General features: G+C 33.3%; 47 protein-coding genes, 2 tRNA genes and 9 pseudogenes. 29 read left to right on the forward strand and 29 right to left on the reverse strand.

Annotated elements, in window-relative coordinates; genetic code table 11:
- Positions 1-100: 100 nt before the first annotated feature.
- Positions 101-877 carry an enoyl-ACP reductase FabI gene (locus BBB02_RS00285; protein WP_127463586.1) on the reverse strand — a complete coding sequence of 259 codons (777 nt, stop codon included), beginning with the start codon at positions 875-877 and terminating at the stop codon, positions 101-103.
- A 421-nt stretch (positions 878-1,298) separates the two neighbouring features.
- On the reverse strand, positions 1,299-1,484 hold the full coding sequence (locus BBB02_RS00290; RefSeq protein WP_245970130.1) for a hypothetical protein: 186 nt from the start codon (positions 1,482-1,484) through the stop codon (positions 1,299-1,301).
- A gap of 91 nt (positions 1,485-1,575) precedes the next feature.
- Here BBB02_RS00290 and BBB02_RS00295 point away from each other — a divergent pair, with 91 nt between their 5' ends.
- Positions 1,576-2,148 (forward strand): phosphatidate cytidylyltransferase, encoded by a 573-nt coding sequence (locus BBB02_RS00295; protein WP_245970131.1) that lies wholly within the window; start codon positions 1,576-1,578, stop codon positions 2,146-2,148.
- Between the two features lie 14 nt (positions 2,149-2,162).
- Here BBB02_RS00295 and BBB02_RS00300 read toward each other — a convergent pair whose 3' ends face one another.
- Together BBB02_RS00300 and coaD (BBB02_RS00305) are read right to left on the reverse strand one after the other, a co-directional pair.
- Entirely contained in the window at positions 2,163-2,372 is a 210-nt protein-coding gene (locus BBB02_RS00300) for a zinc-finger domain-containing protein (RefSeq protein ID WP_006013766.1), read from the reverse strand.
- A gap of 71 nt (positions 2,373-2,443) precedes the next feature.
- Positions 2,444-2,950: a pantetheine-phosphate adenylyltransferase gene (gene coaD / locus BBB02_RS00305; RefSeq protein ID WP_063630499.1), complete on the reverse strand. Its 507-nt coding sequence runs from the start codon at positions 2,948-2,950 to the stop codon at positions 2,444-2,446.
- Between the two features lie 74 nt (positions 2,951-3,024).
- Between coaD (BBB02_RS00305) and BBB02_RS00310 the strand changes: the two genes are divergently transcribed.
- Both BBB02_RS00310 and BBB02_RS00315 read left to right on the forward strand, forming a co-directional pair.
- Positions 3,025-3,097 (forward strand) — tRNA-Phe (locus BBB02_RS00310).
- A gap of 60 nt (positions 3,098-3,157) precedes the next feature.
- On the forward strand, positions 3,158-4,087 hold the full coding sequence (locus BBB02_RS00315; protein WP_127463587.1) for a gamma-glutamyl-gamma-aminobutyrate hydrolase family protein: 930 nt from the start codon (positions 3,158-3,160) through the stop codon (positions 4,085-4,087).
- A 231-nt stretch (positions 4,088-4,318) separates the two neighbouring features.
- Here BBB02_RS00315 and ubiH (BBB02_RS00320) read toward each other — a convergent pair whose 3' ends face one another.
- A complete protein-coding gene (gene ubiH / locus BBB02_RS00320; protein ID WP_127463588.1) occupies positions 4,319-5,476 on the reverse strand; it encodes a 2-octaprenyl-6-methoxyphenyl hydroxylase in 1,158 nt (385 codons plus the stop codon).
- Between the two features lie 160 nt (positions 5,477-5,636).
- Here ubiH (BBB02_RS00320) and BBB02_RS00325 point away from each other — a divergent pair, with 160 nt between their 5' ends.
- Positions 5,637-6,152: a hypothetical protein gene (locus BBB02_RS00325; protein WP_245970132.1), complete on the forward strand. Its 516-nt coding sequence runs from the start codon at positions 5,637-5,639 to the stop codon at positions 6,150-6,152.
- A 327-nt stretch (positions 6,153-6,479) separates the two neighbouring features.
- On the opposite strand, the gene BBB02_RS00330 is transcribed toward BBB02_RS00325, so the two are convergent.
- The gene (locus tag BBB02_RS00330; protein ID WP_012481726.1) at positions 6,480-7,148 is read right to left on the reverse strand and encodes a septal ring lytic transglycosylase RlpA family protein; all 669 of its coding nucleotides are present in this window, start codon (positions 7,146-7,148) and stop codon (positions 6,480-6,482) included.
- Between the two features lie 26 nt (positions 7,149-7,174).
- Here BBB02_RS00330 and BBB02_RS00335 point away from each other — a divergent pair.
- Positions 7,175-8,003 (forward strand): annotated as a pseudogene (locus tag BBB02_RS00335) (Mur ligase domain-containing protein); the annotation flags it as partial.
- Positions 8,004-8,443: 440 nt separating this feature from the next.
- On the opposite strand, the gene BBB02_RS00340 reads toward BBB02_RS00335, so the two are convergent.
- Positions 8,444-9,604 carry a multidrug effflux MFS transporter gene (locus tag BBB02_RS00340; RefSeq protein WP_127463590.1) on the reverse strand — a complete coding sequence of 387 codons (1,161 nt, stop codon included), beginning with the start codon at positions 9,602-9,604 and terminating at the stop codon, positions 8,444-8,446.
- 33 nt (positions 9,605-9,637) lie between these two features.
- Here BBB02_RS00340 and BBB02_RS06815 point away from each other — a divergent pair.
- Positions 9,638-9,703: pseudogene (locus BBB02_RS06815) on the forward strand (N-acetyltransferase); the annotation flags it as partial.
- 15 nt (positions 9,704-9,718) lie between these two features.
- Positions 9,719-10,870: a 2-octaprenyl-6-methoxyphenyl hydroxylase gene (gene ubiH / locus BBB02_RS00350; RefSeq protein ID WP_127463591.1), complete on the forward strand. Its 1,152-nt coding sequence runs from the start codon at positions 9,719-9,721 to the stop codon at positions 10,868-10,870.
- Between the two features lie 654 nt (positions 10,871-11,524).
- Here the strand turns inward: ubiH (BBB02_RS00350) and BBB02_RS00355 are convergent.
- A complete protein-coding gene (locus BBB02_RS00355; protein WP_127463592.1) occupies positions 11,525-13,117 on the reverse strand; it encodes a hypothetical protein in 1,593 nt (530 codons plus the stop codon).
- Between the two features lie 179 nt (positions 13,118-13,296).
- On the opposite strand from BBB02_RS00355, the gene BBB02_RS00360 reads away from it, so the two are divergent.
- The 6 genes from BBB02_RS00360 to BBB02_RS00380 all read left to right on the forward strand — a co-directional run bounded on the left by BBB02_RS00360 (position 13,297) and on the right by BBB02_RS00380 (position 18,962).
- Entirely contained in the window at positions 13,297-14,574 is a 1,278-nt protein-coding gene (locus BBB02_RS00360) for an adenylosuccinate synthase (protein ID WP_127463593.1), read from the forward strand.
- 158 nt (positions 14,575-14,732) lie between these two features.
- Positions 14,733-15,089, forward strand: a complete 357-nt coding sequence (locus tag BBB02_RS06270; RefSeq protein WP_245970133.1) for a hypothetical protein — start codon at positions 14,733-14,735, stop codon at positions 15,087-15,089.
- A gap of 5 nt (positions 15,090-15,094) precedes the next feature.
- The gene (locus BBB02_RS00365; protein ID WP_245970134.1) at positions 15,095-16,456 is read left to right on the forward strand and encodes a hypothetical protein; all 1,362 of its coding nucleotides are present in this window, start codon (positions 15,095-15,097) and stop codon (positions 16,454-16,456) included.
- 5 nt (positions 16,457-16,461) lie between these two features.
- Positions 16,462-18,036, forward strand: coding sequence for a hypothetical protein (locus BBB02_RS00370; RefSeq protein ID WP_245970135.1), 1,575 nt, complete (start codon positions 16,462-16,464; stop codon positions 18,034-18,036).
- 102 nt (positions 18,037-18,138) lie between these two features.
- The gene (gene infA / locus BBB02_RS00375) at positions 18,139-18,375 is read left to right on the forward strand and encodes a translation initiation factor IF-1 (protein WP_127463594.1); all 237 of its coding nucleotides are present in this window, start codon (positions 18,139-18,141) and stop codon (positions 18,373-18,375) included.
- Positions 18,372-18,962 (forward strand): Maf family nucleotide pyrophosphatase, encoded by a 591-nt coding sequence (locus BBB02_RS00380; protein ID WP_063630460.1) that lies wholly within the window; start codon positions 18,372-18,374, stop codon positions 18,960-18,962. The genes infA and BBB02_RS00380 overlap by 4 nt, the downstream gene beginning before the upstream one ends.
- Here BBB02_RS00380 and BBB02_RS00385 read toward each other — a convergent pair.
- The 6 genes and pseudogenes from BBB02_RS00385 to BBB02_RS00410 all read right to left on the reverse strand — a co-directional run bounded on the left by BBB02_RS00385 (position 18,954) and on the right by BBB02_RS00410 (position 25,968).
- On the reverse strand, positions 18,954-21,161 hold the full coding sequence (locus BBB02_RS00385; RefSeq protein WP_127463595.1) for a hypothetical protein: 2,208 nt from the start codon (positions 21,159-21,161) through the stop codon (positions 18,954-18,956). The genes BBB02_RS00380 and BBB02_RS00385 overlap by 9 nt on opposite strands.
- A 166-nt stretch (positions 21,162-21,327) precedes the next feature.
- Positions 21,328-21,516, reverse strand: a pseudogene (locus BBB02_RS06690) (sodium:alanine symporter family protein); the annotation flags it as partial.
- Between the two features lie 15 nt (positions 21,517-21,531).
- On the reverse strand, positions 21,532-22,881 hold the full coding sequence (locus BBB02_RS00390) for an alanine:cation symporter family protein (RefSeq protein ID WP_127464282.1): 1,350 nt from the start codon (positions 22,879-22,881) through the stop codon (positions 21,532-21,534).
- Between the two features lie 188 nt (positions 22,882-23,069).
- A complete protein-coding gene (locus BBB02_RS00400; protein WP_245970136.1) occupies positions 23,070-23,648 on the reverse strand; it encodes a protein-disulfide reductase DsbD domain-containing protein in 579 nt (192 codons plus the stop codon).
- A gap of 287 nt (positions 23,649-23,935) precedes the next feature.
- A complete protein-coding gene (groL, locus tag BBB02_RS00405; RefSeq protein ID WP_127463596.1) occupies positions 23,936-25,597 on the reverse strand; it encodes a chaperonin GroEL in 1,662 nt (553 codons plus the stop codon).
- Between the two features lie 89 nt (positions 25,598-25,686).
- Positions 25,687-25,968, reverse strand: coding sequence for a co-chaperone GroES (locus tag BBB02_RS00410; RefSeq protein WP_179948519.1), 282 nt, complete (start codon positions 25,966-25,968; stop codon positions 25,687-25,689).
- A 121-nt stretch (positions 25,969-26,089) separates the two neighbouring features.
- Here BBB02_RS00410 and ygfZ point away from each other — a divergent pair, with 121 nt between their 5' ends.
- Complete coding sequence (gene ygfZ / locus BBB02_RS00415; RefSeq protein ID WP_127463598.1) at positions 26,090-26,887, forward strand: CAF17-like 4Fe-4S cluster assembly/insertion protein YgfZ; 798 nt, start codon at positions 26,090-26,092, stop codon at positions 26,885-26,887.
- Between the two features lie 139 nt (positions 26,888-27,026).
- On the opposite strand, the pseudogene BBB02_RS00420 reads toward ygfZ, so the two are convergent.
- A pseudogene (locus tag BBB02_RS00420) lies at positions 27,027-27,703 on the reverse strand (transposase); the annotation flags it as partial.
- A gap of 706 nt (positions 27,704-28,409) precedes the next feature.
- Entirely contained in the window at positions 28,410-28,646 is a 237-nt protein-coding gene (locus BBB02_RS00430; protein ID WP_127463599.1) for a hypothetical protein, read from the reverse strand.
- 51 nt (positions 28,647-28,697) lie between these two features.
- Here BBB02_RS00430 and BBB02_RS00435 point away from each other — a divergent pair.
- Positions 28,698-28,904: pseudogene (locus BBB02_RS00435) on the forward strand (IS110 family transposase); the annotation flags it as partial.
- Positions 28,905-29,214: 310 nt separating this feature from the next.
- Here BBB02_RS00435 and BBB02_RS00440 read toward each other — a convergent pair.
- Positions 29,215-30,204 (reverse strand): ribonucleotide-diphosphate reductase subunit beta, encoded by a 990-nt coding sequence (locus tag BBB02_RS00440; RefSeq protein WP_006013958.1) that lies wholly within the window; start codon positions 30,202-30,204, stop codon positions 29,215-29,217.
- A gap of 129 nt (positions 30,205-30,333) precedes the next feature.
- Between BBB02_RS00440 and BBB02_RS00445 the strand changes: the two genes are divergently transcribed.
- Positions 30,334-30,672, forward strand: coding sequence for an outer membrane protein assembly factor BamE (locus BBB02_RS00445; RefSeq protein ID WP_026092580.1), 339 nt, complete (start codon positions 30,334-30,336; stop codon positions 30,670-30,672).
- A 52-nt stretch (positions 30,673-30,724) separates the two neighbouring features.
- Here the strand turns inward: BBB02_RS00445 and BBB02_RS00450 are convergent, their stop codons facing one another.
- Complete coding sequence (locus tag BBB02_RS00450) at positions 30,725-31,252, reverse strand: hypothetical protein (RefSeq protein ID WP_063630481.1); 528 nt, start codon at positions 31,250-31,252, stop codon at positions 30,725-30,727.
- Between the two features lie 196 nt (positions 31,253-31,448).
- Between BBB02_RS00450 and recO the strand changes: the two are divergent.
- A pseudogene (recO, locus tag BBB02_RS00455) lies at positions 31,449-32,179 on the forward strand (DNA repair protein RecO).
- A 7-nt stretch (positions 32,180-32,186) separates the two neighbouring features.
- Here the strand turns inward: recO and BBB02_RS00460 are convergent.
- Genes BBB02_RS00460 through clpB form a run of 4 tightly spaced genes read right to left on the reverse strand, consistent with a single transcriptional unit; the run spans position 32,187 to position 41,111 of the window.
- Complete coding sequence (locus tag BBB02_RS00460; RefSeq protein WP_127463600.1) at positions 32,187-33,581, reverse strand: PleD family two-component system response regulator; 1,395 nt, start codon at positions 33,579-33,581, stop codon at positions 32,187-32,189.
- A complete protein-coding gene (gene tatB / locus BBB02_RS00465) occupies positions 33,553-33,843 on the reverse strand; it encodes a Sec-independent protein translocase subunit TatB (protein WP_127463601.1) in 291 nt (96 codons plus the stop codon). Before tatB ends, BBB02_RS00460 begins: the two co-directional genes overlap by 29 nt.
- Before the next feature lie 5 nt (positions 33,844-33,848).
- Positions 33,849-38,519, reverse strand: coding sequence for an NAD-glutamate dehydrogenase (locus tag BBB02_RS00470; RefSeq protein ID WP_127463602.1), 4,671 nt, complete (start codon positions 38,517-38,519; stop codon positions 33,849-33,851).
- 27 nt (positions 38,520-38,546) lie between these two features.
- Positions 38,547-41,111 (reverse strand): ATP-dependent chaperone ClpB, encoded by a 2,565-nt coding sequence (gene clpB, locus BBB02_RS00475; RefSeq protein WP_127463603.1) that lies wholly within the window; start codon positions 41,109-41,111, stop codon positions 38,547-38,549.
- Between the two features lie 218 nt (positions 41,112-41,329).
- Between clpB and BBB02_RS00480 the strand changes: the two genes are divergently transcribed.
- The 3 genes from BBB02_RS00480 (at position 41,330) to BBB02_RS00490 (ending at position 43,415) form a co-directional block, all read left to right on the forward strand.
- On the forward strand, positions 41,330-41,737 hold the full coding sequence (locus BBB02_RS00480; protein ID WP_127463604.1) for a hypothetical protein: 408 nt from the start codon (positions 41,330-41,332) through the stop codon (positions 41,735-41,737).
- A gap of 217 nt (positions 41,738-41,954) precedes the next feature.
- Entirely contained in the window at positions 41,955-42,341 is a 387-nt protein-coding gene (locus tag BBB02_RS00485; protein ID WP_127463605.1) for a hypothetical protein, read from the forward strand.
- A gap of 18 nt (positions 42,342-42,359) precedes the next feature.
- On the forward strand, positions 42,360-43,415 hold the full coding sequence (locus BBB02_RS00490) for a hypothetical protein (protein WP_127463606.1): 1,056 nt from the start codon (positions 42,360-42,362) through the stop codon (positions 43,413-43,415).
- On the opposite strand, the pseudogene metG reads toward BBB02_RS00490, so the two are convergent.
- Together metG and BBB02_RS00500 are read right to left on the reverse strand one after the other, a co-directional pair.
- Positions 43,412-44,449 (reverse strand): annotated as a pseudogene (metG, locus tag BBB02_RS00495) (methionine--tRNA ligase); the annotation flags it as partial. The gene BBB02_RS00490 and the pseudogene metG overlap by 4 nt on opposite strands.
- Positions 44,433-45,296: pseudogene (locus BBB02_RS00500) on the reverse strand (2-oxo acid dehydrogenase subunit E2); the annotation flags it as partial. The pseudogenes metG and BBB02_RS00500, both read right to left, overlap by 17 nt.
- Before the next feature lie 151 nt (positions 45,297-45,447).
- On the opposite strand from BBB02_RS00500, the gene BBB02_RS00505 reads away from it, so the two are divergent.
- From BBB02_RS00505 to BBB02_RS00525, 5 genes are all read left to right on the forward strand, one after another.
- The gene (locus BBB02_RS00505) at positions 45,448-45,681 is read left to right on the forward strand and encodes a hypothetical protein (protein ID WP_127463607.1); all 234 of its coding nucleotides are present in this window, start codon (positions 45,448-45,450) and stop codon (positions 45,679-45,681) included.
- Positions 45,682-45,702: 21 nt separating this feature from the next.
- Positions 45,703-46,356 (forward strand): hypothetical protein, encoded by a 654-nt coding sequence (locus tag BBB02_RS00510; protein ID WP_127463608.1) that lies wholly within the window; start codon positions 45,703-45,705, stop codon positions 46,354-46,356.
- The gene (locus BBB02_RS00515) at positions 46,334-47,482 is read left to right on the forward strand and encodes a hypothetical protein (protein WP_127463609.1); all 1,149 of its coding nucleotides are present in this window, start codon (positions 46,334-46,336) and stop codon (positions 47,480-47,482) included. Before BBB02_RS00510 ends, BBB02_RS00515 begins: the two co-directional genes overlap by 23 nt.
- Positions 47,483-47,757: 275 nt before the next feature.
- Entirely contained in the window at positions 47,758-48,453 is a 696-nt protein-coding gene (gene uppS / locus BBB02_RS00520; RefSeq protein ID WP_127463610.1) for a polyprenyl diphosphate synthase, read from the forward strand.
- Positions 48,443-49,069: a phosphatidate cytidylyltransferase gene (locus BBB02_RS00525; protein ID WP_006013769.1), complete on the forward strand. Its 627-nt coding sequence runs from the start codon at positions 48,443-48,445 to the stop codon at positions 49,067-49,069. Before uppS ends, BBB02_RS00525 begins: the two co-directional genes overlap by 11 nt.
- 14 nt (positions 49,070-49,083) lie before the next feature.
- On the opposite strand, the gene BBB02_RS00530 is transcribed toward BBB02_RS00525, so the two are convergent.
- Complete coding sequence (locus BBB02_RS00530) at positions 49,084-49,293, reverse strand: zinc-finger domain-containing protein (RefSeq protein WP_006013766.1); 210 nt, start codon at positions 49,291-49,293, stop codon at positions 49,084-49,086.
- Positions 49,294-49,364: 71 nt separating this feature from the next.
- Positions 49,365-49,871, reverse strand: a complete 507-nt coding sequence (coaD, locus tag BBB02_RS00535) for a pantetheine-phosphate adenylyltransferase (protein WP_127463611.1) — start codon at positions 49,869-49,871, stop codon at positions 49,365-49,367.
- Positions 49,872-49,945: 74 nt separating this feature from the next.
- On the opposite strand from coaD (BBB02_RS00535), the gene BBB02_RS00540 reads away from it, so the two are divergent.
- Positions 49,946-50,018, forward strand: a tRNA-Phe gene (locus BBB02_RS00540).
- A 60-nt stretch (positions 50,019-50,078) separates the two neighbouring features.
- Positions 50,079-51,008 (forward strand): gamma-glutamyl-gamma-aminobutyrate hydrolase family protein, encoded by a 930-nt coding sequence (locus tag BBB02_RS00545; protein WP_127463612.1) that lies wholly within the window; start codon positions 50,079-50,081, stop codon positions 51,006-51,008.
- A 231-nt stretch (positions 51,009-51,239) separates the two neighbouring features.
- Here the strand turns inward: BBB02_RS00545 and ubiH (BBB02_RS00550) are convergent, their stop codons facing one another.
- Positions 51,240-52,397 (reverse strand): 2-octaprenyl-6-methoxyphenyl hydroxylase, encoded by a 1,158-nt coding sequence (gene ubiH / locus BBB02_RS00550; RefSeq protein WP_127463588.1) that lies wholly within the window; start codon positions 52,395-52,397, stop codon positions 51,240-51,242.
- A 160-nt stretch (positions 52,398-52,557) separates the two neighbouring features.
- Here ubiH (BBB02_RS00550) and BBB02_RS00555 point away from each other — a divergent pair, with 160 nt between their 5' ends.
- On the forward strand, positions 52,558-53,073 hold the full coding sequence (locus BBB02_RS00555) for a hypothetical protein (RefSeq protein ID WP_245970132.1): 516 nt from the start codon (positions 52,558-52,560) through the stop codon (positions 53,071-53,073).
- Positions 53,074-53,400: 327 nt separating this feature from the next.
- Here the strand turns inward: BBB02_RS00555 and BBB02_RS00560 are convergent, their stop codons facing one another.
- Positions 53,401-54,069, reverse strand: coding sequence for a septal ring lytic transglycosylase RlpA family protein (locus BBB02_RS00560; RefSeq protein ID WP_012481726.1), 669 nt, complete (start codon positions 54,067-54,069; stop codon positions 53,401-53,403).
- 26 nt (positions 54,070-54,095) lie between these two features.
- Between BBB02_RS00560 and BBB02_RS00565 the strand changes: the two are divergent.
- A pseudogene (locus tag BBB02_RS00565) lies at positions 54,096-54,924 on the forward strand (Mur ligase domain-containing protein); the annotation flags it as partial.
- Between the two features lie 439 nt (positions 54,925-55,363).
- Here BBB02_RS00565 and BBB02_RS00570 read toward each other — a convergent pair.
- Positions 55,364-56,014, reverse strand: a 651-nt coding sequence (locus tag BBB02_RS00570) for an MFS transporter (RefSeq protein ID WP_127463613.1), incomplete at its 5' end; no start/stop codon positions are given.

The raw sequence follows: 56,014 nt of genomic DNA on the forward strand, positions 1-56,014 counted from the left end.
AGTAAAAAATGTTGTCATTCTAGTAGCTGATACTGGGCTCCAATGTCAATTAGTCGGATAACAAAAAAACACAGGCTTCACATGCATCTGCAGTACTGTATTAGTCTACTATCTTCATTCCCACAACATTATACCCTGAATCAACATGTAAAATTTCTCCAGTTGTACCACTACTCAGGTCACTTAATAAGTATAGTGCTGCCTTACCAACATCTTCTATTGTAACATTGCGTCTAAGTGGAGAATTACTTCTATTCCATTCCGATATGGAGTGAAAGTCACTTATTCCAGAAGATGCCAAAGTTCTGATTGGACCAGCAGAAATTGCATTTACTCTGATGTTCTGTGGTCCGAGATCACATGCTATATATTTTACACTTGCTTCAAGTGCTGCTTTACATAAACCCATCACATTATAATTTGGCATAACTTTTTCAGCACCATAGTAAGATAAAGTAAGTAAACTACCGCCATTTAACATCATTTTTTCCGCTCTTTGCGCTAAAGCAGTAAAAGAATAGCATGATATATGCATTGCATTAATAAAGTTGTTTAGTGAAGTATTGATATATTTACCATTTAGCTCATTTTTATCGGAGAATGCTATTGCATGTACCAAAAAATCAATAGCACCCCACTTCTCCTTTATTTCCTTAAAAGCATTATCTATAGTTTCCTCATTTGAAACATTACAGTGCAATATTAACTCTACATTTAATTCACTTGCTATTGGTAATAATTTCTCTTTTATTGTTTCATTTTGATAAGTGATTGCAAGCTCAGCTCCATGTTCTGAGAGGGTCTTTGCTATACCATATGCTATTGACCTCTTATTTATTATTCCGGTTATTAACCCTTTTTTGCCCTGCAATATCATAGAATTATTTGCCTTTTTTATAATTTGAAATATTAACTAGGCAAAGTCAATTATGTTTTAACTGTAGCTAACGTATAAAAATTACTTCCGCATATTTCCAACCTCATTATAATTACAATTAGAGATATTTTAAGGGCTCAAAATCTATCTTTAGTCTGCAGACTTTTTAATCAAACTTATTAAAAAATATATTCTTCAGTGTATATCTGTCGTATATGCACTGCATTTTTTTCTAACTTTTTTTACACAGGAGGATTTTATGTCCAGAATTCCAGATACTTGACCTTTACTTTAGCTAAAAATCCACTGGCGCCTATGGTTTGTATAAAAAGATTACAGGAAATAAAAACTCTCTAGAGAACATGAAATAAGAATACTGAAATATAAGCTGCCTACATTTGCAAGCAGCTTATACCACCTTTTATACTTCTTGAGCCCGAGAAGTTTGTTGTGATGTCATTATACTTTCCATACTTGTTGATGGCACATGTGAAATTTCTATTATTTCAGAATCTTCTTTTTTCAAATGTGATAATGCTTCATATAGAGATTTTGCTTCATATTGCCTTCCTACTTTTATCTCTTGATATGCGGCTAACTGCCCCAAGTGACACCATTGCTTTCAATAAGCTTTTTTTCATTTAATCTCATCAAATTTAGCATAAGCTTAGTTTGCTTGTAAATTTTTCTGGATTTCAGTGTCAAACACTGGAATGACATCATCATTCTATAACGCAAGACCTATACTCACCCCAATTGCGGTTCTATCTTCTTTTGAATGGTATAACCTAACTAAAGGCAATAGTATCTTATACATTTTTGCATTACTACTCATTGCACTACCAAATGCATCGCTGATATACTTATATAATCTACCACAGGGAAAATATGAATTAATATGGCTTATCTTAACCATTTGGAGCATCGATATTACCGCTTACCTATTTGGTAAAAACTTTGGTGGTGCTAAAATTTGCCCAATTATTAGTCCTGGAAAGACTTGGTCAGGGCTTTTAGGTGCAGTTTTAGCTGGAGTATTTTGTACAATTTTTGGCTCAATATTTTTGAGTTTATTTCCAATTTTCTATTCCCCAATAATTGGCGTTACAATTGCTATTCTAGCCCAACTTGGAGACTTTACTGAATCACTCATAAAAAGAGTTTACAATGTTAAAGATAGTGGAGGTATAATACCTGGCCATGGAGGAGTACTTGACCGTATGGACAGTTTCATCTTTACTGCCCCCTTTATTGCTATTTACATAAGCTAAAGAATGAAGTGCTATTAACCTTTGGTCCTTTCCTTTTTATTCACTGCTTTCACCTCAACAAATTGAAATTCTTCGGAGTTCACTATTTCACTCATGGGCTTACTGCAATAAGGACAATACATTTCTCCTTCTTTATGTAAATATACTACTGGATGACCAGAACCATCATCATTCTCATCACCACGGCAGCAAACTATTAGATTATTATCCCTCACTTCTGACATACTGCTCCTTTATTTTATAGTATTTTGTACATCGAGCATAACCGCTTTGAAGTGGAGAAAACAACAAATATTTATTCTCCATTTTTTACCCTATTTAGATTAATCAATTCGCTTTGGACACTTTTTGATACAAAATTGCTAACATCTCCTCCTAATCTCGCTATTTCTTTCACAAAAACTGATGAGATAAATTGAGTATCTTCAGATGCAGGAAGAAATATAGTTTCGATTTCAGGAAGGAGTTTATAGTTTACCCAGCTCATTTGAAATTCATAATCAAAATCTGATACTGCTCTGAGCCCCCTGATAATAACAGAAGCATTTTGCTCTTTGGCAAAATTCATTAATAATCCATTGAAAGATATGACATCTGCGTCAATTCCTAGTCCTTTCACTTCATTTTCAGCCATGCTTGTGCGTAGATTTATGTTGAAACTAGTATGTTTGTTAACATTTTCTGCAACACCAATTACTAACTTATCGACTAGCTTACATGCTCTTTTTATTATGTCAAGGTGCCCCAAAGTTATAGGATCAAATGTACCAGGATAAATTCCTATTTTGTTATTAATGTTCATTCTTTGTTTCTATACTTCAAAAACTTTTGATGGACATGATAACGTTTTTTGTCTAAAAATGAAAGTACGTAGTTGGCCTGATAGCTCAGTTGGTAGAGCAAAGGACTGAAAATCCTTGTGTCGCTGGTTCGATTCCTGCTCAGGCCACATTCTTTTTCTTAATGTTCTATAGTATATTATAGTATTAATATAATTATTTAGGAAATAATGTATAAATGTTACAATAGAATATTTAATATACTATTAATTACATTTCTACTATTAAGTAATATCGCTTATAGTGAAAAAGCAAACAAAGAACCATCTGCTTTGACAGCAGAGAATGCAGTAAATTATAATATAATTGTTGGTTTATTGAAAACAGATGAATCTCAAAATATCTATGAGATATTCAATAATTTTGGGGTTAAAACTATATTCATTAACTACGACAAAATAATTAATCTAAAAGAAATCCAAGAAGAGTTTGCAAAACAAGATGAAATATTGGCAAAAAAGCTGATACTAGATCGAATAAAAGTTGAAGTTGCAAAATTTATCAAAAAGCAAAAGATAAACAGAATATTTATTTCAGATAACTTTCATTCAGCTCTTAACCCTTACCGCCAGCTTGTGAATGAAGCAATTGTAAAAATAGTAGATGACAATCCTACAATTCATTTGCTTGCCATATGCGGTGGTTTACAAGACATTATGTATGCAAAAGAAATTGAAGTAACAAATGTTGTTAATGATGAGAAGAATCATTTAAAATCAGCACAAAAAGAGAATATACCTCTTCAGCAGATAAAAATTGTTCCAGGTAGTCGTTTGGAAAAAGTGGTAGCTAGATTTTTACTACCTAATCAAAATGGCTGGTTTTCAACTTATTTTCCGAATGCTCATTCAGGTAAAGTAAGTAATGCTACAGAGAATAGAAGAAGGCTAGAGCTACTTGGATATAAAATTGCAGCATTTGCCAATGACGGGGTAATAGAAGCTATCGAAGATAAGCATGGTAATATTTACTTTCAAAGTCATCTAGAAGCCCTTGTTGTCAAATTAGATAAAAACTCTCGTCTGTCAAGTCAAAAGGCACGTCAGGTTTCAACACTAGTTGCTATAGCGATTATAAATGATTTTCTTCATCGCGTTTAATGCTAAAATAAGGAGAATCATCTAATGTCATGCAAGTACCCTTTTTCTTGTCATTCCAGTGCGTGACGCTGGAATCCAGTTTTTCATTTCATCAAATTTAGCATAAGCTCAAGTTTGCTTATAAATTTTTCTGGATGCCAGTGTCTGGGCACTGGAATGACATTATGAAATTTGAGCTCCAGTGTCAACTACTATAATGACACCTGATTATGATGAAAGAAATCTAATGATTTATATAAACCCCATAGCATGTCGAACGAAGCTTTTTTTAAGAAAATCTGAATTTTCAACTACCATTAAACCAAGATTGCTCAGAACTTTAACACAAAGTATTCTGTTGGAAAATATTCTATTTAGTCCATCAGTTGCAAGTGCCATAGTGAGGTTGTCAAAGTATCTATCACGTGAAATTTTCTTCAATAGGTAATTACTGCCAACGTCAATGCCAGACACTTTTGCATTAGTTATTTGTCTAATAACACTCTCTACATCTCTCATTCCAAGATTAAGTCCTTGACCTGCAACCGGGTGGATTGAATGTGCTGCATCGCCAATAAGCAAAATTCTGCTTTTATGAAGCTTTCTCGCAAAAGTAAAACTCAAAGGGTAAGATTTTCTTTCACCCTCTAATTCAATTTCTCCCAAATAAGAACCAAATCTTTTTTTGAGTTCTATGATAAACTCCTCTTCAGATAAGCTCATCAGCATTTTTGAAATTTCGCATTTTTCTGTCCAAACTATTGAAGAAGTATAGCCACCTTTCATTGGCAAAATTGCAAATGGACCACCAGGAAAAAACCTCTCTACAGCTAAGTTTTGGTGATGTAATTCATGTTTTACATTAAATACCATGCTATTTTGTTTATAATCAAATTTTATCATTGGTATAGAAAACAACTCTGGTAACTTAGAGTTTTTACCTTCAGCACAGATAAATAGTGATGATATCAATTTTTGATCATTATCAAGAGTAACTTCCATGTATCCTGCGTCACAAGAGATTGTTTTATAGGAACGTGGAGAATATATATTGAGTTTATGCAAAAAATTGTTATTGATTGCATTCCATATAATAGCGCTCTTGATTACATAGCCCATTGGCTCTTCACCAACCATTTTATGGTCATAATGAACAGTAAATGGGCTATCTCCATCTAATATGCATATATCAAGTATTGGTTCAGCTTCATCTTCTAAGAACTGCCAAATCCCTAATTTTTCTAGTATTTTTTTTGACCCTTGAGAAATAGCAAATGCTCGATTATCATTGACTGTGCATGGTAAACTATTTTTCTCAATTACGGCTACAGATACAGAGTCATTACTCAGGCCAATAGCAGTAATAAGACCAATTAGCCCACCACCTGAAATGATTACATCGTAATTCATTTTATTTACCTAAAATTACATTTTATTCATTTTGAAAATAGTTTAAACAAACTTTGTAGATGCTGGACTTCTTATCACTACCTTAGTATACCTCAGATTAGTAATAAAGTATTAATTATTTCATGCAAAATAGGTTTTATTTTATTAAAGGAAACAGCTTATGACTACAGATTGCAAAAAAGAATTACTAAATTGCATTAACAAGTACAGAGAAGAACTTGCAGAAAATAAAGCAGAAATTAGACAAACTTTAACTAGCGATAAAATTAATATAAGCGATTACTTTTATCAGGGTGATACAATCTGTAATGAAGAACTATTTAATGTAGGAGGCGAGTGTCAAGATACACAACGTGGTAAATATACGTATGATGAGTGGAAGGAAAAAATTGAAAAACCTCATGCTAAAGATTTGCTAAAGATGTTACAAAATGAAGTAAAAGGTAAAATATTAAAAAATTTTGAAGATTATGAAAAATATCATAAAAATGCTACTGAAGCTATAAAAAGAGAATTAGACATAGATTCAAAATTAAAGGCAATACTCAAAGAAAAGCAACAACCAGAAACTGATGAAACTCGAGCATATTATGACGTTATACGAGGTTTATATGAAAATGGAGACATGCGCTCTCAACTAAAGTGCAATGATCTTGATTGTTTCAATAGAAGATAATCTATCTCAAAAACAATCCGAGCTAGCTGCTATAAAGGATGACTTTTTGGATAATACGCAAAATATTTTTCAACATATTCAAGTTGAAGATAGTATTTTTTAGAGAAATAAGATTATGCTATTTTTTTAATGAAATTTCTTAAGTGGTAGATTATTTTTTACAGCTACAGCTGAGGTAGCTGTCACTACCTGAAATGTAACAAATAAAATACCAATCTTAAATATTGCTATATTTCACGATAGTTTCTTAACTTGACGCACATGCTCTTGGAACATTCTCATTTGTCAAATAGTTTCTGTCATGCTACACAATTTGTAATGCAGGTTTTAACTTACTTTTACGCAATATTGATCATTCTTGAAAAGCAATCTAACATTTTCTATTCCTTGATTACGAAGCTTTGATGCAGCTGATTTAGCTACCTGAGCGTTTACAAAAAATGCTACATATCCCTTACTTTCTGCATTGTTTTGTTTTGGGTGACGTTTCTGCATTTCTTTTTCATATTGCCTTTTGTAATGAGGAGTATTTTGTATCAATTGTTCTGACCTCTTTCTTAAGTACTCGACTTTTACCTTCGCAAGCCCAGACTTATGAAGTCCTAAAACTTGTGCTGCTTTTTCTGACAAGTCTATTATTCTACCTTCAACAAATGGCCCTCTATCATTAACTCTTATAACAAGCTTTCTTCCATTTTCTAAATTAGTAACACGAACAAAGCAGGGTAGGGGCAAGGTCTTATGTGCTGCAGAAATCAAGTGACGATTAAACACTTCACCGTTAGCTGTAATTGTGCCATGATCTTCTATTCCATACCACGATGCTATTCCTACTTCCTCATAACAGCTACAGTATTTTGGGTGGTAGGTGATACCATTTATTGTATAGCTATTGCCAATTTTATAATGACCTGCGGTGTGATTACACCTATTGCTAAAACTACAACTACTCATTAAAACGAATATTAGACATAGAAAGGCTAGTTTTTTTATCATTGTACTTAGTGAAATGGTTCGATACCATGAGGATTTTAAATTATACTATAATAAATTTAGTAATAAGTAAACGTCTACTGCCAAATATGCACAGCACTAAAAAAGAAGTAATACATATAATCGGTATAGGTGGAATTGGAATGAGCGCAATTGCTGAAATTCTTCATAATTCCAGTTATAAAGTTCAAGGCAGTGATACGCGATCAAACGACAATATAGATAGGTTACAAAAATTAGGTATAGAGGTCTATATTGGTCACGATGCAAGTAGTATTAGACAAGCTCAAATAGTTGTACATTCTTCCGCAATAAAACCTGATAATGTTGAGCTAGTTGCAGCAAGAAATAACAATAAAACCGTTTTGCATAGGTCAGACATGTTGGTTAAAATTATGAAAGGTAAATATGTGATAGCAGTTTCAGGTTCAAGTGGCAAGACGACGACGACAGCTATGATTGCTTCCATTTTTGATCATTCTGGTGCTGACGCCACTGTAATTGTTGGAGGAATATTAAATTCCTATCAGAGTAATTCAAAACTTGGCAAAAGTGACATTTTCTTAATTGAGGCTGATGAATCTGATGGAACTATGTTAAAAATTCCTGCAGATATTGCTGTTGTAACAAGTATTAATGACGACCATATAGACCATTACGGTACATTTAACGAAATCAAAAATGCGTTTTCTCGATTTGTAAACAACGCGAATTTTGCTATTTTGCCTGATTCTGCAGACATCAATCATGATGCGAGTAATTCTATAACGTTTGGGTTTGGAAATGGTAAAATTAGAGCTAGCAACATAAAACAACACAATAATAGCATAGAATTTGACGTGTTGATTAGTATAAACGAAAGTAATCGTATTCCATTGTCCACTACTCGAGTAGTTGAGAGGGATGGAATAAAAGCAGCCCTTTCTTCATCACCTCAATGCTTGAAACTGGATTCTCGTTTCAATGTTAAACAAGATACTATAGAATTTAAGAGGACAATCCCTAGAAAATCTCTACATTCAAAAAAAGTAAATCGTACTAATGCTATTTGAACAAGCTAGCGTAAAAGTAAGCTAAATTTTTTAAGGTACAAAAATAGCAAGAAACAGTTGTTTGAAAAAAATTGGAATTTGATTGGATTGCTGAAAATTGGCTCTCAAACTTTAGGCGCATGAGCAAGATAATACTCTTTAACTAATATAGATTAGGTGATTTGGAAGAGATACATCTAGAGCAGCCGGCAAAGTTACAATACATATTACCGCAATAACTAGAAATGAGAAGGATCTATATGGTGATTATAGATTTCTCCAGATCTTGAAAACAATAAATAGACAGTAAATTAGAACTACTGCAAAAAAAACAAGAATAGCTGCACTGATTACTTGACCATTGTAAACGTAGCTTGTTAAGCCGATAAAAATAGCCATAACAAAAGCTCTAATGAACGAGAGTGCAGAAGAAGCCGTACCTTTAATTTCAGGAAAAACGTTTATTGATGCGTTAAAAACCACTGGCTGGCATATTGCACAACCAATAGAAAAAATAATCATAGATAGTGTTACTAAGTAGAAAGAATGGGGCATAATTACACTGAATATTACAAACAATAGAGATCCGATAGCACCCACGCTCGTACCAGAAATTACACACCATACGGCTCCAAATTTTTTGAGGATCTTAATAGAAAATAGGCTAATTAGTGAGAAGGACCCAACTATTGCACCTTGATGTAGTGCATAAATAGTACTGGATAAGCCAAAAGTTTCCATATACAAAAAAGGTCCGCAAGTAATGAATGACATATAAGCAGCAGAGAAGAGGCTCTGCTGCAAAGACAGAACCATAAATTTTGAACTCGATAATAATTTTCTGTAATCTTTCATCATTTTTTTTAGACTAAAAACATCGCGGTCCTTTTTTGTTTCTGGTAACAGAAAAATCAGCAAAACCCAAGAAATAAAACAAAGTATTGCAACACTTGTGTAATTACCACGCCACCCAACAATTTCGTTGATGAAACTGCCTAACACTGGTGCAATTGCCATGATAATTGTTAGAACAGAATTCATGATCCCGATAAACTTCACCGCTTCTTCACCTTTATAGCTGTCTGCAATAATTGCAAACACAACCACAGATGTGCTTGCACCAATGCCTTGAATAAATCGGGAAATTAGAAGATAAAAAACTGAAGGTGCAACAACACAACCAACAGCACCAATTAATAGAAAAGTATTACCTATGATCATCATTCTCCTTCTACCATAACATTCGGATAATGGACCAAAAAACAACCCTCCTATGCAAAAGCCTAAAAAATTATAAGCAATAGTTAATTGAATTGTGCCTTCCGGTACGTTAAAATAGCGTACTATATCAGGAAAACTAGGTACAGAAATATCAATTTCAATGAACTTAGCAATTAGAGACAGGATTAACAGAAATGGTAGTAACATTTGAGATTTTCAATTAATGAATAAGAATATCACATTTTACTATTATTAAAATGGTTAGAAACACCTCACGTAAAGCTATGGTGGGATGCGGATATAAATTAGACACCAGAGTTAATTGATGTAATCATTTCAGGTAGTGGACTAATTGGTCTTATTACTGCTATTGGCCTGAGTAATGACTCTGTATCTGTAGCCGTAATTGAGAAAAATAGTTTACCATGCACAGTCAATGATAATCGAGCATTTGCTATTTCTCAAGGGTCAAAAAAAATACTAGAAAAATTAGGGATTTGGCAGTTCTTAGAAGATGAAGCTGAACCAATACTTGATATATGCATATTAGATGGAGATAGCCCATTTACTGTTCATTATGACCATAAAATGGTTGGTGAAGAGCCAATGGGCTATGTAATCAAGAGCGCTATTATATGGAATGCAATCAATAACAATTTTTTGCATAAACTCAATATATATTCTCCACGTTCCTATAAAACAATCTCTTGTGACGCAGGATACATGGAAGTTACTCTTGATAATGATCAAAAATTGATATCATCACTATTTATCTGTGCTGAAGGTAAAAACTCTAAGTTACCAGAGTTGTTTTCTATACCAATGATAAAATTTGATTATAAACAAAATAGCATGGTATTTAATGTAAAACATGAATTACATCACCAAAACTTAGCTGTAGAGAGGTTTTTTCCTGGTGGTCCATTTGCAATTTTGCCAATGAAAGGTGGCTATACTTCTTCAATAGTTTGGACAGAAAAATGCGAAATTTCAAAAATGCTGATGAGCTTATCTGAAGAGGAGTTTATCATAGAACTCAAAAAAAGATTTGGTTCTTATTTGGGAGAAATTGAATTAGAGGGTGAAAGAAAATCTTACCCTTTGAGTTTTACTTTTGCGAGAAAGCTTCATAAAAGCAGAATTTTGCTTATTGGCGATGCAGCACATTCAATCCACCCGGTTGCAGGTCAAGGACTTAATCTTGGAATGAGAGATGTAGAGAGTGTTATTAGACAAATAACTAATGCAAAAGTGTCTGGCATTGACGTTGGCAGTAATTACCTATTGAAGAAAATTTCACGTGATAGATACTTTGACAACCTCACTATGGCACTTGCAACTGATGGACTAAATAGAATATTTTCCAACAGAATACTTTGTGTTAAAGTTCTGAGCAATCTTGGTTTAATGGTAGTTGAAAATTCAGATTTTCTTAAAAAAAGCTTCGTTCGACATGCTATGGGGTTTATATAAATCATTAGATTTCTTGCATCATAATCAGGTGTCATTATAGTAGTTGACACTGGAGCTCAAATTTCATAATGTCATTCCAGTGCCCAGACACTGGCATCCAGAAAAATTTATAAGCAAACTTGAGCTTATGCTAAATTTGATGAAATGAAAAACTGGATTCCAGCGTCACGCACTGGAATGACAAGAAAAAGGGTACTTGCATGACATTAGATGATTCTCCTTATTTTAGCATTAAACGCGATGAAGAAAATCATTTATAATCGCTATAGCAACTAGTGTTGAAACCTGACGTGGAGAATAATTCAGGTATATCAATAATGGATGATTAATAGCTGTACTGCTTATAACCATATGAACATTGAAAATTTTGGAATAGCTTATGTCAAATTCCTATTCTCTTTTCCAGTTTTTTAGGGGTTTTTTTCTTGCAAGCATAATAGTTTCGTATACATAATGAAAACAAATGGTATTTTTAGCTTGATAACAGAGGAAAATAAAGAGGGCTTAGGTGTAACACTCAAATAATGATTTACCTTATGGATACCGCTAGAAAAGTTGATTAAGGTATACAATTCTCTCTGCGTCAAGTTACTGAAGATATCGAATCTACAAACGCTTTGGATTTAGTATACTACGCCTCTGTACACAGTATCTTTAATGTAAATGCCCATGTGATTCCATAGATAATCTCTGTTTTTTTATTTTGTCTGTCCATTTATCATTTTCTATATCTTGTTTGTTGGTTGCTTTTTCTTCTTGCTCAACAATCGCCTTATCTATCTTCTTATGAATTGCATCAATTGCATTAATTGCATTTTTTTCTTTGTATACTTCGCTTTTTCCTTCAATAATTAAATTGGTAAAAATATTTACAACAAACTGCACTTGATTATGATTAACCTGACCTTTTATCAAAAAAGGTAAAGATCTTAATTCTATTATATATTGACCTATGTTATTCTCTATGCCTTCTGTATGCATTAATATTTCATTATCAAACTCTCTCAATATTTCTGATGCTATTTTACCTTGAAAGAAAAGCCCTAAATTATCTGCTACTTCACTTATTAATAACTCTCTGTTTTCTTTATTATCTTCCAATTTAGTATAATCACGCAGTAGATCCATAACTGCAGATACTCTGACTTCAATAATATCATCAACATCTTCACCTCCTAGAGCAACTCCTGATCCCAATAACCTCTCTCTGAGATTTTTCTTTAAAAGATTGGTAAATTTTTCATTTGCATCCGATCCTGTAGTAGATATTGTACCATCGTTGTTTACTTTGATTTGAGTACCTAAGCTATGCTCTATTTGTATTTTTATCTCAGGTTTAAATCCTAATTTTGTACAGAATTTCTGAAAATATTCTTTAATAATGTCAAACAAGCTCTTGCCATTATCTTTATAATTTTTTAACTCTTCAGGAATAGTGAGTGATAATTTACCTTCTTTATATATTATATCATCTTTGTCATTTTGAGATTCGAGTATGAATTCTAATGAGCTGGATAGGTCACATATTTTCTCTTCCGGATTGTCAATCGTGGTTATAGGCATTGCCATATCAGACGTCACTTTTATGCAGTTGTGGTCGGTGCAGTAAATGTTTAGCGCTTTTTTAGGACTGTGTGGAGTTAAATTACAACTACTGAGTGCGGCATGAGATTCATTAAATATACCAGCCCCATACCCTGCTTGATTACAATTGGTGACTAACTCTTCTAAAATAGCATCACTTGGAACCTTTGCTTCAGCGTATCTAAACATTTCCTTGAAAATTTCCTTTGCTAATGCACGGTAATCTTTTTTGGAGAATAGATGATAAGAGCTTCTCCCTGCGTTATAAAATCTCTCAAATTCCTTTCTATATTCATCAATTTTTTTCTCATCAGCAACTGTAGGGCTATTACAATGATTTTCCCAAACTTCAGATAGTCTATCTTGATCAAGCTCCCTAAGTACTGGTTCCATAAAAGCTTTACCTTCTTCAGAGAGGTTATCAAAATTATCACGGTTAAAAATCTCATTTTTATAATCTTTAGCTCCTTCCTTAAATGCAATAATAAAATTTTTATCTATTTCTTTTTCATTAATAATAAAATTCATTCTTTGAAAATCTAAGAACATTGTTTCACCGGAATTCGCTAATTTATTATCTTGATCTGCTCTTAATTTACTAAAATTGAATTCTTTAGCTGTGGCCTTTAATCTAACTACCGGACTCTTCTTTGCCTCTTTCATAATTAACACCTTACTATAAATATGCTGTAAGTTGTACCATATAATGATGAATAATTTTATAATATATAAAAAAGTCGATAGTCTATTTCTTTATTTTAGGGATATAGGAAAGGCGTAGATTTCTCTTTTCATTTGTAGCATGCTGCATTAATATTTACGTATTAATCTAGAAAATAGTGATGAATAATATTGTAATTGTTGGTCTGCAATGGGGTGATGAAGGTAAGGGTAAAATAGTAGATTATCTTTCTGAGAATGCAGATGTAGTTGTGAGGTTTCAGGGGGGAAATAATGCAGGGCATACTATAGTAGTAGGTGATAAGGTGTATAAATTAAATTTACTGCCCTCTGCTGTTTTGAGACCAGGCAGAATATCTATCATAGGAAATGGCGTTGCTCTCGATTCACACGCTTTAATCTCAGAAATAGAGTCATTGAAAGTTAAAGGGGTAGACGTAAATCATAACAATTTGATGATATCTGAAAGTTGCCCATTAATACTCAGTGTACATAAAGACAAGGAAAAGCTATTTGAAGATTTAAACGGAAATTGCAAAATTGGCACAACAAACAAAGGGATAGGACCATGTTATGAAGATAAAGTTGGCAGGAGAGCTATACGCCTTTGTGACTTAGAAAACACAGATGAGCTCAATCAAAGAGTGGACGCTCTCCTGAGTTACCATAATGCTATCAGAAAAGGACTTAACTACCAGGTAGTTAAAAAAGAAGAAATATTAAAGGAAATTGAAGAGATTTCAGAAAAAATTCTTTTATATAAAAAACCTGTGTGGAAGATACTAAATGATTTTATGAAAAAAGGTAAGAAAATAATATTTGAAGGCGCTCAAGGCGCATTTTTAGATATCGACCACGGAACTTACCCTTTTGTTACTTCAAGTAATACCGTAGCATCGCAAGCGATAACAGGCTCAGGATTATCCTACAATGCTCACATTATTGGTGTAGCAAAAGCGTATACAACAAGAGTGGGTAATGGTCCATTTCCTACTGAACAAAATAACGAGATTGGAGACAGCTTATTTTCTATAGGTAAGGAACTTGGAACAGTAAGCAATAGAAGAAGGCGCTGCGGATGGTTTGACGCAGTTTTAGTGCGCCAGGCCGTACAACTCTCTGGAGTTTCAAGCATTGTATTAACCAAATTAGATATTCTTGATTCTTTTGATACTATTAAAATAGGCACTGGTTATAAGTATGGCGGAAAAATGTATGATTATTTACCCGCATCACATTCAATACAAAAAGAATTAGAGCCAATATATGAAGAATTTCCTGGTTGGAAAGAGAAAACTCAAGGCAAAAGGTCAGTTAAGGAATTACCTGCAAATTTGATGAAATATGTGAGAAAAATAGAAGAATTAATAGGTGTACCAATTCATCTAATTTCAACTAGTCCCAATAGAGAGGATGTTATTAAGCTTAAAAATCTATGAAAACGTCTTGTTAACTTTTATCTAATAAAAAACGATACTTGTGTGACTTCAAGCAATCTATTATGCAAAGTAGCAGCGTAAACGTACAGTGAGCAGTGTGATTTTTCTTAAATACATGTTGATTGTTATAATATAAATATAGTTGTAAGGGGTATATTATGATTGCAGGTTTGACTAAGGGAGACAAAGCAGTAAAAGCGGAAAAAACAAGTGATCAGCTGAGAGAATTGTCAGTTGCAGAATATGTAGTTAAGTCAATACATGACTTGCAAAAATTGCATAATAGATTATGTTCATCACAGGGCAACAATTGTGTTAATGATAGAGAGAAGTTTGTCCAAGATAGTGATGGGCTTGGTATATTTCAATTTCTCAAAAGCTATATTAATGATGCAGAAAAAAATGAGCCTTCCATTAAGAACCTTACTATAATGAAATTTCTTCGCTCAATTATAGAAGATAGGGAACTGTATAAAAGTTATGCAGTTTCGATGATTTTCTCGATTGTGAGTTAGAAAATTTGAGAGATAAGATAAGCTTATTAGCGCTTTTGAGAGAAAAGATGGACTTTACTGATATACAAAAAGCTTATGGTAATTGGCGTTTTAGTAATCTAATAGGTGATAATGATTTTAAGCGAATGTATGTGGATGAAGCAGTAAAAGAAAGAGAAAAGCCTGTTAATGAGGACTTTGAGAAAAATATAGGTAAATACATAGAGTTAGTAAAGGAAGGAAAAGAAGTTGCAAGTAGGTATTTTGGAAAATGGAAAGAGGACTTTCAAGTTTACTGTGAAGAAATTGACAATAATAATAAAGTTTTGAATATTAACCTTACTCATTACGACAATAGTGAGCCAACAAAGATTAGTGACGTTTTACAGCAAGAGAAAGATATTAAAGAACTGAATATCTATTGCAATAAAAAACATGAAATACACGCTCATAAAAAAGATAAGAAAAGATATTATGAATTTAAAGAAGGTGCATATTATGAAATGACAAGCACTTGGGCTGCAAAAGATGGATCAGGAATGTGTACCATGATTATGAATGTGAGTAGCGATGGCATAACTGAAATACTAAAATTTAATGGTGAAGATTTTGTTTCATCGAAGGAGATTCTAGAATTAATAAAGCAAAACGATGAATTATATATTCAAGGTCTCTCCTTATATGATGCTGTAATGGAATCACTAGAAGAGAATAGGGCTACTCCTATTAATCTTTACAATGAATCTATGGTGGCTTATCAAGGTAAGGAACCAGAGGGGAAGTTAGATCATAAAGTTGATGCTGATAATAGCCTTCCTTCTTCTCCTTCTATTAATAGCAATGCATTGAAAGCCAATTTACAGCACACTAAAACTCAACTAGAAATTGCTTCACAACAAATCCGAACTCAAGAGGAAACTAACTCACAACGAATGGATGAATTGATTCCAGATAATCAAATATCGTCTAAAGAAAATGTCGAATTAAAGCAAGAAATGTCAAGCTTGAAAAAAGGAGCTACTGAATTGAAGCAAGAAATAGAAGCAGAAACAATTGTAAAGTTAGAGAGGCATGATAGCAATTTAAAAGATGAACTTGAAGAAGAAGTAAAGTTCGACATCGAAGATCCAGAAATCGAGTACGAGGAATTTCCAGAAGATATACTTGAACTCATTGAAGACGAAGATAGTATTGATGAATTGCAAGAGAACTACAGCGACAATGGGCTTGGTATATTTCAATTTCTCAAAAGCTATATTAATGATGCAGAAAAAAATGAGCCTTCCATTAAGAACCTTACTATAATGAAATTTCTTCGCTCAATTATAGAAGATAGGGAACTGTATAAAAGTTATGCAGTTTCGATGATTTTCTCGATTGTGAGTTAGAAAATTTGAGAGATAAGATAAGCTTATTAGCGCTTTTGAGAGAAAAGATGGACTTTACTGATATACAAAAAGCTTATGGTAATTGGCGTTTTAGTAATCTAATAGGTGATAATGATTTTAAGCGAATGTATGTGGATGAAGCAGTAAAAGAAAGAGAAAAGCCTGTTAATGAGGACTTTGAGAAAAATATAGGTAAATACATAGAGTTAGTAAAGGAAGGAAAAGAAGTTGCAAGTAGGTATTTTGGAAAATGGAAAGAGGACTTTCAAGTTTACTGTGAAGAAATTGACAATAATAATAAAGTTTTGAATATTAACCTTACTCATTACGACAATAGTGAGCCAACAAAGATTAGTGACGTTTTACAGCAAGAGAAAGATATTAAAGAACTGAATATCTATTGCAATAAAAAACATGAAATACACGCTCATAAAAAAGATAAGAAAAGATATTATGAATTTAAAGAAGGTGCATATTATGAAATGACAAGCACTTGGGCTGCAAAAGATGGATCAGGAATGTGTACCATGATTATGAATGTGAGTAGCGATGGCATAACTGAAATACTAAAATTTAATGGTGAAGATTTTGTTTCATCGAAGGAGATTCTAGAATTAATAAAGCAAAACGATGAATTATATATTCAAGGTCTCTCCTTATATGATGCTGTAATGGAATCACTAGAAGAGAATAGGGCTACTCCTATTAATCTTTACAATGAATCTATGGTGGCTTATCAAGGTAAGGAACCAGAGGGGAAGTTAGATCATAAAGTTGATGCTGATAATAGCCTTCCTTCTTCTCCTTCTATTAATAGCAATGCATTGAAAGCCAATTTACAGCACACTAAAACTCAACTAGAAATTGCTTCACAACAAATCCGAACTCAAGAGGAAACTAACTCACAACGAATGGATGAATTGATTCCAGATAATCAAATATCGTCTAAAGAAAATGTCGAATTAAAGCAAGAAATGTCAAGCTTGAAAAAAGGAGCTACTGAATTGAAGCAAGAAATAGAAGCAGAAACAATTGTAAAGTTAGAGAGGCATGATAGCAATTTAAAAGATGAACTTGAAGAAGAAGTAAAGTTCGACATCGAAGATCCAGAAATCGAGTACGAGGAATTTCCAGAAGATATACTTGAACTCATTGAAGACGAAGATAGTATTGATGAATTGCAAGAGAACTACAGCGACATCATTGCAGATCAAATTCAGACAATTGAAGAAATGAAAGAAGAAATAGAAAACTTAAATAATCAAGTTAAATACTTAGAGGATCAACAAGATCAAGTTACTGATAAACAAAAAATTAGCAAGACCATAAGTGGTTATGCAAAACAATATTATATTCTAATGGGAGAAGTTTTTAGTGAACCTGATAATGAGTCTGATGTTCCACTGAAAGAAAAGACAACATTGCACAAATCTCCAAGCCTTGATAGTGGACTTGATAGCGATGAGGAAAATTGTGATAATGATTTATCTTCTAACATAAGTTCTATAAGTTCTGTTGAGAAGGTGGCAGAGAGTAGAAACGTAGGTAACTTGCTTTCCTCTTGTATTATATGGAGATAAGTTGCAAGAGCAATACTCACGTAGAGTATAAAAATCTCCTGTATTGATAATAATTTAAAATCTATAGTAGACTGAAAAAGATTATTAAATTATAATACGACAATGACAAAAGAAGACAAATCAAAAACAATTTTTGAAGTGGAAGGGGCAGTAACTGCTTTACTACCTGCAGCAGAATTTAGAGTGAAGCTGGACAATGAACATGAGATTATCTGTCATGTATCAGGGAAAGTGAGAAGAAGTAAAATACGCATAATTATAGGCGATAGGGTGTTGGTTGAGATGAGTGTTTATGATAGGAATGCAAGAAAGGGTAGGATAATAAAAAGGCTCAAGTGATAGAACAATCTCTAGATAATCTTATTCTTGCTTCATCATCAGAAAGGCGAGTAGCCTTACTAAAACAAATAAATATTAAGCCAGGTTTGGTTTTGCCAGCAGATACAGATGAATCGCCTTTGGAGAAAGAGCTGCCAAAAGATTACTCAATCCGTATGGCAAAAAGTAAAGCCGAGAAAATACAAAGTGCAAATCCAAATTACTTTGTGCTTGGTGTTGATACAGTTGTTGCTTGTGGTAGAAGGATACTGCTCAAAGCTGAAAACGTTGAGCAAGCAGAAAAATGCGTTCGCTTGTTATCAGGAAGAAGGCATAGAGTATACACCAGTGTGTGTTTATTAACTCCTGATCAATCTAAACAGCATATTAGGACTGTAGTTACAATAGTGAAATTTAAGCGTCTCAGTGAACAAGAAATTAAATATTATTTAGCATCAGAAGAGTGGAAAAACAGGGCAGGGGGGTGCAACATACAAGGTCTTGCAGGAATGTTTGTATTATTTTTACGTGGCTCATACTCTTCTGTAATAGGGTTACCATTACATGAAACCCATTGCTTGCTAAGTAATTACTTTAACCTATATTGAAATACCATCATCTTTTTCCTGTTGCTCAGCAATAAGTTTAATCCAAAGTAATTTTTTATTCTTGTTTGCTAATGCAATTCTATTGCGATCAGGACTATCATTGCGTTCTGTTAAAGTATCTTTTCTTTCCTCTTCTATTCCAGCTTTCAGTTGTGCTGCATCTTTTTCTAGCAATTTATATAGTTCGCTATTTTTGTCTATAGTCAGATTAGTATTATCATTTTCTTGTTCTGCCACTTTTCTTTCTAATAACTTACGTACAGGGTCATATTTTTTACCTTCTTTTATTTCTTTCAACATACTTTCTGAGAATAAATCTTTAGTAGCCTGGTCTCTCAATCCTTTATTCAATTTTTCCAATGTATCTTTTGGTTCAATGGTTTCTAATCTCTTCTCTAATTGCTCAGAATTGACCTGAAAATTATCGTGGCTAGTGTAAGTTGGAGATGAGTAACCTGAGTCGTTTATTTCTTTCTCCGCTGCATTGTCTTTTAGCAATCCAGCTGCTAATAAATGTTCTTTTGTTTGCTCACTCATTTTCTTTTGATTTACTGGTTTTAGCAGGAATTTCTGAGTTTCTTTATCCAACTTACTGGTAAATTCCGTAAGTAGGGTATCATCTCTTTGTTCAACATTCATTAGGCTCGCTTTTAACTGTCCAGAATTTACTCGAGATTTTTCATGATTAGAGTGAGTTGGAGATGAATAGCCCGAATCGTTTGTTTTTATGTCTGTTGAGCTGTATTCTAGAGATTCATTTTCTTGTTCGGTTTCTTTTTGTTCATCGTTTCCTCTTTCTTCGTTTTCCTTAGTGCTAAGATAATCTTTTTCTTGTTTATCTGATTGAGAATTTGAAAGCGTTATATACTCATCTTCGTTATCGCTCCAACCATCTTCGAAGTCAGAAAATTCTTCATCATACTCACTTTCACTACGTAATAACTCATTTTTTGCTTTCCATGCAAGAATCGAAGCTACATCATTTAGTGGTTGCTTATTTCCAGTATTGCGTGATTCTTTAGCGTTTTCATACTTAAATGCATCTTTAGCTTTTTTGAATGCAACGTCTTGTGCTGGTGCAGCGCTTTCAGTAGTTGTAGGATCAAAAATTGCACCTTTTTGCCGATTATTAGATATTTGCTCACTTTCATCTGATTTTCGGCTTCCAGATGCAGTATATCCAAACGTAGTAAATGTAGACTGCCTATCGTTTTGATTTTGGCTTACAGATTTGGTGAAAGCAGTACTGTTTGAATGATCAGAATATGGAGAATTGTAGTTATTTCTACTATTAATCCGTATTGGCTGATACTCACCTTTTTGCTGATTATTAGGTAATGAACTAGTTCTAGGTGGCAGTGATGGTGGAATCTTTTTAGCAGATGCGTTATTAGAATTTGTAGTGCTAGTCGTTACATGCTTAAACTCAACTTCTTGATCTTGAGTAGCTTGAACGCCAACACCTTTACTAATATCACTTTCTATGAAAGTTTCAGATGATTGTTGATTCTCTTGTTCTTGTCCTTTCTCCTTGAATTGTATTTGATATAGGAATAAGCCACCTATTTTTACATCTGTGTTTGCTTTTAATTGTTCCTCAGTAACACCATTACGTTCAGTGAGATCTACACCATCTTTATCAATCTTGATTTTGATAGTACATTTTTTTCCATTTTTGTCATGCCAATTCAAAGTCATTTCATATGAACCATCGGTTACAACATAATGCCTTATTCTTTTCTCTCCTTCTTCGGCAACAAAACCGTGCATTCCGCTCTTTCCATCACTATGCAGCGTTGAAAATCCCGAAATTCCTTTCTTCTGACAAAAGTCACTATTTAAAAACTCGCTGATTTTAAACTCTTTTTTGTCATCTCCCAGTGTAATACTTGCGTGATCGCCATATATTGAAACTCCTGCGATATCATCAACATACTCTTTTAACCTTGCTTTAACTTCACTTTCAAGCTTTTGTTCGGCTTTCTTTATCTTGTTCTGCTCTGGAAGAATAACTTCATAAGCTTTATTTTTGTCTTCATCTGTCTCCAAATTCCAGACGGAGTGCTTTATTAGAAACTTTACTGCATTAAAACCAACTCTGGAATTATAAATTGGGTCGTCTTCCTTTTTTATTTCATCGAATAAAGTAAAAAATCCTCGAATGAATTCATGATATTGTTGTGTGCTTTGAGTATTCATATTTTCCCTCACTAATAACCCTCTGCCTTTTAGCCTTAGCTAGTACAATTATTACGGGAATTGATTTAGTTTTTATTAAAGAAGTTGTATTGCTAACGTGATGACATGAGATATTTTATGTTCACATCAAGCAATTTAAGTTGTCATCCCAGTCTGGAATGACAACTTAAAATATTGCCTTAGCTCTGTTTTGCAACTTTAAGTATTTGCTACTCATAGTAAATACTTCTGGATCTTGAGAAGTGAGCTTGAGTATAGCAAGTATGTTTATGAGCAGCAAAGCAGCAATTGAAATATCAGCGATATCCCAGAGTAACTTAACTCCACCAATTGCACCAAGTGGAATGATTAAGGTAACTGGGATGACAACTTAAAATATTGCCTTAGCTCTGTTTTGCAACTTTAAGTATTTGCTACTCATAGTAAATACTTCTGGATCTTGAGAAGTGAGCTTGAGTATAGCAAGTATGTTTATGAGCAGCAAAGCAGCAATTGAAATATCAGCGATATCCCAGAGTAACTTAACTCCACCAATTGCACCAAGTGGAATGATTAAGGTAAAAACTACAGTCCAGATTTTAGTGTATTTATTATCCATAGATACATAGCGTATTGTTTGTTTTGAACAAAAAAACCAAGTAAAGATAGTAGTAAAGGCAAAACAAAACATTATAGCCATAATAAAATAGTCAATATAGGGCCAATTCATAGCTTTTCTAAAAGCAAAAATGCACATATTAGTGCTCTCTAAATCAGTAATCCAAGAATCCGTGACAAGCAGTACCATTGTTGTAATGAATACTATGAGTGCAACTATAAAAGGAGATATTATTGTGATTAGACTCTGTTCAATGATAAATTTATTGTTATTTTTTTTAGGAGTAATCGAGGAGTGTACAATTCCTTCGAGGCCAAGTCCTATATCTGTTGCAAAAATACCTCGCAAAGTTCCTACTTGAATAATAGTCAACATTTCTAAAATAAAACCTAAAGATAAACCAGATGTAAAGCTACTAGTTGTAAAAAAACTGCTTGTTATTAATTTTAGAGAAGGAAGGATATTTTCACTAAACTTAAATAATATTATACCGCAAAGTGTAAGGTAACTTACCGTCATTATCGGTATCATAGCCGATATAAAAATTTTAATTTTTTTTAAGCTAAGAGCTGCAACAACAAAAAATATTATGGCCATTACAATGCCGCCAATAACTACAGGTACATCTACCATGCTGAGTGGTATTGATAGAGAATTTACCTGAACAAGATTACCAACTGTTATTGAAACTATTACCATAACAATTAGAAACACAATTGTAGCTTTGCTAGAGTTAAATGAGTCATTCATGTAGGCTACAGGTCCACCTATAAACCGTCCATTTTTTTCTTTTCTGGTTTTTATACTTAGGTAACAAGTAACATATTTTATCACAGAAGTAACAACAATAATGATTGCCATCCATAAAATGGATCCCGGTCCTCCGGTTTTTAGAGCAACAGCAGTTCCTGAAATATTTCCTACTCCTAAATTTCCCCCTAAGATTGTAAACAGAGCAGCTATAGAAGAAAATTTATTTTCTCCTCTTTTAGCTCCAATAAGTGAAAGGGCATACGGTAGTCTAAATATCTGCAACCATTTTAGTTTAACCGATAGGTAAACACCAGCAACTAGTATGAGTAGTATTGTTGGCAGTAATAAAACAAACTTTACTGTATCCATCTGTAAAAGAGAGATTTTTACTTGAGTATATAGCAAAAGTTGAAAAATACCTAACCTATTTTCTATGTATGACTTCGTTTCCATTATTCTAGCACCTCTTATCTTGTCATACCAATCACAACTGATTGTAATATGGTACAATGTTCATACAATGTCATTCCAGTGCTTAACACTGGAATATTGTGTTTTTACATAAGGTTAGCTGCTTTTATACTTATCAACTTAGTGTCTAATCTGGATGCCAGAGGGCTTTGTTGCATAGCAGGAGAAAAACTAGCGATTACTGACAGTTTATTGATATCGGGATCTATAAAATCCTTTAGTGGTCGACTGGTTTTTATCTCGGCATTTTTAGGGATACACCTATCTTTACATATTGCGTACTTTATATGAAAGTTAATATCAGCGTATTCCTGATTTGGAATGATATTAGTTTTAAAGGGAAATAACACCATATCTTCATATATGTTACTAACAAATGTAACTTCCCCAACTTTATCTTCATGTTCCTTGGGAGTAGGCCAATGAATATCTATATTTGATATGTTACCCTGACAGTCAAAGGAAGTAGGAAGGCCGAAATCTCCAGGATCTTTGTAATATATATGCCAACCTGGTTTTATTGTAACCTTTATTGCGCCTTCAATGGTGAGGTTTGCTTTATTTACCTTACCAATGAGCAGATCAAATTTTGCAACTTCTTCTTCAGCGCACAATTGAGTGCAAGAAAAAAGTAAAAGTAGGATTGAGTATATACGTATTTTCATAAATACTCTATTTATGAAGAAAATAATTTAAGTTCTATCTATTATAATAAAAATATTATATAAATCATTTGTTAATATAATATTATGCTAATACAAATATAGTAGCAATTATAACTTTCATATATTATTTTTTTATTTTTAAGCAGTTATAATATTAAAGAGACGTAACAAATATAAATAGTAGTGGCTTTGCATAGAAAGCCACAAATTTATTTCCTTTATAAATATAAGACTTTTTAGAACTAGAAAGATACCTTGGAGCAAGTTGCTCCAAGGCTCTTGTTTACTTAGAATCCACCCATTCCGCCCATTGCTCCTGCACCCATAGGTGATGAAGCATTTTCTTCTTTGTTTGGTAGATCAACTATCATAGATTCAGTAGTAATAAGTGCGCTTGCTACAGACACTGCCGTTTCAAAAGCAATACGCACTACTTTTGCCGGATCAATTACACCAGCTGTTGATGCATTAGCGTAGTTCATAGCCTCAACGTTGTATATAAGCTCTTTATCATTCTGCTTAATCAAATAGTCAATTATAACAGCAGATTCAAGACCAGCATTTTTAACCAATCTTTTGATTGGAGCACTGAGAACTTTTTTGACAATGTTGATACCTATTTGCTCTTCATCGCTTGAAGCTTTTAGCTTATCAAGAGTAGATGCAGCATAAAGAAGTGCAACTCCTCCACCTGGAACTATCCCTTCTTCAATTGCAGCTCTTGTTGCATGAAGTGCATCTTCTACTCTATCTCTGCGTTCTTTTACTTCTACTTCGGTTGCTGCTCCACCAACTTTGAGTACAGCAACACCGCCTGATAATTTTGCTAAACGCTCTCTTAGCTTTTCTTTGTCATAATCAGAGGTTGAAGTTTCAATCTGAGATTTAATCTGGTTAATTCTAGCATCCACTCTGTTTTGTTTATCAGAGTCGCTGTCTTCACTAACAATTGTAGTATTGTCTTTAGTGATTTTAACATTTTTAGCAGTACCAAGATCTTCGAGAGTTAAATCCTCCATCTTGATTCCAAGCTCATCTTTTATGACATACTTAGCACCTGTTAAAGCTGCTATATCTTCGAGCATCTCCTTTCTCCTATCACCAAAACCTGGAGCTTTTACTGCAGCAACTTTTAGACCACGTAATTTGTTGATCACTAAAGTGCTTAATGCTTCACCTTCAACATCTTCTGCAATGATAAACAAAGGTTTACCAGACTTAAAAATAGCCTCAAGAATAGGAAGTAAAGGTTGAATAATATTAAGTTTTTTTTCTGTAATTAGCAAATATGGATCATCAAGCTCCACGCTCATCTTTTCATTATTTGTAACAAAGTATGGAGAGAGATAACCACGGTCAAACTGCATACCAGTTGTAAGTTCAACTTCTAATTCTTTTGAACCCTTACTCTCTTCAACAGTGATGACGCCTTCTTTTCCAACCTTTTTAACAGCATCAGCAATGCTATTACCAATATCTTTATCACCATTTGCAGAAATTATTGCAACTTGTGCAACTTCATCCATTTTCTCTAAAGAAATTGTGCGAGACATTGATGTAATCTCCTTTAATATCACATCTTTTGCCTTCTGTATTCCATTTTTGATACAAATACGATCATTTCCAGCTGCAATTGACTTTGAAGCTTCCATTATCATATTGCTAGTCAGTATTGAGCATGTTGTGGTACCATCACCAACTTTGTCATTACACTGAGAAGCACTTTGAGCAATGGTGCTTACTATCGCAGAGTGTAATGGTTTTTCAGGCTTTATACCTTTCATTACCTTATAGCCATCCTTTGTGACCTCTGGTCCACCATATGGCTTGCTAATTCCTATTGTATTTCCCCTAGGCCCTGCAGTTGCTCCCACCGTTGAGTCAACCATTGCTGCAACTTCACGAAAGGCTTCTTGCAACTGTTCGCCTGATACTACTATGTTAGCCATTTTTATCACTCCTTAAATTAATAAAAAATTTAGAATATTAAAATACATAATGCACTATATAGCTCATTAGTTTAGCAAAATAGGAATACTTACTTGATAACAGCAAGTAGGTCTGACTCCTTCATCACGACATACTTTTCATTATCATGCTCTACTTCTGTTCCAGCCCACTGCCTGTAGAAAACCTTATCACCAGTTTTTACAGTTAAAGCTATACGCTCTCCGCTTGAGTTGCGTGAACCACTACCAATTGCTATAACTTCACCTTTAGTAGGCTTCTTTTCAGCACTTGATGGTAGTACAATTCCACCTTGTTTTTCTTCAGTAACAGGCTTTATTAGCACGTTATCATCTAATACATTCAAATTTATACTTGACATTTATGTTTCCTCATTAATAGATTAACCTACAATTCTATGTAGTAATCCAAAGGTTACATTTCAAGGGTTGGAGTTAGTAAAAGTTTATAATTAAGGTTTGAACAGAAGTTTTATGGGTTACATACCGCTAGCAAACCGTAGTCTAATATCTTTATACGGACCAGACACGAGAGATTTTCTTCAGGGTGTTATAACAAATGATATTAATAAACTAAGTAGCCAGCAGGCAATTTACTCTTTATTACTTAACCCTCAGGGAAAATATCTGTACGATTTTTTCCTCATTGAGCATGATAAATATATTTATTTGGAGTGTGAAAATGCCCATCTACAGCAAATAATTGAAAAATTAGACTTGCTCAAAACTTACCTTAGAGTGAGGATTAAAGACATTAGTTCACTATATAAGGTTGGAGTCTTGTTTGATGCTAAGTTGGCGAAGTGTAGTAGTAAGTCACAAGTTATTTTTCAAGATCCAAGGCACAAGCTGCTGGGAATGAGGATCATACATGAAGATGAAATAAAAGAACCGGTTGGAGATTTTATTCAGTATGAAAAAGTTAGAATTAAAAACCTTGTCCCAGATGGAGCAAAAGATATGGTGCAAAATTCATCATTTCCGCTGCAATATTTAATCGATAAGATAAATGGTATAAGCTTTAATAAAGGGTGCTATATAGGTCAGGAAGTTGTAAATCGAATGAGCAGACAAGAAAAATTCAGAAGGAAACTTTACCTTGTTGATGGAAAAAATGCACTTCCAAATATTGGTACTAAAGTAATCAGTGAACATAATGAAGAAGTAGGAGAACTACGCTCTAGTGTCGACAATATTGGACTTGCATTGCTTAATACTGGAAAAAGCCACGCAAATTTATATGTCGGTGGGGTTAGCATTAAGACGTTATAAAATATCTATTCGGGTAAAAGCCCCTTTTTCTTGTTTAAGTGTTTGTGATAGTTATCCACAGTATTGTGAATAACTCAGTTGATAACCCAGAGAAATACATATTTTACGCATTATGAACCCCAGTTATGGATTATCCGAGTCAATAAAGCTTAGAAATAGAGGGCTTTTTCGACTGCATGGAATACGAAATTAATGTTGAAAAATATGTACTAAAAAATTTATGGGGGATCTATGCCGAAGCTCAAATTTATTTTTCAAACAACCAAAAACTGTCTCAATAATCGACCTTTTTCTCAATAAAATCTTCTCTTTGAGTGAAATTAGTGATGCCTTTTTTCACTTTAGTGATGAGTTTTAGGCCTCTATCAAAGAGCTCTTTCTTCTTTATCTCCGCTGTCAATTTTTTAGTCAAATTTAGTACAGGTTTTCTGTCGTTAACGCTGCCTTTAGTTAGCGTAATACCTTCGCCTATTTCATTGATTATCAGATGCAATTTAAACCCGAACATAGGCTTATATTTGCCAATTCTTTGAAAACCTTATTTTTTGTGATCCTTTTTGCGTGGCAAACAGCAATTGCTGTTGTATCAATATAGAGTAATTTTCGCTTACTCGCAGAACCACTGCAAAAGCATTCCATAAAACCCTCGTTTTTAGAGCAACAAATCTATGATACGAAGGGAGTTTGAAAACTCAGAACTGTACAATAATTTAAGATAATTCAAGTAAAAAAACTTGAAATTTTTGTACGGTGGTAAAGTAAGATTATAGTAAGTATTTCTGGCATAATAATTTCAGGTATTCTTGTATCTTTCTTCATGGATAACCTCTTAATTATTGCTAAAATACTTGAGTATTCCTCTCTTTATTAATTCTACTTTCTAATCCATAACTGGGGTTATAAGTACTTCGGAGATTCATAATAAAGTGGACAGCTCTAAAAAATTATATCAATTTTAATCTTTTTTAGTTGTGATTTTGATATTTTTCTAATAAGAGCCAATAAGGGAGTAAGGAATGGTCTTTAAGTGAAGATTTTAAGTACTCTTAAAGTAATACTTGAGTGTTTTTGGATGCTAATCTGGGAGTTCAACAGGCACTTTTTTATGCTGTTTTAAAAGAGCAAAAATTGCATTTTCTCTTGCTGAAAGCTTGTGTTTCTTATATTTTCCATAATGTATATTATGTAATTTTCGATACTAATAAAAATATCTGCCAATCTTTTAAACAACAACCTATCGAACCTCCATTAGTACTTAAAAGGAACTATTAAAGTACCTCTTTAAGTATTAAGAAGCACTTAAAATTTCAACCTTTAGCTCCAATACGACCCCCTATTTGTCTTTTCTTAAAAAGCGTTAAGATATTTATCAATTGAGTAAGTTTTTCTATAAATATTTTAATCTAATCATACTCTTTTTTATGTCTTTTTCGATCTTTTTCAGAGTTATCCACAGTTTTTTTATTTTCAATTATATATAAAAAATTTGGAGAAAAGAGTAAGAAGTCTCTTCTTCCTTTTTTTACTTAACTACACTACCATATTTGCCGCTGTAATAGCTGTTTTGTTCTGCATCAACGCTATCTAGCTTCTCACTAGGAACCTCTGCTTTGACATTGTAAGCATTAGGTGGAGAAGGGAGGAACTCTGTGCTTCTTCTTAGACATAAAATCTGTAGAGGAGATAAGAATTCCCTTCTCAAAAGTATAGGCTGAACGGTATCGTAGAAAGACCTGAATGGTTCTAATTCTGTATGCACAAGACTAGCCTTGCTTTTTATTTTTAATGGTAACGTATGGGGTTATATATGATAGTAGCTAAGAATCATAATCCTATCATTATGAGCTTTTGCTAAAGATTAAAGGAAAAGGGTAAGCATAATATGGCCATCTTTGGTGCTGCAATGCGTAAGCTACTCCATATCATTTTCGGTATTCTGACATCCAAAAGTGCTTTTGATCCTAACCATATCAAAAACTACAGGGCTAGGAGGTTGACTGAAGGTTTAGTACTTTAAAATCAAAAATGCTTCTTACTTATCAACATATCCACTAACTATAATGTGTGTACTGTTACACAATTGGAAGTACTTTTTGATTTTATGATGCAACTTGGGAAATTTTATAATTTTTTTGTTGACTAACAAGACGGTATCTTCTCCTCTAAGCAATCAAAACCTCCACCTATTACATGCAATAATGTGACTTTATATCTATACTCTCTTTTTTCTAAGCTAAATAGATGATTTATATCAAATTCTTCCTCCTTCCACCTTTGATATGTATCGCAAGCTTCCGTTGAAACGATAAAAAAGGGTGAAGTTACTGCTATTCACTTTTTGTATCGTTTTTAGCAAAAGCTTCCTCCCAAGTGCCTTGAGTTGCTGCACGGCTATACTCTGTTACTCTATTTTCAAAGAAATTTGTATGTTCTACGCCATTTAGTATTTCATCAAGCCACGGAATAGGGTTATCTTTAACATTATATATAGATTTAAGACCTAATTGCGTTAACCTTCTGTTTGCTATGTAACGTATATAATTGCGCACTTCCTCTGCAGATAGCCCTTCAACATCTCCTAAATCAAAAGCAAGACTTATAAATTCATCTTCAAGTTCAACAATGGTGCGACATGCAGAATATAATTCTTCTTTGAACTCGTCATTCCAAATTTCATTATTCTCTTTAATAAACGTATTGAACAAATTGATAATTGAATTGGTGTGCAAGGTTTCGTCACGTGCTGACCAGGCAATTATTTGTCCCATGCCTTTCATTTTTCCAAAACGTTGGAAATTGAGCAAAATTGCAAATGATGCAAATAACTGCAATCCTTCAGTAAAGGCACCAAATACTGCTAAAGTTTTAGCAACATGTTTTTTATCGTGCTTTTTACTTTCCTCAAATTCTAACATGTATTCATACTTCTTTCTCATAGCATCATATTTTAAGAATGCTTGATATTCACTTTCTGGCATGCCAATCGTATCTAGAAGGTATGAATAGGCTGCAATGTGTATAGTCTCCATATTGGAAAAGCTTGCAAGCATCATACATATTTCTGTTGGCTTAAATATATTTGAATAATGCCTCATATAGCAGTTATTTACTTCAATATCTGCTTGAGTAAAAAACCTAAAAATCTGGGTCAATAAATTTTTCTCTACATTCGAAAGTTTAGTTTTCCAATCTTTCACATCATCAGCAAGCGGAACTTCTTCAGGTATCCAGTGTATCCTTTGTTGCTGCAACCATGCATCATATGCCCAAGGATAATTAAAAGGCTTGTATATTGGATCTGCTTCTAGCAATGACATAAGGTACCTAATTATTTTGAAGTAAATATTATATTAAATGATATTGAGAATCAGTCAATTTAACTTTTTTGAAATTTGACAACAGATAGTTTATCAGTGTATTATGATTTCAAATAATTAATTGACAAAATGCGGGTATTAACATTTTCTGTTTTGCTGTTTTCAGTAGGCTGCATGCACACTATCTATAATCACGGAGTTCCTGGCATTAATGTTGAACTGTGGAGCAAAATAAAAGTAGGTGATGATAGAGAAAAAGTGGTTCATACTTTAGGATCGCCAACATTAGTATCAAAGTTCGACGAAAATGTTTGGTACTATGTCTCATATAAAATTAAACAAGCTAACTTCTTGGGAAAAAGGAAGTACAGTAGTAAGTCTCTGCAAATTTCGTTTAATCAGAATGACGAAGTTACAGATATAAGAGAAATCAACGTTGCAGAAAGGTCTTTAGCTGTTGTTGATTGAAAATTTGCTGATTTATTTTTCATCACAAGTAACTAATTTAGGTAACGTAAATTCACCTATTTAGAATAAAATCTAACGTGACTTCGCGCCAAATGTGATGATGCTCAGCAGGTAAGCCAATTAACGGGCTACATTTATACACTGCACGCATTGCATTATCTGCTGCTGATCTAAAAAGAGGATTATTTTGATAAGAACTACTATCTGCTACGTTGGCTACAACGATCTCGCCTTTACTGGATAATAATAAGTTAATTTTTATACTAAAATTTTCTTTATAAACTATGCCCTCAGGAATGCTCCAACACTCTGTCAGTTTATCCCTTATAGAATTAATAATTTCTGTTACAGCCAATTCATCATCTTTGTTCTCAACATTTTTCTTATCTCTTATTTCATTTTTCACCTCTTTGATGTCTTCTCTTAGTTTTCTTTCTACACCCTTTTTTCTTTTGGGAATTGGAATACCCTCATCAATTTCCTGTATTTCAATAATTTGCCTCGGTTGTACTAACTCAACTAATTCTTTTTTTCTTTGTGGTATAGGAATAACTGACGAATCATCCGTTTGGGCTTTCATTGAAAAAAACAAAAAACAACATAGAGACAAAAGAAGAATATAATTAAAATAGAGAGGGCGCATATGTTAAGCAGCTTGTTTTACTGGTTTAAAGCTAATATTGCACATAAAGTCAATATATTTCAGTTGACTTAAACTCAAATTTGCTACACTAATTTTATTATCTCTATAATATCATATGGCCAATATACTCTAAATGAGATGGAAAGATGAAGGTGTTATTATAGCTGTTAAAAAATATGGTGACAAAAATTTAATTCTTTCTCTATTTACAAAAAATCATGGAAAGTGCAGAGGATTAACTAGGTTAACAAACAATAGCAATTATAAGTTTCAAATAAGTAATCTATTACATGTAGAATGGAGTGCTAAGCTACCTGAAAATCTAGGTTTTTTAAAGTGCGAATTGATTGAATCTTCATTTCATCATTTCTTTCAAGATAGGTTAAAAAGCATTGCTATTGCTTCTTTCTCGTCTATATTAGAAAAAGTGCTTCCAGAAAGTGAATCCTACATCAAGTTGTATGATAATTTTAGACACTTCATCGATGTAATAAAACATAATGGCCAGTTTTGGCAAAGTCATTACCTTAACTTAGAGCTTCTGCTTCTTACGCAACTTGGATTTAAGTTAGACCTATCAAAATGTGCTGTAACAGGTGTGAAAGAAAATCTACAATTTATTTCTCCAAAAACTGGTAGAGCAGTGTCAAAAAAAGTAGGTGACTGTTATGCAGATAAATTACTACCTTTTCCACAGATGTTGCATGATGTATACAATAACAACCTACAAAATAGCTACTCATATCAAGAATTCAGACTAGGGTTAAAAATTACAGGGTATTTTTTAAATAAATATCTATTTCTGCAGTTAAATGCGAAATTTCTCCGGAGTTGAGAAATTTTATGCTATCATTTGAATCTTAGTTACTACTTATTTGAAAGAAAAATTCCGCCCAGTAACCACTCTATTTCTACCACTGTTTTTTGCTTTATATAAATATTTGTCAGCACGTACTATAAATTTTTTAACATCATCAAGGTCAGATCTTTGCATTGCTGAAATTCCAATGCTCACAGTTACATTATGGGTTGTATTTTTACCCACAAGTATAAAAGGTTCTTTGGCAATAATTTTCCTTATTCTCTCTGCAATAGTATACGCATCTGATGCATTGGTATCTGGCATTACAACAACAAATTCCTCACCACCAAACCTAGCTAATAAATCTGTCACTCTGATATTTTCAGAAATTCTTTTCTGTATTTCCTTTAAAAGTTCATCTCCAGCATTATGCCCAAAGTTATCATTCACCATCTTAAAATAATCTATATCAAGTATCATAAGAGATAAACTTCTATCTTTTTCCACAGAATCCTTAACAATATTTCTTAAGTGTGCATCAAAATATCTTCTATTATAACAGTTAGTTAATGGATCCTTTATAGACATTTCTAAATTATTAAATAAATTCATTCTCAAGGCATCTTGATACCTTTTGCGTTTCACTTGCAAATTAACCCTAGCTATTAATTCACTCTCATCTAAAGGTACTGTTAAATAATCATTAGCACCTACATCAAGTGCCTTTACTAAATTGCTTTTATCATAATCTTCAGAAAGGATCAGAATTGGTGTATAACGTGTTTCTACTTTACTACGAAACTTAGAACACAACCGTAGGCCGTCAGTTTTTGAAAACTGCATGTCAGAAATAATCAGGTCGTAATTATCCTTAATACCAACCTTTAATGCTTCTTTTGGATCGTGCAGTATTTTAATTGATCTGAAGCGTTGCTTTAGAACATTGTGTATCTGCTCTGCTTGAAAGGTGTCCTCATCTACAACAAGTATGTTAGCATCAAAAATCTGATTAGAATAATCCATAATACTGCTTTCTGCTACTCCACCAATCTCAGCATTAGTTTCTCCTCTCAAGCACAACTCATCTATTATCATCTTTAAGCGCACAAGAGACTTAATTCTTGCAGATAAAGCAGTTTCATCTATCGGCTTAGTTAGAAAGTCATCCGCACCAGCATTAATTCCTTCCACTCTATCATGAGTATCATGCAGCGCAGTTACCATAATTATTGGAATATAAGTCGTTAAGGGATCATTCTTTAGCTTCTTACAAACCTCAAAACCACTCATTTTTGGCATCATGACATCAAGTAAGATAATATCTGGCTGCTGTTCCGCTACTAAATCTATCGCCTCCTCGCCATCATAAGCTACAATAACTGTATAGTACTCTGCTTTTAGCTGAGCCTCCAAAAGCTTAACATTAGATGGTACATCATCTACTACTAGGATCTTTGCTGTCATTTTTTGTATTATCTACATCATAGGTAGGATAAAGTTTACCATCTTTACCAACTATATAATTGACTTTTTCAACGTCACACTCACTATATAAGTCTTCAATTCCTGCATCTTTCATTAAACTCCTGAACCTTGATTTTATAACCATAAAATACCTGTATACATTCTTAATAAGACTAAGTAACACAGGTACTTTACTCTTATCAAGAACAATTATACTCACTAAAGCTACAACTAAAACTTCTGACAGACCTATATTAAACATTTTTCCTATGAAGCAAGTACTTTAACTCTCCTGATTATGAGTATTAATTTACTTAAATCAAGTTTAGAAGCAACCATCTCATCTAAAAAGCTATTGTAGCGCTCTATATAATCCTTATCATTAATAGCCCAAGTTTGAACCTTGTCTACATGATTATCAGTAGCTTTTATAACTTTAACAGCTAGCTTATGTTGATAATTGCTTAAATCATCTAATAAATCATTAATTAAGCTGCGATCCCAATAGGAAGAATGGCTTTTCATCTTGCCAGCAACTGTTCTAATCATATCAAATCTTAGCAGCGACTTTAATTCAAAGTATATTCTACCAGCCTCAAGGATGGACAAAGATGTCTGCTCAGCAACAGATATAACGTCCAGCGCATAAATAAGAATACGTAGATCAGCAACCCTTTTTGCTAGATCTTTATTTATGTTAAGCTCTAACAAAGAAGCTAATCCATGATTATAGACCTCTAATAGGTGCTCATCTAAAATATCATGGCCTAAAGTTTCAATTGCACCCCTAAATTTTATAACACCATCTAGTTCTACAAGATTAAGCTTACCAAGATTTTTTACTAACCAAAATGATACCCTACCAATAAATTTTTGCACACTTCTCACTACTTGCAAATATGAATCAACATCAATTTTTCCATCCAATTCATCAATTTTCTGCCAAAGGCTACTTAAATTATATAGGTGATTAACAACGATATATATGTTAACTGCTTCATGTACTTTAATTCCAGTACTCTCAACCAAATTATTAATAAATATACAGCCCATCCTATTTACTACATCGTTTGTAATGCAAGTAGAAATAATTTCCCTACAAAGTTGGTGTTTCAATATGGAATCCTTGAACTCTGTTACCATCCTTTGTGGAAAGTAATTTAGTAAGTAATCACGGCACAAAAAATCTTTTTCAGGTAGCTCAGAGTGTATAACTTCATTTTTTATTGCTGTTCTTGCATAAGATATCAGAACAGAAAGCTGAGGAGAACAGAAACCTTCTCCATCAGTTAACATTCTTGCTACCTCTTCTTCAGCTGGAAGAAATTCTACATCTCGGTTTAGCAGCCCAAATTTCTCTAAACTGAGTAATAATTTATGGTGCTGCTCCAACTTTTCTTTAGCTTGCAAGCACTCAAGAAGCAATGCTTTTGTTTCAATCCTGTTATGGTTTTCAAGTACCTTAGATGCAACTTCATCTACCATGCTAGCCAGTATTTCATTCCTTTTTTCCAAGGAAATTCCCCCTTCTTTTATAATTGCAACAAAAGCAATCTTGATGTTAACTTCAAGATCAGAACATATTACTCCTGCTGAATTATCAATAAAATCTGCATTGATATACCCACCTATTTTAGCGTATTCTACCCTTCCAAGCTGCGTGCAACCAAGGTTGCCACCCTCTATAAACATAGAAGCTCTAATATCATGACCGTTTACTCTTAATTCATCATTTACTTTATCGCCAACCATGCCATGGCTTTCACTTTTTGCCTTAACAAAGGTGCCAATTCCTCCATTCCATATGAAATCCACTTTTGCCTTGAGCAAATATCGAATCAAATCATTTGGAGATAATGTATCTTCCGTTATATCAAAGCACTTTTTCATTTCTTGAGAAATTTCTACTTGTTTGCTACTACGTTCAAATACCCCGCCACCCTTAGAAATCAAATCTCTATTGTAATCCATCCAAGTGGGAAACGGTAATTCAAAGAGCCGTTTACGTTCCACGAAACTCTTTTCCGCATCAGGATTTGGATCAACAAAAATATGCATATGATTAAATGCTCCAATTAAACTCATATTTCTTGAAAGCAGCATGCCGTTCCCAAATAGATCGCCAGCCATATCTCCAATGCCAATAACAGTTGTATCCTGGTAAATATCCTTATTCATTCTCCAAAAATGGCGTTGTGCTGCAATCCATGCACCTCTTGCTGTAATACCCATCTTTTTGTGGTCATAACCTGCTGATCCACCAGATGCAAATGCATCTTCGAGCCAAAAATTACATTCAGAGGATATTTCGTTTGCATAATCAGAAAATGAAGCAGTGCCTTTATCTGCTGCAACTACCAAATATGGATCATCTTCGTCATACCTAATCACATTTTCTGGTGGAGTTATTTTGCTATCAACTACATTATCAGTAATATCAAGCATTCCTCTGATGAAATTCTTATAGCATTCAACACCTTTCTCCCTGAAAATGTTTTTGTCTTTATAAACTTGCTTTATTACAAACCCACCCTTTGCGCCAACAGGTACAATGACTGCATTTTTTGTCATCTGGGCTTTCATGAGTCCCAAAACTTCAGTGCGAAAATCTTCCGTTCTATCCGACCATCTCAAACCACCACGAGCCAACTTCCCTCCTCTTAGATGTATTCCCTCAAAAAGGTTTGAATAAACATACAATTCACGGTATGGGCGCGGGTCAGGTAAACCATTTATTTTACTTGAATCAAATTTGATAGATAAGTATGGCTTATCATCTTGATAATAACTGGTTCTCAAAATTGCCATTATCAAGTTAAATATCGAACGCAAAACGTAATCATGTGAAACGTTGCTGATCTCTTTTAGTAGTTCTTCAATTTTTTCTATCAAAATGCTAGTAGTTTCTGCCCTATCAATATCTATTTTAGTATCAAATCTTGAATGAAATAATTCTACTAAATACCTTACTACTTTTGGATACTCTGATACTACTTTCTGGATATATTCTGGGTTATAGCTAAATGATGTCTGCTTTAGGTAGGCGCTTAGCGCTCTAATCAGAAGCACTTCCTTCCACTCGAGCCCAGCAATAATGATCAAGCTGTTAAAATAGTCATTTTTTATTTCCTTGCTGAACACTTTTACAAGTGTTACCTCAAACTGCTCTTTTAAAGTAATGTTGTCTATTAATTCATCAACTCTTGACAACACAAAATGATGTATCCATATTCCACCGTTGATTTCTATATAATAACCATTATGAGATAGAATCTTAGCCCCTAAATTCTTAGTAACCTTTAATATCTTTGACAATTCAAGGCCTCCGTTGCTTGGAGTGTAAACCTTCAATTGATAGTTGAGATTGTCACGAGTAAGCCTCAAATCAACTTCACTGACTTTTTTCTTTCTCACTATCTCCAATTTTTTCATATCATAATACGCATCATGAGGTTCAAAATTCTCTTGATAACTTATCGGAAATGCCTTGCAATAGCGGATAAATATATCCTCAACAGTGCTAAAAGTATTATATAAATTGTCTATAAAACGATCTTCCCACTTTTCTGTAATGTTTCTTAACTTGTTTTCGATACGCAAAACTTCATCATCAAAAACGCTAGCGCTTTTGGTTCTTAGTACCACGTGTAATTTCATCAAATCATATTCATTGATAATGTGATTGTTATAAATATCTGAACTTTCTGCATTCGTTTCATCTTTCAATATATCGCGTATCTTAAACATTAGTCTTGCACTAGCATAACGCATTGGTATCAGTACTATGCAGCTAATAAAGCTCCCTATCTTTCTCAAAAATAACTTGACTCTTGGTCTAATTGCAAGAGACATAATCGAAGTGCAAATTTCAAATAACTCGCCTTCATTTGACTGGAACAATTCATCACAAGAGAATGCCTGCAGAATAGAAATCAAAGCTTTATTGTTATGGCCACCAGGCACAAATCCTGCTCTTTTTTCTATTGTTGTGACCTTATCCTTTATTACCGGAATAGTCCGAACATCTTGCACTTTCGCCACAGAAGTAAATAACCCAAAGAAATGCCGTTCCCTACCCTGGTCATTAAATTCTTTTACTCCTATACAATTCATATACGTACGCCGATGAACTATTGAAATTAGGTCTGATCTTAATATGTATAAAGAATTCAAACCTTCAGAAGAAATCAATAAATCCTGATACTCTTTACTTGTTCTCATTAATCCAAGATTTTCCTTAGCGCTTAGAACAAGCTTTCCGTCTTTATTAGCAACGTATTCTTGGTAACCTAGAAATACAAAATTGTTATTCTTCAACCAAGCTAAAAAATCTCTATCTCCAGTGGTCAATGCAGGCTGCCTAAGAGCTTCATCAAGCTTCTTTAGCAGTGGTTGCCAGTCTTTCACAACACAATTAACTGCTTTTAGCGTTTTTCGTAGAGATTCTTTCAATGTATCAACAAAGCTATCACTTATACCTTTAATGATTACATATATTACTGATTCTTTGATTCCATTACTTTCTTCCAAGGGATAAATCTTATCTATTAGGCTATCTTTTCTTTTGACATTAACTATGCTGTTGCTGTAGTAGCATATGGTTAAATCGTGCGACTTAATAGTTGCAATAACCGAGTCAACTAAAAAAGGCATGTCATCATTTGTGATTTTAATTATAGTGAAATCACCTTCTATTCCTGAAATATCATTTACATTATTTACTGCCAATCTACTTTCTTCTTTTTCTTTTTTAAGAATGAAGTTGTATGCATCTTCTGCAATGTATAAAAGAAATTTATCGTTGACTTTTAGGTCACTATTATAAACAAAATTATAAAAGTACTGTATAAACTCTTTAATTTTTTCTTTCTCTTTTTTATTCCCTTGATCAACTAGCTTAAATAAAGACTCAACATTAACATTATGATTTATACACATTTTTCAAAACAAAAATACACAGCAAATCTAGATCTTTTTAACTAAGATTTCGTTACCAGAAGTATACACTATTAGCTCATCTCCTTCTACTATTTCCCCTGATAAAACTAACTTAGCTAGATTATTTTGAATGCATTCTTGTATTACCCTTTTCAGAGGCCGCGCTCCATATTCAGGGTCATATCCAGCTTGTGCTATTAGTTCTTTAGCTTCTTGCGATAAACTAATACTCAGTTTACGCTTAGCAAGCATCTTTTGTAAATAAGAGAATTGAACATCTATAATTTTATCAATGTCATCTTTGGTTAAGCTGTGGAATATAATAATTTCATCCAGTCTATTTAAAAATTCTGGACGAAACGCTGACTTAACTATTTTCATCACCTCATCTTTCACAGATTCGGTAGCTCCTCTTAGCATCATCTCAGCTCCAAGGTTAGAAGTTAAAATTAGTATGGTATTACGGAAATCAATTAATTTGCCATGGCTATCGGTGAGTCTACCTTCATCCAAAATCTGCAGTAGTATATTAAATATATCTGGATTTGCCTTTTCTATCTCATCAAACAAAATTACCTGATATGGTCTTCTCCTCACTGCTTCAGTTAACCTGCCACCTTGTTCATAACCAACATATCCTGGAGGCGCACCAATTAACTTTGAAACAGAGTGTTTTTCCATATACTCTGACATATCAAAGCGTAGAAGTGCTGATTGATCATCAAACAAAAATTCGGCAAGAGATTTTGCTAACTCTGTTTTTCCAACTCCGGTTGGACCTAAGAATAAAAATGAACCAAAAGGTCGATTAGTATCCTGAACACCAGAACGAGAGCGCCTTACTGCATTACTTATCGCTTCAATTGCATCTCTCTGCCCTATTACTCTTTTTCCTATTTCATTTTCCATGTTAAGGAGCTTTTCCTTTTCACTATGCATCATGTTATCAACTGGAATGCCTGTCCATTTTGAAACAATATTTGCAATATCACTCTCAGTAACTTCTTTCTTTAGGAAACTATCAGTAACTTTTTCCTGATTTTTTAACTCATCTTCAAGTTGAGGAATCACACCATACATCAACTCCCCTGCCCTTCCTAAATTTCCATTACGCTGAGCCAATTCTAGATCTTTCCTCGCGTTATCCAATTTTTCAGCAGTTTCTTGTATTTTAGCTATTTTATTCTTTTCCATCTGCCATTTACTGCTTAAGTCAGCAAATTTACTGTTTAGACTCTCAATTTCCTCATTTATCTTTTTTAAACGTTGCTTAGAGTTTTCATCACTTTCTTTTTTCAAAGCCTCTGACTCAATTTTCAGCTGTATAATCTTTCTTTCAAGCTCATCAACAACCTCAGGCTTGCTGTCCATTTCAATTCTAACCCTACTTGCTGCTTCATCAATTAAATCGATCGCTTTATCAGGTAAAAACCTATCTGTTATATATCTATTAGAAAGCGTTGCAGCAGCGATTATTGCACCATCTGTGATTCTAATACCATGGTGCACCTCATACCTCTCCTTCAAACCCCTCAGTATTGAAATAGTATCAGTCTCAGTCGGTTGAGAAATAAACACAGGCTGAAAACGCCTTGCAAGCGCAGGGTCTTTCTCTATATGTTGACGATACTCATCCAAAGTTGTAGCCCCTATACAGCGAATTTCTCCACGCGCAAGAGCAGGCTTGAGCAAATTTGAAGCATCCATTGCACCACTTGTCGCTCCTGCCCCCACTAAAGTATGAAGCTCATCTATAAACAAAATAACTTTTCCCTCTGCTTTTGAAATCTCATTAATCACTGCTTTTATTCTCTCTTCAAACTCCCCTCTAAATTTTGTTCCAGCAATTAATGCACCAAGATCCAAAGCTAAAACTTTTGCATCACGCAAACCAAGTGGTACATCATTTGCAACAATTCTGTTTGCTAAACCTTCAACTATTGCAGTTTTTCCAACACCAGGTTCACCTATCAGTACTGGATTATTTTTTGTTGTTCGCCTTAGCGATACCTGCATAGTTCTTCTGATCTCCTCATCACGACCAATTACAGGGTCAAGCTTACCTTGCATAGCAAGCTCTGTAATATCTTTTGTATATCTCTTTGCCGCATTTAATTTTTCCTCGCTATTTGGAGAGTCTGCACTACCACCTTTTCTCATTTCTGCAATAACTGAATTTAATTTTTGCGGTGTAACACCATTTTCCGCTAGAATCTTACCTACAGTATCATCTTTTTGTGCAGCAAGGCCCTGCAGTAACCGCTCAACAGTAACAAATGTATCTTTATTCCTCCTCGCAATACCGATTGAATCCTCAAAAACTTTTGCTACCTCTCTTGAAAGCTGAAGGCCACCACTCCCTGGCCCTTCAACTACTGGGAATTTTTTAATTGCATTATTCACAGTATCAGAAATATTCTTTACATTCCCATCGCAAGAGCCTATCAGATCGTGAACAAAACCTGATTCATCTTCAAGCATTACTTTAAGTAAATGTTCAGGCATAAAAATCTGATGCCCAGCTCCCAATGCTTTCATTTGAGCACTTTGAATTAGGCCTTTTCCTTTTTCGGTAAATTTATTCAAGTCCATAATATAAATTCAACTCATACTTGCTGATATATATAGCAACCACTTCCTCAATTTTAAACCTAAAGTCATTTATCAATAAAAATTTTCTAAGTTCATATAAAACAAGAAAAAGCAGATTCTCTACAAAAAATAAAATTTATATTAAAATATTAATTTACTTTAAAACTAAATTAATGTTAAGATATAAAGCATATAGCTTAATTTTTTTTTATAAAAAAATGAATATCAATGATTTTAACATAAAGAACTTAATAACAATTTCTATAGTACAAGAAATAAAGAATGGCGTCAGGCTTGTTCCAGACGTAATAAAACCTGGAATACAGGGTATATTTTACGCTGCAGGAGGAGTATTGTTTACATACGCTTATGGTTTTTTTGCACAACAAAAAAGTTATCAAGATGGTTATATGGAGGGCTATAAAAAAGGCTACAGTGAAGGCTTTAACACAGGTTATAACGAGAGCTTTAATCAAATTACCTTAATTGCTGGAGCTGCTTGTGTTGGAGCTGCTGTTGGAACTGCAGCTATTATGTATTATACTCAATGCAGACAACAAAATACTCAAATTGATAATGCTCAAACAAATCAGGTAACTTCTAATAACTTAGCTTTAGTTGAGTAAGATCAAGCTAAAAATCAATTGCATAAACATTATCCGAGAAAAAAGTTCAGTGTGTAATCAGAAAAAAATCGGATAATAGAGAAGGAAATTGTATAGATCGATCTTTTTGCGAATCTACGCTTCTGTTTTCTTCAACTAATGTAGTTTATTAATAAAAAAAGATTGCCATATTTTATTATCCATGCTAGAATAAACAATAATTTTAGTGAGGTATGTAATGAAACATATGTTTAATAAGGCTAACGCGCCTTATATTATCAGTAGTACTTTAGCTACAGCAACTCTTTTAGCATCAGGAGTGTTTGCTGCAGCTCCTTATGTTGGTTTCTTAGCTCCAGCTGCAGCATTAAGTGTTGGCCTTCCATTTATTATTGGCGGTGCTGTATTTTCTGCTATAGTCATTGCACTTTCGGCTGTATTAGTTAATAAAAACAAAATTATTTTTGAGAAAGATACTCAATTGACTAATCAAGCAAAAGAGATAGAAGGTAAAAATAGGGATATTTTTGAAAAGAGCAAAGAGCTAAAAGTTACTTCTTCTTATTTAGATGCTCAAAATGCCAAAGGAAAAGCTGAAATGCAAAAACAATTAGATAAAAAGTAGAATACATTATTCATTCTGATGAAGATGCTGAGAGAGTGCATAAAGAGCGTAAAGAAAAAAAATCGAGAAGAGGTTTTAGATTATGAAGCTCTTAGCAATTTATTTAGAGAAGAAGGTAATCAACCAAAAATGAATGCTGTAGCAGAAAAAGAGAAGCTTAACAGTGTAAAAAGTTCTATGCAATCATCAAATAATCCAATCCCTGCAGCAAAAATGTCATTATTATTAGGGCTAGGAACGTTAGCATCAACAATGTTTATTAATAAGTTTGATCCTATTCATAACAGTCTAGTGCAATCTGACAATAGTATGGTTAATTATACCTCAAGCTTACCATTTACTTGTTCCGCTGATCAACAAGCTATGCAAAGTAAGATCGATGAGGCGACCAAGATATTATATGATGCTAACAAGCGATATGGAGACCAGTGTTTCACAACTGCAGAGGATAGCACAAATCATAAAGATGTTTCTCAGAGTGTGATGAGCAGAATATTCTCTGTTCTTAGTAACCCATGGGACAGTCTCGTTGGTAGTGCAAAGAAGAATGATAACAGTCCTGAACCTAAATGGTTTAAGGATTTGCATAAATCAGAAGATCTAGAGGAAATTATAGATGGTGGTACTCTTCCTAACCTATTCTATGAGGACAGTAATAATGATTATCAATTTGCTAAACCAAACATAACTCACGCTGAGAGTAGTAAAACTGTTGGATCAAATCAGACAGCTATTACAAAATACAGTGCTGCTGAAAATGCCTTTATGAGTACATGGGGCAGTTTTTTAAGGAATTTAAATCCTTTTGGTTCTCGTGAACACCACGTTACTTCAGCAAAAGGCAGTAATTATCAAATTGCTAAACCGAATGTAACTCATGCTGAGAGTGGTAAAACTATTGAGTCAAATAAAATTATTTCAGAGTCTGGTAGTTTTAATACTGTGTCATCTTTTGCAAAAGTAGACAACGGTATAAACACATCAAAACAGCAAGGTACCTTTGTTGATTCTGTTGAACTAAGCAAGTTAACTACACAACGACCAATTCAGCCTGGTTTACTAAGGGTTCTTTAAATATTCACCCTTAAAAAAATCGGCGTAGGCTTAGGCACTGTAGTGCCTGAGCTTACGTACGCATTGCACAGAAATTTTAAATCGCGTTGTTCTTTTGGAATTTGCAATTGGTCTAGTATCATTCCTGCTGACTTTGGAATAATTGGCTGCAGCAAAATGCCAATCATTCTGATGTATTCAAGTAATTTGTAAATTACTAAATCCATGCGCTCTCTATCGGTTTTACTGAGTGTCCAGGGTGCACTTTTATCTATATAAGTATTAGCCTCAGAAGAGATATTGATAATTAAAAATATAATATGATTAAACTCATACTTTGAGAGATGATTCGTTACTTGATCAAGTATGGCTTTACAATTTGGCAAACTCTCATCATCTTTAAGCAAATTGCGATCGACCACTGGTACAACTCCAAAGCATTGCTTGTGCAGAAATGAAATTGTTCTTTGCACTAAATTGCCTATATTGTTTGCCAGCTCTGAGTTTATGCGGTTGATCATGTTCTTCTTACTGAAATTACCATCTTGACCGAAACTTGCTTCCCGAAGGAGAAAATAGCGTAGTTGATCAACACCAAACTCTTCTGCAAGATCAATTGGATCTATAACGTTACCAAGAGATTTGGATATTTTTTCCCCCTCGTTTAGCCACCAACCATGAACTGCAATTTGTTTTGGCAGTGGTAAATCTGCTGCAAGAAGAATAGCTGGCCAGTATACAGCGTGAAAACGCAGTATGTCTTTACCGATCACATGAACGTTGAAGGAGTTTGTCCAAAACTTCTTATATTCCTCATCTTCTATATTAGGAAAGCCTATTGACGTGAGATAGTTAGTGAGCGCATCTATCCAAACATAAATTACGTGCTTGTCATTCCCTGGTACTTTTATTCCCCAATTAAAACTAGTACGAGAAATCGAAAGGTCAGTCAGTCCTGATTTTACAAACGATACCACCTCGTTTTTTCTGCTCTCAGGAAAGATGAAATTCGGCTGATTTTCATATAACTCTAGCAATTTGTTTTGCCAAATTGATCAATTCAATCTCAGCAAATGACATTTGATCAGCATCACGAATAACTGGTACAACAAGACCTTTGTCAGTGCCAACAGCAACACCTATGTCATAGTAATTTTTATATACAATTTCATCACCTGAAATCTCAGCGTTAATCTCACGAATTTCTTTCAGCGCTTGCACTGCTGCCTTTATAAAAAACGACATGAAACCAAGTTTTATTCCATATTTCTTTTCAAAAGTTTCTTTATACCTTGCCCTCAGATCCATGACGTTTTTCATGTCAATTTCATTGAACGTGGTCAGTATTGCAGCAGTATTTTGCGATGCTTTCAAACGAGCAGCAATGACTTGCCTTATTTTGCTCATTTTCACTCGTTCTTCTCTTCTCTCTCCACTTGCTACGCTTTTTGGCGATTCATATTGTTTTACCGCAGGTTGTTCAGCCTTACTCATATGGTCTATCACATCTGCTTTGGTTACTCTGCCTCCCATGCCAGTTCCTTTTACACTTTCTGCACTTATTGCATTTTCTTCCATAATTTTACGAGCTGAAGGGGCGTCTTTTTTAGCAGCGCTTTCGCCCTTATTTTCTTCTTTCATTTCTTCTTTTATTTCTCCTACAGCAAGTTTTGCCAGTAACTGATCAGGGCTAATTACATCATCTTCTTTCACAAAAAATTCGGTTATTTGTCCTGAAGCTTCTGCAGTTAATTCGAGTGCTGTTTTGTCAGTCTCAATTTCAAAGATCAAGTCATCTACTTTTACTGCTTCGCCAATATTTTTCTTTATTTTTATTATACCTTCCGTAACTGATTCACCACCAAGAGTTTTTGGCGCTCTTATTTCTATAATTTTGCTCATAAAATAACTTCTATATAAAACTTTCTATAAATTTATACATGAAAAGAGACATGTAATAAACTAATAAATTCATTAGGCCTTTTGTCATAATGCTTGATTATTTCTTTTTATATGTTTAAAATTAAAATACTAAGTAAATTGAAATAAGATTATGGATTTTGATAAAGCAGACAATGCAGAGGATTTAGAAGATAATGAAAAACTTCAACTAATATGTAAGGCTTACAACAGAGAATTACTATCAAATCAAAGAGTTGTTGATGGCATCAATTCAATGGATTACAGTAAACTTAAAATCTTATGCAAGTATAACAATAAGTTTAGTTACAAAGGTATTGAAGAATTACTATCAAATAAAGAAACTGTTGATAACATCAACAATTAAGATGATGAAATGTTTAGGTCCATGCTAAAAGATGCACCTTCGAGGGAAAAGATTCTAGAAATACTAAAAGGTGGGGAGGTTTGCAATATCAACAATGAATTCGAAAGTAGTGATAGTGAGGAGAATGAAGAAGATTATGGATATTATGATAATTTTGATTACGAGGAAGATGAAAAAAATGATCCGAATAACTTTGCTAAAGAAGCACTAGGAAATAAAGGAACTGTTGACGATGGTCAGTTTTATATTAATGAAGAAATACTTAAATGCATATTTGAAAGTGGTAAGCTTAGTGATGAAGATGTTACAAAGTTATTAAAAAATAAGGAAATTCTTGAACGCATCAATTCGGTTGCTCCTGCAAGATTTCAACTCATACTTAATAATATTAAGTTTAATGGTACCAGTATTATAGGATTACTAGAAAATAAAAATACTGCTAGTAACATCAATCTTATTGATAAAGAAAAGTTGGAATATATAATTGAGAGTGATAAATTTAGTAATAAAGGTATTATAAAATTACTAGAAAATCAGGAAGTTGTTGAATGCATCAGTTTGATTGCTCCTAAAAAATCTAAAATCATACTTGATAGTCGTAAGTTTAATGATGCCAGTATTATTGTAGAATTACTAAAAAATCAAAACACTCTTGAGAATATCAAACTGTATTAGTGAAGAACTACTTAAATACATATTTGAGAGTGATGAGTTTACTAGTGAACATATTATAAGAATACTAGAAGATCGAGAATTTATTAACCTTACCAATTCGATTGATTCTGAAAAATCTAAATTCGTATTTAGGCAGTTTTATCATACCATTATTATAGAATTACTAAAAAACCAGGAAGTTGTTGAACGCATCAATTCGATGAATCGTAAAATATTTGACTTGATATTTAAGTATTCTGATCAAGGATATATTATGAATTTACTGAAAGATCAGAGTTTGTTTGATCAAATCAATTCTCTTGATGAGAGTAAAGTTAGTATCATGAAAAGTGATTATTTTTTTACAGATAAAGAGATTGCAGAAATACTAAAGATTTCATTACCTCAACTCCATTCTATTGATGGTAATAGATTAAAAATTATATGCAAAAGCATTAAGTTTGATTCTACAGATGTTAGAGAAATACTAGAAGATCAGAGTCTATTCGTTCGAGTCAATTCTATCGATCTTGAAAAACTTGAACTTATATCTAGTAGTAGTAAGTTTGATTGCTCCATGGTTATGGATTTACTAAAAAGTCAGAATTTTATCGATTCTATTAATACTGAAAAATTTCGACTTCTACTTGATAGTGCAAAATTGAATGACAAAAGGATTATAACACTACTAAAAGATCAAAACGCTGTTAAGGGCATCAATTCTGTTACCACTAAAGAGCTAAAAGCAATAATAGATAATGTTACTGATAAGGCATTTGTCAATATATTTAAAAATTTTAAACCTAGCGTAAAGTCGACTTTGAGGCTTGCTATACTCCTGCGTAAAGCTGGTAAAATTAAAGATATTAATATCGATTATTTGAACAACAAGGAACGTATTTACGAAGATATAATTAAATATGTTCCCCAAGATCTGAGAATATATACTCAATATCCTTCCCCAGAAATTGTCTTAGGCGGTAAAGATCTTCCTCAAGGGCAGAAAATAAATATAAATTCACTTGTACCATTCCCTAAATTTAAAAGATATATTGAATGCGAAGAACCTGTGTCAAAATTATATAATTTATCTCTAGAGCAGGTTATTGAGAATATAAATCCACATAAAAAAGCTAGGTATTCCTAACACCACTAAATTCATTTGTTTATAATAATTTCACTATACCGTAAAACCATCTATAACAGACTGTTTTTGCTATATTTTCTCTCCATTTTTTCTTGGTAAGATCACTAAGCAGCCGATTGAGAAAATTTTATTCATATAATGTAGACTATCAATGATTTTTCAGTAATAATGTAGTTTTTAGAGCGATATAGTGAACTTCTCATACAGAAATATAGAAATTTTAAGCTAACTGATACTGTTAGAACAGGTAAAACCAAATAATAGGTTATCTTGAAATGTTAAATCTAGAATTTCTACCAAAACATCTAGCAATTATTATGGATGGTAATGGCAGGTGGGCAAAAAATCAAGGAAAAGTGAAAATTGATGGTTATAGAAAAGGTAGTGAAGTTGCATTTGATATCGCTAAGCATTGCACAAGCTTGGCTATACCTTACTTAACTTTGTACGCATTTTCTATGGAAAATTGGTTTAGACCTGAAAACGAAACAGATTGTCTATTTGATTTATTTTACTCTGTTTTAACTAATGAAGATAAAATCAATTTCATTCACAATTGTAACATTAAGTTGAATTTTATTGGCAATTTAAGCCTATTGCCTAGTAAAATATTCGATCAAATTAAAAAAGCAGAGGAAGTAACACATAAGAACGATGGCCTGTTACTTACTGTTGCAGTTAGTTATGGAGCAAAGCAGGAAATTATACATGCTATCAACAACATCATAAAAGGAAATATTGATTGCATATTGGAAGAGGAATTTGAAAAATTTCTGTATACTAAAGATTTACCAAAATTGGATTTATTAATTCGCACTGGTGGCGAGAAAAGGTTAAGCAATTTTTTACTATGGCAAGCAGCTTATGCTGAATTGTATTTTTGTGATACTTTGTGGCCTGATTTTTCTTGTCAAGATTTGAGTAAAGCATTAGCAGATTATACAAAGAGAGAGAAAAAATATGGTAGATAATAATTTTATGGTGAGAACACTATCTTCAATAGTAATATTACTGATATTTTCTTTTGCTACATATTTCAGTGATTTATCATTTTATCTACTAATTTTTTCAATTGCGGTTCTATCTTCTTTTGAATGGTATAATCTAACTAAAGGCAATAGTATCTTATACATTTTTGCATTACTACTCATTGCACTACCAAATGCATCGCTGATATACTTATATAATCTACCACAGGGAAAATATGAATTAATATGGCTTATCTTAACCATTTGGAGCATCGATATTACCGCTTACCTATTTGGTAAAAACTTTGGTGGTGCTAAAATTTGCCCAATTATTAGTCCTGGAAAGACTTGGTCAGGGCTTTTAGGTGCAGTTTTAGCTGGAGTATTTTGTACAATTTTTGGCTCAATATTTTTGAGTTTATTTCCAATTTTCTATTCCCCAATAATTGGCGTTACAATTGCTATTCTAGCCCAACTTGGAGACTTTACTGAATCACTCATAAAAAGAGTTTACAATGTTAAAGATAGTGGAGGTATAATACCTGGCCATGGAGGAGTACTTGACCGTATGGACAGTTTCATCTTTACTGCCCCCTTTATTGCTATTTACATAAGCTAAAGAATGAAGTGCTATTAACCTTTGGTCCTTTCCTTTTTATTCACTGCTTTCACCTCAACAAATTGAAATTCTTCGGAGTTCACTATTTCACTCATGGGCTTACTGCAATAAGGACAATACATTTCTCCTTCTTTATGTAAATATACTACTGGATGACCAGAACCATCATCATTCTCATCACCACGGCAGCAAACTATTAGATTATTATCCCTCACTTCTGACATACTGCTCCTTTATTTTATAGTATTTTGTACATCGAGCATAACCGCTTTGAAGTGGAGAAAACAACAAATATTTATTCTCCATTTTTTACCCTATTTAGATTAATCAATTCGCTTTGGACATTTTGTGATACAAAATTGCTAACATCTCCTCCTAATCTCGCTATTTCTTTCACAAAAACTGATGAGATAAATTGAGTATCTTCAGATGCAGGAAGAAATATAGTTTCGATTTCAGGAAGGAGTTTATAGTTTACCCAGCTCATTTGAAATTCATAATCAAAATCTGATACTGCTCTGAGCCCCCTGATAATAACAGAAGCATTTTGCTCTTTGGCAAAATTCATTAATAATCCATTGAAAGATATGACATCTGCGTCAATTCCTAGTCCTTTCACTTCATTTTCAGCCATGCTTGTGCGTAGATTTATGTTGAAACTAGTATGTTTGTTAACATTTTCTGCAACACCAATTACTAACTTATCGACTAGCTTACATGCTCTTTTTATTATGTCAAGGTGCCCCAAAGTTATAGGATCAAATGTACCAGGATAAATTCCTATTTTGTTATTAATGTTCATTTTTTGTTTCTATACTTCAAAAACTTTTGATGGACATGATAACGTTTTTTGTCTAAAAATGAAAGTACGTAGTTGGCCTGATAGCTCAGTTGGTAGAGCAAAGGACTGAAAATCCTTGTGTCGCTGGTTCGATTCCTGCTCAGGCCACATTCTTTTTCTTAATGTTCTATAGTATATTATAGTATTAATATAATTATTTAGGAAATAATGTATAAATGTTACAATAGAGTATTTAATATACTATTAATTACATTTCTACTATTAAGTAATATCGCTTATAGTGAAAAAGCAAACAAAGAACCATCTGCTTTGACAGCAGAGAATGCAGTAAATTATAATATAATTGTTGGTTTATTGAAAACAGATGAATCTCAAAATATCTATGAGATATTCAATAATTTTGGGGTTAAAACTATATTCATTAACTACGACAAAATAATTAATCTAAAAGAAATCCAAGAAGAGTTTGCAAAACAAGATGAAATATTGGCAAAAAAGCTGATACTAGATCGAATAAAAGTTGAAGTTGCAAAATTTATCAAAAAGCAAAAGATAAACAGAATATTTATTTCAGATAACTTTCATTCAGCTCTTAACCCTTACCGCCAGCTTGTGAATGAAGCAATTGTAAAAATAGTAGATGACAATCCTACAATTCATTTGCTTGCCATATGCGGTGGTTTACAAGACATTATGTATGCAAAAGAAATTGAAGTAACAAATGTTGTTAATGATGAGAAGAATCATTTAAAATCAGCACAAAAAGAGAATATACCTCTTCAGCAGATAAAAATTGTTCCAGGTAGTCGTTTGGAAAAAGTGGTAGCTAGATTTTTACTACCTAATCAAAATGGCTGGTTTTCAACTTATTTTCCGAATGCTCATTCAGGTAAAGTAAGTAATGCTACAGAGAATAGAAGAAGGCTAGAGCTACTTGGATATAAAATTGCAGCATTTGCCAATGACGGGGTAATAGAAGCTATCGAAGATAAGCATGGTAATATTTACTTTCAAAGTCATCTAGAAGCCCTTGTTGTCAAATTAGATAAAAACTCTCGTCTGTCAAGTCAAAAGGCACGTCAGGTTTCAACACTAGTTGCTATAGCAATTATAAATGATTTTCTTCATCGCGTTTAATGCTAAAATAAGGAGAATCATCTAATGTCATGCAAGTACCCTTTTTCTTGTCATTCCAGTGCGTGACGCTGGAATCCAGTTTTTCATTTCATCAAATTTAGCATAAGCTCAAGTTTGCTTATAAATTTTTCTGGATGCCAGTGTCTGGGCACTGGAATGACATTATGAAATTTGAGCTCCAGTGTCAACTACTATAATGACACCTGATTATGATGAAAGAAATCTAATGATTTATATAAACCCCATAGCATGTCGAACGAAGCTTTTTTTAAGAAAATCTGAATTTTCAACTACCATTAAACCAAGATTGCTCAGAACTTTAACACAAAGTATTCTGTTGGAAAATATTCTATTTAGTCCATCAGTTGCAAGTGCCATAGTGAGGTTGTCAAAGTATCTATCACGTGAAATTTTCTTCAATAGGTAATTACTGCCAACGTCAATGCCAGACACTTTTGCATTAGTTATTTGTCTAATAACACTCTCTACATCTCTCATTCCAAGATTAAGTCCTTGACCTGCAACCGGGTGGATTGAATGTGCTGCATCGCCAATAAGCAAAATTCTGCTTTTATGAAGCTTTCTCGCAAAAGTAAAACTCAAAGGGTAAGATTTTCTTTCACCCTCTAATTCAATTTCTCCCAAATAAGAACCAAATCTTTTTTTGAGTTCTATGATAAACTCCTCTTCAGATAAGCTCATCAGCATTTTTGAAATTTCGCATTTTTCTGTCCAAACTATTGAAGAAGTATAGCCACCTTTCATTGGCAAAATTGCAAATGGACCACCAGGAAAAAACCTCTCTACAGCTAAGTTTTGGTGATGTAATTCATGTTTTACATTAAATACCATGCTATTTTGTTTATAATCAAATTTTATCATTGGTATAGAAAACAACTCTGGTAACTTAGAGTTTTTACCTTCAGCACAGATAAATAGTGATGATATCAATTTTTGATCATTATCAAGAGTAACTTCCATGTATCCTGCGTCACAAGAGATTGTTTTATAGGAACGTGGAGAATATATATTGAGTTTATGCAAAAAATTGTTATTGATTGCATTCCATATAATAGCGCTCTTGATTACATAGCCCATTGGCTCTTCACCAACCATTTTATGGTCATAATGAACAGTAAATGGGCTATCTCCATCTAATATGCATATATCAAGTATTGGTTCAGCTTCATCTTCTAAGAACTGCCAAATCCCTAATTTTTCTAGTATTTTTTTTGACCCTTGAGAAATAGCAAATGCTCGATTATCATTGACTGTGCATGGTAAACTATTTTTCTCAATTACGGCTACAGATACAGAGTCATTACTCAGGCCAATAGCAGTAATAAGACCAATTAGCCCACCACCTGAAATGATTACATCGTAATTCATTTTATTTACCTAAAATTACATTTTATTCATTTTGAAAATAGTTTAAACAAACTTTGTAGATGCTGGACTTCTTATCACTACCTTAGTATACCTCAGATTAGTAATAAAGTATTAATTATTTCATGCAAAATAGGTTTTATTTTATTAAAGGAAACAGCTTATGACTACAGATTGCAAAAAAGAATTACTAAATTGCATTAACAAGTACAGAGAAGAACTTGCAGAAAATAAAGCAGAAATTAGACAAACTTTAACTAGCGATAAAATTAATATAAGCGATTACTTTTATCAGGGTGATACAATCTGTAATGAAGAACTATTTAATGTAGGAGGCGAGTGTCAAGATACACAACGTGGTAAATATACGTATGATGAGTGGAAGGAAAAAATTGAAAAACCTCATGCTAAAGATTTGCTAAAGATGTTACAAAATGAAGTAAAAGGTAAAATATTAAAAAATTTTGAAGATTATGAAAAATATCATAAAAATGCTACTGAAGCTATAAAAAGAGAATTAGACATAGATTCAAAATTAAAGGCAATACTCAAAGAAAAGCAACAACCAGAAACTGATGAAACTCGAGCATATTATGACGTTATACGAGGTTTATATGAAAATGGAGACATGCGCTCTCAACTAAAGTGCAATGATCTTGATTGTTTCAATAGAAGATAATCTATCTCAAAAACAATCCGAGCTAGCTGCTATAAAGGATGACTTTTTGGATAATACGCAAAATATTTTTCAACATATTCAAGTTGAAGATAGTATTTTTTAGAGAAATAAGATTATGCTATTTTTTTAATGAAATTTCTTAAGTGGTAGATTATTTTTTACAGCTACAGCTGAGGTAGCTGTCACTACCTGAAATGTAACAAATAAAATACCAATCTTAAATATTGCTATATTTCACGATAGTTTCTTAACTTGACGCACATGCTCTTGGAACATTCTCATTTGTCAAATAGTTTCTGTCATGCTACACAATTTGTAATGCAGGTTTTAACTTACTTTTACGCAATATTGATCATTCTTGAAAAGCAATCTAACATTTTCTATTCCTTGATTACGAAGCTTTGATGCAGCTGATTTAGCTACCTGAGCGTTTACAAAAAATGCTACATATCCCTTACTTTCTGCATTGTTTTGTTTTGGGTGACGTTTCTGCATTTCTTTTTCATATTGCCTTTTGTAATGAGGAGTATTTTGTATCAATTGTTCTGACCTCTTTCTTAAGTACTCGACTTTTACCTTCGCAAGCCCAGACTTATGAAGTCCTAAAACTTGTGCTGCTTTTTCTGACAAGTCTATTATTCTACCTTCAACAAATGGCCCTCTATCATTAACTCTTATAACAAGCTTTCTTCCATTTTCTAAATTAGTAACACGAACAAAGCAGGGTAGGGGCAAGGTCTTATGTGCTGCAGAAATCAAGTGACGATTAAACACTTCACCGTTAGCTGTAATTGTGCCATGATCTTCTATTCCATACCACGATGCTATTCCTACTTCCTCATAACAGCTACAGTATTTTGGGTGGTAGGTGATACCATTTATTGTATAGCTATTGCCAATTTTATAATGACCTGCGGTGTGATTACACCTATTGCTAAAACTACAACTACTCATTAAAACGAATATTAGACATAGAAAGGCTAGTTTTTTTATCATTGTACTTAGTGAAATGGTTCGATACCATGAGGATTTTAAATTATACTATAATAAATTTAGTAATAAGTAAACGTCTACTGCCAAATATGCACAGCACTAAAAAAGAAGTAATACATATAATCGGTATAGGTGGAATTGGAATGAGCGCAATTGCTGAAATTCTTCATAATTCCAGTTATAAAGTTCAAGGCAGTGATACGCGATCAAACGACAATATAGATAGGTTACAAAAATTAGGTATAGAGGTCTATATTGGTCACGATGCAAGTAGTATTAGACAAGCTCAAATAGTTGTACATTCTTCCGCAATAAAACCTGATAATGTTGAGCTAGTTGCAGCAAGAAATAACAATAAAACCGTTTTGCATAGGTCAGACATGTTGGTTAAAATTATGAAAGGTAAATATGTGATAGCAGTTTCAGGTTCAAGTGGCAAGACGACGACGACAGCTATGATTGCTTCCATTTTTGATCATTCTGGTGCTGACGCCACTGTAATTGTTGGAGGAATATTAAATTCCTATCAGAGTAATTCAAAACTTGGCAAAAGTGACATTTTCTTAATTGAGGCTGATGAATCTGATGGAACTATGTTAAAAATTCCTGCAGATATTGCTGTTGTAACAAGTATTAATGACGACCATATAGACCATTACGGTACATTTAACGAAATCAAAAATGCGTTTTCTCGATTTGTAAACAACGCGAATTTTGCTATTTTGCCTGATTCTGCAGACATCAATCATGATGCGAGTAATTCTATAACGTTTGGGTTTGGAAATGGTAAAATTAGAGCTAGCAACATAAAACAACACAATAATAGCATAGAATTTGACGTGTTGATTAGTATAAACGAAAGTAATCGTATTCCATTGTCCACTACTCGAGTAGTTGAGAGGGATGGAATAAAAGCAGCCCTTTCTTCATCACCTCAATGCTTGAAACTGGATTCTCGTTTCAATGTTAAACAAGATACTATAGAATTTAAGAGGACAATCCCTAGAAAATCTCTACATTCAAAAAAAGTAAATCGTACTAATGCTATTTGAACAAGCTAGCGTAAAAGTAAGCTAAATTTTTTAAGGTACAAAAATAGCAAGAAACAGTTGTTTGAAAAAAATTGGAATTTGATTGGATTGCTGAAAATTGGCTCTCAAACTTTAGGCGCATGAGCAAGATAATACTCTTTAACTAATATAGATTAGTGATTTGGAAGAGATACATCTAGAGCAGCCGGCAAAGTTACAATACATATTACCGCAATAACTAGAAATGAGAAGGATCTATATGGTGATTATAGATTTTTCCAGATCTTGAAAACAATAAATAGACAGTAAATTAGAACTACTGCAAAAAAAACAAGAATAGCTGCACTGATTACTTGACCATTGTAAACGTAGCTTGTTAAGCCGATAAAAATAGCCATAACAAAAGCTCTAATGAACGAGAGTGCAGAAGAAGCCGTACCTTTAATTTCAGGAAAAACGTTTATTGATGCGTTAAAAACCACTGGCTGGCATATTGCACAACCAATAGAAAAAATAATCATAGATAGTGTTACTAAGTAGAAAGAATGGGGCATAATTACACTGAATATTACAAACAATAGAGATCCGATAGCACCCACGCTCGTACCAGAAATTACACACCATACGGCTCCAAATTTTTTGAGGATCTTAATAGAAAATAGGCTAATTAGTGAGAAGGACCCAACTATTGCACCTTGATGTAGTGCATAAATAGTACTGGATAAGCCAAAAGTTTCCATATACAAAAAAGGTCCGCAAGTAATGAATGACATATAAGCAGCAGAGAAGAGGCTCTGCTGCAAAGACAGAACCATAAATTTTGAACTCGATAATAATTTTCTGTAATCTTTCATCATTTTTTTTAGACTAAAAACATCGCGGTCCTTTTTTGTTTCTGGTAACAGAAAAATCAGCAA

Origin of the sequence: Wolbachia endosymbiont of Bemisia tabaci (assembly GCF_003999585.1) — a bacterium.
GTDB lineage: Bacteria > Pseudomonadota > Alphaproteobacteria > Rickettsiales > Anaplasmataceae > Wolbachia.

Coding starts and splice junctions, on each gene's coding strand:
- BBB02_RS00285 (WP_127463586.1), bottom strand. CDS start 877: ATGATATTGCAGGGCAAAAAAGGGTTAATAACCGGAATAATAAATAAG.
- BBB02_RS00300 (WP_006013766.1), bottom strand. CDS start 2,372: ATGTCAGAAGTGAGGGATAATAATCTAATAGTTTGCTGCCGTGGTGAT.
- coaD (WP_063630499.1), bottom strand. CDS start 2,950: ATGAACATTAATAACAAAATAGGAATTTATCCTGGTACATTTGATCCT.
- BBB02_RS00315 (WP_127463587.1), top strand. CDS start 3,158: ATGTATAAATGTTACAATAGAATATTTAATATACTATTAATTACATTT.
- ubiH (WP_127463588.1), bottom strand. CDS start 5,476: ATGAATTACGATGTAATCATTTCAGGTGGTGGGCTAATTGGTCTTATT.
- BBB02_RS00325 (WP_245970132.1), top strand. CDS start 5,637: ATGACTACAGATTGCAAAAAAGAATTACTAAATTGCATTAACAAGTAC.
- BBB02_RS00330 (WP_012481726.1), bottom strand. CDS start 7,148: ATGATAAAAAAACTAGCCTTTCTATGTCTAATATTCGTTTTAATGAGT.
- BBB02_RS00340 (WP_127463590.1), bottom strand. CDS start 9,604: ATGTTACTACCATTTCTGTTAATCCTGTCTCTAATTGCTAAGTTCATT.
- BBB02_RS00355 (WP_127463592.1), bottom strand. CDS start 13,117: ATGAAAGAGGCAAAGAAGAGTCCGGTAGTTAGATTAAAGGCCACAGCT.
- BBB02_RS00360 (WP_127463593.1), top strand. CDS start 13,297: ATGAATAATATTGTAATTGTTGGTCTGCAATGGGGTGATGAAGGTAAG.
- BBB02_RS06270 (WP_245970133.1), top strand. CDS start 14,733: ATGATTGCAGGTTTGACTAAGGGAGACAAAGCAGTAAAAGCGGAAAAA.
- infA (WP_127463594.1), top strand. CDS start 18,139: ATGACAAAAGAAGACAAATCAAAAACAATTTTTGAAGTGGAAGGGGCA.
- BBB02_RS00385 (WP_127463595.1), bottom strand. CDS start 21,161: ATGAATACTCAAAGCACACAACAATATCATGAATTCATTCGAGGATTT.
- BBB02_RS00390 (WP_127464282.1), bottom strand. CDS start 22,881: ATGGATACAGTAAAGTTTGTTTTATTACTGCCAACAATACTACTCATA.
- BBB02_RS00400 (WP_245970136.1), bottom strand. CDS start 23,648: ATGAAAATACGTATATACTCAATCCTACTTTTACTTTTTTCTTGCACT.
- groL (WP_127463596.1), bottom strand. CDS start 25,597: ATGGCTAACATAGTAGTATCAGGCGAACAGTTGCAAGAAGCCTTTCGT.
- ygfZ (WP_127463598.1), top strand. CDS start 26,090: ATGGGTTACATACCGCTAGCAAACCGTAGTCTAATATCTTTATACGGA.
- BBB02_RS00440 (WP_006013958.1), bottom strand. CDS start 30,204: ATGTCATTGCTAGAAGCAGATCCAATATACAAGCCTTTTAATTATCCT.
- BBB02_RS00445 (WP_026092580.1), top strand. CDS start 30,334: ATGCGGGTATTAACATTTTCTGTTTTGCTGTTTTCAGTAGGCTGCATG.
- BBB02_RS00450 (WP_063630481.1), bottom strand. CDS start 31,252: ATGAAAGCCCAAACGGATGATTCGTCAGTTATTCCTATACCACAAAGA.
- BBB02_RS00460 (WP_127463600.1), bottom strand. CDS start 33,581: ATGACAGCAAAGATCCTAGTAGTAGATGATGTACCATCTAATGTTAAG.
- tatB (WP_127463601.1), bottom strand. CDS start 33,843: ATGTTTAATATAGGTCTGTCAGAAGTTTTAGTTGTAGCTTTAGTGAGT.
- BBB02_RS00470 (WP_127463602.1), bottom strand. CDS start 38,519: ATGTGTATAAATCATAATGTTAATGTTGAGTCTTTATTTAAGCTAGTT.
- clpB (WP_127463603.1), bottom strand. CDS start 41,111: ATGGACTTGAATAAATTTACCGAAAAAGGAAAAGGCCTAATTCAAAGT.
- BBB02_RS00480 (WP_127463604.1), top strand. CDS start 41,330: ATGAATATCAATGATTTTAACATAAAGAACTTAATAACAATTTCTATA.
- BBB02_RS00485 (WP_127463605.1), top strand. CDS start 41,955: ATGAAACATATGTTTAATAAGGCTAACGCGCCTTATATTATCAGTAGT.
- BBB02_RS00490 (WP_127463606.1), top strand. CDS start 42,360: ATGAAGATGCTGAGAGAGTGCATAAAGAGCGTAAAGAAAAAAAATCGA.
- BBB02_RS00505 (WP_127463607.1), top strand. CDS start 45,448: ATGGATTTTGATAAAGCAGACAATGCAGAGGATTTAGAAGATAATGAA.
- BBB02_RS00510 (WP_127463608.1), top strand. CDS start 45,703: ATGCTAAAAGATGCACCTTCGAGGGAAAAGATTCTAGAAATACTAAAA.
- uppS (WP_127463610.1), top strand. CDS start 47,758: ATGTTAAATCTAGAATTTCTACCAAAACATCTAGCAATTATTATGGAT.
- BBB02_RS00525 (WP_006013769.1), top strand. CDS start 48,443: ATGGTAGATAATAATTTTATGGTGAGAACACTATCTTCAATAGTAATA.
- BBB02_RS00530 (WP_006013766.1), bottom strand. CDS start 49,293: ATGTCAGAAGTGAGGGATAATAATCTAATAGTTTGCTGCCGTGGTGAT.
- coaD (WP_127463611.1), bottom strand. CDS start 49,871: ATGAACATTAATAACAAAATAGGAATTTATCCTGGTACATTTGATCCT.
- BBB02_RS00545 (WP_127463612.1), top strand. CDS start 50,079: ATGTATAAATGTTACAATAGAGTATTTAATATACTATTAATTACATTT.
- ubiH (WP_127463588.1), bottom strand. CDS start 52,397: ATGAATTACGATGTAATCATTTCAGGTGGTGGGCTAATTGGTCTTATT.
- BBB02_RS00555 (WP_245970132.1), top strand. CDS start 52,558: ATGACTACAGATTGCAAAAAAGAATTACTAAATTGCATTAACAAGTAC.
- BBB02_RS00560 (WP_012481726.1), bottom strand. CDS start 54,069: ATGATAAAAAAACTAGCCTTTCTATGTCTAATATTCGTTTTAATGAGT.